Genomic DNA, 57,671 nt, shown 5'->3' with positions numbered 1-57,671 from the left:
GGCCATAGATAGCGTTAAATACTACCGCACAATCTTCTACGGTTCGACACATAGGGCCGATCTTATCCATCGACCAACTAAGAGCCATAGCTCCATAGCGGCTCACTCTACCAAAAGTAGGGCGCAAGCCTGTAATACCACATACTGTTGACGGAGAGACGATAGAACCCAATGTCTCTGTACCAATCGCGAATGGTATCAGACCAGCCGATACACTGGCGCCTGATCCTGCTGAAGATCCGCTGGATCCTTGTGCTACGTTCCAGGGATTGCGTGTTTTACCACCAAACCAGATGTCTCCCCAGGCCAGTTCACCCAACGTAAGTTTGGCTACCAGTACTGCACCTGCTTCCTCCAGTTTACGAATGACTGTAGCATCCATCTCAAGGACCTGGTACTGATAAGGCGCCGAACCCCAGGTTGTTCTATACCCTTTCTTTGCCAGCAGATCTTTTGCTCCATAAGGAATGCCATGTAGCAACCCTCTGTACTTACCTGCTTTAATTTCTGCATCTGCCTGTTTTGCCTGTTTGAGTGCCAGATCCTCTGTTAGCGTAATAACAGATTCCAGTTTAGGGCCATACCTCTTAAGTCGTTCCAGAAAAAACTGCGTAAGCTCCAGAGAGGTAATTTTACGGGTACGAATCAGTTCGGCCAGTTGTGTGACAGTATAGAAAGCCAGATCTTCGTGATTGGCTGGCAAAGAAACCGCACCTACCTGGCTTATTTTAAAAGGTTTTTTCAAAGTATTTACCTTAAATCCTTTTGGTAGAGGATTAAAGGTCAGAGCAGGTGCAATATCATTGGAAAGAGCTACTTTCCGAAAGTTCTCAAAACCTGATCGTTGGTCAGCAAGGTCATCCAGCATCGAATCCCGTTCGGCAGGAGTAAATTCCAGTCCAATAATCTCAGAAGCCTGCTGGACCATTGAAGAGGTAACAGGCTGGGAAGTTTGTCTGGTAAGGAAGGCTCCAGACACAAAGCTGACTGAGGCAATACCTGCCAATAGCAGCCATCGTGAGTAGATAGGTTTGGATTGCATGGTTAGGTTGGAACGTAATTTTAGAAACTAAATATAACGAGAGGCTGGATTTATTGAAAATGTGTATTCTTTTTTATTTAGAAGGATATATGTAAAGTTCAGGAGGGTCTCTCATGGAATAGAGAAAGAATCATCTGTTTCTGAGGAAGGAAAACTGATGATGCAGTGTCCACTGTATCTAAATTGAACGTGGTGTTAGTGTGGTGTTAATAAAGCCTTGTTTGTTTTCCGATTTCAATAGGTCAACTCGTTTAAGAGGTTGTCTAAATTGTTTTTAAAGTAACGAAAAGAGCAGATTTTAGAGCGAACCAGGTTAGTTACCTATAAACCAATCGAAATATAGCCAGCGGTTAGTCACTGAAACATAAGCGAAAGTACAGCCTAAAAGATCCTTTGCAATCATTAAAGATAAGTTAGACAACCTCTAAGAGACAACAAAAACATAAAGCAGAGTTTTTGACTCTGCTTTCAATACCTGATAAACAAATTGTATTAGTATCCCTTTGTATCACCGGCAAAAGATGTACTAACAGATTCATCGGTTTGTATACCCCAACGTTTCTTTGCTTCCTCTAGCATAGCAACTGTAGCCGTAGCTCCTATACGGGTTACGCCCAGTTCTTTGGCTTTTAGTAATTCATCCAATGTACGTATGCCACCAGCAGCTTTTACCTGTACCTGAGAAGATGCATGTTCACGCATCAGTTTCAGATCATGTTCGGTTGCTCCCTTATAATTATAACTACCATCTGCCTGTTTTACATAGCCATATCCGGTTGATGTTTTGATGAACTCAACTCCGATTTCACTACATATTTCACATAATTTAATCTTATAAGAATCATCAGGAAGAAAGTCATTCTCAAATATCACTTTCAGGATTGCATTATGGGTATGACAGGTATCATGAATCTGTTTGATTTCAGTTGATATATATGCCCAGTCATGGCTTAGTACCTTACCAATATTAACAACCATATCAATTTCAGTTGCTCCATCCAGACAGGCTTTTTCTGTCTCTGCCACCTTTATTTCTGTTGTACTGTTGCCATGAGGAAAGCCAATAACCGTGCAAACCAGCACATCTGATCCTGCAAGCCAGGCCGCTGCCTGCTTTACAGCATAAGGTTTAATGCAAACAGAAGCCGTATGATAGGCTTTGGCTAGTTCACATCCTTTTTTCAGATCCTCGTCTGTCATAGTCGGATGCAACAGTGAATGATCTATCATTTTAGCGAGTTCAGTGATTTTATCCATAACAAGTAAATTGGTTAATAATAATTATCTATGAATCAAAACTATTACTCAATGCATAGTGAGTAGTGTTACAGTATAAGGAACTATATATATAGAAATCGGTACGATTTGTACCATAACGTCGATAAATATGTAAAACAGGCGCTCCAGTCATAAGACCTAATTGATCAGTAGTATTTTTATCTGCCACAATTGCCCTTATATCCTGTTCAACGTTTATAATATCCAGATTGTAATGCACATGCAGTGTTTCAAACAAAGAATCTTTACCTAAATTATATTCCAGAAAACCAGAGAGGTCAATAGTAGGGATATAGGTATATTCGAGCATCACCGGATGGTTATCAGCAAATCGGAGCCTTTCCAAATAGATACAGCCTACTTCAATCTCCCGCTCTGATAAAGGATAAAAGAAATCTTCTGGCCAGGGTTGTATAGTAGGCTTATGCAATATCTCTGTATTTACAGGAGTATGTGAGGCTCCTACTACCTCTGAAAATCCTTTAAATGATAGCAGACCTAAACTCTTTCGTCGTGGGCTTACTACACTTCCCTTGCCTCTGTGTTTATAGATTAGTTTCTCTTTCACCAGTTCGTCCAAAGCCTGCCTGACCGTTGCACGTGTGATATGATGTGTAGCGCACAACTCGTTTTCTGAAGGTAAAAGGGCTCCTTCCTGAAAAGTACCAGTCAGAATCTGCTGTTTTAACAACTGGTGCAGTTGCTTGTAGTGAGGAATAGACATAGAACAACTTGTATAGACAAGCAAGGTAATACTTCTTACTTGTCTATACAAGTTGTTGTGTGTTTTTTATTTTTGTGCCAACCAAGTTAGTCCAATAAAATATTGTGCAATTTGATATGATGCAGATCTGAACCGTTTTCAGTTCAAATCTTTTTAATTGCCTGATCAAAAAAAATTATTGAGAAATAAAAAACCGACCGTAATACCGATCACTTTCGAGAAATATTCGAATAATGGTCAATTTTAGGTTTGACCTAAACTCTGTTCATTTTCACAGATGACCGGAGTTTAGGTAAAATCTGTCAACGACCAGAGTTCCGGGCATTATTGTCAATAACTGGTACTCTGGTCAAAATGAAGAAATATCGGAATACTGATTACGATTCAGGTGTCTTCCACAATTCAACAATCCGGTTTTGGACCATACTTTTATCTGTCTGTAACAGAAAAGCTTCAAAATTGCTGAACTGACTTTTAAAACGAACAATAAAAGCTCCCAGTTCTTTACCTGACAAGCCTGTTAGCTCCATTACCACATTTCCATTAAATTTCTCATTCATAATCTTTGTCTCTTCTTCCCGAATCTGTTCTCTTTTGATTTGCTCATCTAATTGACTTTCTGGAAAGTAGGCATTGATCATAGGTAGATACTGATCCCGATCTTCCAGGTATTCATAAGTTTTTGTTATCTGATGTTCTTCCAGCCACTGTACAAAACGTTGTATAGTAGTTCGGGTTTCGATACGTTGCTCTGTTACCTTCGAAGGTTCAACAAATGGCTTTACAGAAAAATAAGGGGATTGTATGGCCCAACTAAACATGTCATCTAACGTATCAAATCCTTTGACCCATTGCTCATAAGACAATCCAAGAAAACCTATTATCTTTTCCATATTTTGAGATACAGGTAAGTCCTTCTTGTAGTGCCCATCATCACGACGATACACATAGAGTAAACCTTCCTCTCCATATTTCAGGTTAAAGCGGCGGAACATTTTACCAAGTATATTACCCAGATCATTAAAACACATAAAGTTATATGTGCTTTCAAAGTATTGATGACCCACAGTAAAATAATCTACCTGGAAGTTCATAAAGTTAGTTGAAAACACATGCCCTACTGATTTAAACTCTTTCAACTGTAGCTCTACAATGATATTTGCTTTCACTTTTTCCCAGTTACCCTCAAAGGCATTGGATGAAACTATAATATCAAGGTCTCCAAAATCGGGTTTGGAAGCATAATATCGGGGAATCCGATACAACGATCCGAAAGTTTTATCCAGAAAAGGTTTTAGTGTAGTTTCTACTTTCTGATAGTCAGACTTAGGGAGCCGGCCAAGTTTAAAAAGATTACCACCCATATAATTGAGAAAAGCGATTATACAAAAACAGGACTGGAAATTATATCTTTCTCCAATCCTGTTCTATTCATTAAAAATACTTTGATTTACTTCCTTTCTTTTTACCTCCTCTGCTTTTTGAGTTGTCCCTTCCTTTATCTTTAGAAGTTTCTTTAAGAGGTTTTCCATCCGGAAAGTTTACCAGTGTCAGATCAATGCTTCGGCGTTCGAGATTGGTAGCCTTTACTCTTACAGTTACCTTATCTCCGAAAGTAATAATGCGTTTGGTTTTACGGCCTATGATACGATAATTTTCCGGATCATGCTCGTAATAATCATCTGTCAGATCACTGATACGCACCATTCCTTCACAACGGGTTTCAATCATCTCTACAAAAACGCCAAATTCAGTTACACCTGTCACTAACCCTTCATAGTCTTTCTGTTCAGCATTTTTCATAAACTCAACCTGTTTGTATTTGATTGAGGCCCGCTCTGCATCAGAAGCAACTTTCTCCCGTTCAGAAGAGTGCTTACACTGATCTTCATATACATTACGGTCAGGTGCCTTTCCAGCGTTTAGATACAGTTGCAATAACCGATGCGCCATCATATCCGGATATCGCCTGATTGGTGATGTAAAGTGTGTATAATGTGCAAAGGCCAGTCCGAAATGGCCCAGCGGTTCTGTACTATAGCGGGCCTTTGCCATAGTTCGTATCGCCAGGTTTTGCAGTGTAAATTGTTCTGGCTTACCTTCCAGATCTTCAATCAACTGATTCATAGAATCTGCAATCTTGCCTGACTCTGTCTGTATCTTATATCCAAACCGGCGTATGAAAGAAGCAAAAAGTTTTACTTTTTCATTATCCGGAGATTCGTGAATACGATACACCATTGTATTCTTTTCCTTACCTTTTTTGTACTTATATACCCATTCGGCAACTTTTTTATTGGCAAGTAGCATAAATTCTTCAATCAGCTTATGGGCATCTTTCCGAATTTTTGGATACACGGCTAAAGGAACTCCTTTTTCATCCAGTTTAAATTTCACCTCTATCGTTTCAAAACTCATAGCTCCGTTTTTGAAACGGTCTTCTTTCATCTGTTTGGCAATGTCATTCAGTAGTCTCAGATCCTCTGCAAAATCGCCACTTTCACCTTCCAGAATCCGTTGTACTTCTTCATACGTAAACCGACGATTGGAATGAATGATGGTTCGGCCAAACCATTCATTATAGATTTTTCCAGTCTCATCCATCTCAAACACAGATGAGAAAGTGAGCTTATCTTCGTTGGGACGTAGCGAGCATAAGTCGTTGGACAATCGTTCGGGAAGCATTGGAATCGTACGATCAACCAGATATACAGAGGTAGCTCTGGCAAAGGCTTCCCGTTCCAGAGAAGTCCCTGGAGTGACATAATGGGTTACGTCCGCAATATGAACGCCAATTTCCCAGTGTCCGTTTTCCAGCTTTCGGATAGACAAAGCATCATCAAAGTCCTTTGCGTCTTCAGGGTCTATGGTAAAGGTAACAATATCCCGGAAGTCGCGACGTTTCGCTACTTCGGATTCGATATCATTACGAATTGCTTTTGCTTCGGCTTCAACTTCTTCTGGAAAGCGGAATGGCAAGCCAAACTCCGCCATGATGGAATGCATCTCAGTTTCGTGTTCCCCAGCTTTACCCAACACCTCAGTTACCTTTCCTTGTGGACCTTGTTCTGCATCTCCCCAGTGGGTAATTTTGACCAGCACTTTTTCTCTGTCTTTTGCATTTCCAATCGAGTCCAGTGGTATGTATATATCGGCATACATCTTCCGATTATCAGGAATTACAAAAGCGTGTCGCTTGGTAATCTCAATGATTCCTACATATTCATCCTTTTTCCTTTGCAGAATCTCCGATACTTCCCCTTCAGGCTTGCTACCTGCACGATGCATGTATACTACTACATTTACTGTATCCCCATCCAGTGCTCCGTTCAGATTACTGCTGTGTACCCATATATCTTTCTCATCATTTCCTACTACAATAAAGGCGTAATGTGGACTTACCCAATCTACTACTCCTGTCTTGGTTTGCGTTTTCGTATTATAGCGGTAAGTGCCATTAGACAGCATGGATATTTCATCTGTCTCAATCAGAAAATCCAGCATGTCCCGCAGAGACTTTTCATACCGCTCTCCTTTAAGTTGCAGTTTTTTAGCCAGCTGTTTAGCTGTGAATGCCTGGCTTCTGTTTTGTCTTAGTACAGACAGAATCTGCTCTTTAAGATTAATTGCTCTATCTTTTCCTGCAGATTTTTTAGTTTCTTTTTTCGTTCTCAAATCTTTTCAAGTTTAAAAAATGCAAAGAGAATGTATCTTCTCTATCATTTTGAATTAAGTTTATACCATTCTATAGGTTGCAATGGTTCTCTACGAACCTCTTTCTTCTCCGGACCATAATTTTTGGCTAAGTAGTCCAGTATTATGGGTTCATTTTCCCCCAGATCCCATAGATTTTGTTTTTGTTGCATCCAGCGGATACGTTCTTTCCATCCTTCACGTGTAGCACGATACTGAAGGATTAGTCTTGAAGAGTGACAGGCAGTACATTGTGCCCGGACCATATCAAATCCCGGAGCTATTTTTAATCCGGTTGTAGAATCAAGCTTAGGAATAGAATCCTGTACAGTGGTTAAACCATTCCTTTCTGCTTTCCCCCGAAATTCCATCGTTGTCATCATCAGAAGTGCTCCTGCAATTCCAATTAAAAATAGTGTCTGAGCCTTTATAGATTGCATAGTGTAATTGACTCAAGGATTATTCTACTTTTACAGCAATACGATGACAGGCATTGTTCAGGTACCCACCAGGATTCCATGCCGGAATAACCATAGGCTGTGCTACACCTTTTGAATCCGTTGCTTTTGCCCATACTTCATAGTATCCTTTCTTTGGAAAGGGAATAGTGACAGACCACTGCTGCCAGGCCAGTCGGTTATGAGGTTTTCTCAGATTACAGGTTATCCATGTAGCACCATAATCTATAGAGACCTGCATTGCAGCCACCTCCAGATCTCCTGCCCAGGCATGCCCACGCAACTCAAGTGGTTTGCCCTCCGGAACAATAGCTCCTGACTTAGGATAAGTAATGACTGACTTTACTGGCATAGATTCAATAATCTTCAGCTCGCTGTCAGGTACTTTACTTCCTGGCTCTATCGGATGAGCAGGCACACGATAGGAATGGCCTTCCATTTTTGGGCCATCATGCTCTTTATTGCGTATAGAGATCCGGGAAAGCCATTTTCCAGAAACAGATGCAGGCCAGCCACCAATTACCAATCGCAAAGGATAGCCATGAATCAGTGGGATATCTTGTCCGTTTAGAGCCCATGCAAGTAGCGTCTCTTCCTCCAATGCTTTCCTGATAGGAACTCCACGAGAGATAACAGGTTTGGAACTATCTCCACTTAGATGGACATCTTTTCCATAATAGCCAATATATATGGCATCATCTTTAATTCCTACACTTTCCAGCACATCCCGCAGACGCACACCCGTCCATTCGGCGCAACTAACGCCTCCTTCGTGCCATTGATTACCTGAAGTTATTGGATAGTATCCCGAACGTCCATTACCGCCACATTCCAATACTAACCGATACGTATAAGGTTTGAATTTCTTTTTTAGTTCGCTAAGCTTAAAAATTGTTTGCTTTTTGACAGACTCACCATCAATTGTCAAAGTCCAGTTTTTCAGATCTATACTTTCAGGTGTATTCCCATTATTACGTATAAACATCTTATCTACAGGAGTTATCTCATCATCCAGCAAGTGTGGCGGAGTTTCAACATTCCAGGGACGATCGTTCAGAATGATTAAATCCTTGTGTTTGCCAGCAGGTAAGCTTAACGGATTATCCGCCTGTAAGGCTAATGGTGTATGCCAGCGGGGCATATTTTCAGCAAAAACGATTTGGGTACCTAATGTAGCACTGAATGCTCCTACCAGGCTTTTTCGTAAGAATCCTCTGCGATCCCATAGCGGTTTATTATCAAATGGACCTGCCATAGTATTGTGTATTTATCTAAAAAGTCAGGTTAAAAACATGTTTTATTGCTTATAAATGTAGATAAAAAGAAAAAACAAGCCAAATCTTTCCAAGTCTTACCCATTTGATGCATCTATCTATTTCTTTTATTACCCAACTGTGGAGAAGTTGCTTCACTGTATCCAGCTTTTCTTCGTTTATACACTTTTTTGCGTATTGGTATGTTATTTTATCTTCTTTGGTTGTCGGAATGAAGACGAAAGTTCTGAAAATAACAAAGTTACAATTATCAAAACTTAATTTAACATACAAGTTATATGAAAAAGCTAATGTTAAGTGCCGCTATCCTGCTAGTATCGTATGGTGTATTTGCTCAGCAATCGCCTGCGTCAGGAAACAAAAGAGATACAGTATATCAAAATCCAAATGTACCTAGTACACCTACTCCAGGTACACCATTACCTACGCCAGTTCCAAGTACACCAGGCAGAACAACACCAAGTACCACAGTACCGGGTCAATCACAAGGCGTGCCTAATACGGGAGTACCTAGCCAAAGTCAGGGTATACCAGAACAGACTATGCCAAGCCAGACAGTACCTCAGAGCGTACCTAGTCAAACACCTGGTCAGCAACCGCAACAAACCGTCCCTTCTGGAAATGGCAACAAAATCCAGGGAGCAGATTCAAGTGGTAGAGTTCCTTCTCAGAATCAAACCAAACGAAGTACTACTACCACTCAAAAAAGTACAACAGTAAAGAAAAAATCAATGAACAATTCTTCCCGGAAGGATTCTCTTAGATAAGCAATAACATATCAAAAGAGCAGAGATTTATATCTCTGCTCTTTTGATCTATTCAGGTCAGATAAGCAAGATAGGCTCTTGATTATCCGCATTATTTTACTATAAATGTACCACTATGAAAACGATATTAATGATATTTGGTATGGGACTACTTTCGTTTGCTGGAATGGCTCAGCAAAATAGTAAGACCAATGAACAACAGAATAAACCCAAATCTACCAGTCAGTCTTCAAATAAGAATCAGAGCACAAACAACCAGGATGTCAATCGGAATGAGGATAGAGCAATTGGGAATAAGAATGATAAAGATCAGACTATAGATACCAGCAGAGGAACAGGTTCAACTACACCTCATGAAAAAACGCCAGGAGATAGAAAAGAGGAGGCAAAGCCAGATCCTACCAGTATAAACCCTAATACACCTAATTCGACCACTGCAGAGCCAAGCCGTCCTGATCCAAGTACAGAGTATAACCGCAGTTCGAATGGAGGAATTGGGCTAGATACTATGAGACGTGATCCTTCAAAAGCCAATATGCAGAATGCTTCAGCTCCTTCACAGAAGGGTGAGGCAGTAACAAAAGGTCGTAATACAGTACCTACCCAACAAACTGACAAGGAATCTGATCAAAAAGACCCTTACCGAAAAGGGAAACCTCAATATAAAAAACCAATAAAAGAAAAACCGCTGTAGAGCGGTTTTTCTTTTTTAAAGTTCTATAGTCTGTGTTGTCTGATCTGACTTAAACAAATAGGTTTTTTTTTGACTCTTATAAATTACATTCACAATATTTACCTGATCATCAAACGATTCAAATAACAGTGTATTATTTATTTTTAACCCATTTAGTTCTTCTGTAACAGGAATCTCGAAGTAAAGCCAGGTAACATCTACTGTAATTTCTTTGCCTACCCAGTTAATAGATTTCTTTGCATTTTTTGTATCTGCCAGCACAAAATGTCTTGACAAATACTGCTTGATAAATGGATCTATTGTCGCATTGTCCTCTACTTTCAGTGTACGTTTATTTTCCTTGGAAAGTGCGGTTTCCAGATCATCAGAGAATACACGCAAACTTACTTCCAGCGATTTTGTAGCAGGATTATAATGGATTTCTGCCAAACTGGAGTGAAATTCATGTTTTCTAAATGAAGAAAGAATGAAAATTGAAAAGACAAGAACAAAAGTTAGAAGAAAACGGCGCTTTCCCAAAGAGTTATTCATATAATAAAAAAGAATACACAATAGCCTATTATTTATTTACTACATTAAATATTTACGCAGTACATCATCCTGCATCACATTTTTGTAGGTGATGTTCAGATCCTGCATTCTTTGTAGCAATGCCGTCAGATCATCTTTATTGGTAAGTTCAATTCCTACCAATGCAGGACCATATTCACGATTCGTACTTTTCAGGTATTCAAACCGAACAATATCATCTGTTGGTCCTAACACCTGTTGCAGGAATCGAAGTAGTTGACCTGGCTTCTGAGGAAATTCCACAATAAAGTAATGTTTTAATCCCTCATAAATCATACTACGATCTATTACTTCCGCATAGCGGGCAATATCATTGTTGCCACCACTGATGATACATACAACTTTCTTGCCAGCAATATCTTCCTGAAGCTGTTCAAGGGCTGCTACCGAAACTGCTCCGGCAGGTTCTGTAATAAGTCCTTCATTCTGATATAATTCTATCATCACCGTACAGGTTTTTCCTTCTGGTGAAGCAATCACTTTATCTACATATCTACGAACAAATTCAAACGTCAGGTTGCCTGCTTTTTTTACAGCTACCCCATCCATAAAGTTATCTATCTTATCCAGTATTTTAGGATAGCCTGCTTTTAATGCTTCTACCATTTTAGGTGCTCCTTGTGGATCTACACCTACAATCTGAATAGAAGGTTGTTTTGACTTCATGTAATACGAAACACCAGCAGCCAGTCCACCACCTCCTACAGGACATATTACCATATCTACATCTGGCATATCCTCCAGAATTTCGTAAGCTACAGTGCCTTGTCCGGCAATAGTATTGAGGTTATCAAAGGCATGTACGTATGTCATCTCCCTCTCTGTACAATATAGACTGGCAGCATGTGCAGCCTCATCATAAGTATTTCCAACTAGTTCAATACGAACCCAGTCTTCTCCAAATTGACGTACACGTTCAATTTTCTGACGAGGCGTAACCTGGGGCATGAAAACAATGCCTTTGATTTTCATCTGGCTACAGGCAGATGCAAATCCCTGAGCGTGGTTACCAGCACTGGCACAAACTACGCCCTTTGCGCGCTGTTCTTCTGTAAGATTATAAATATTATAGTATGCCCCACGAATCTTATAGGATCTAACTGCCTGCAAGTCTTCTCGTTTGAAATAAATCTCAGCGCCATATTTCTTTGACAGGCGAGCATCATATTGTAGTGGTGTCCGTACCACTACATCTTTAAGTACACTGTAGGCTTTCTCAACGTCTATCGTCAGTGCATCTGTAGGAGGGGCAATCATAGGAATTTCAGAATTCGTAATGCAAAATGAAGGGTTTTATTCAACTGTTTTTTAAGAAGCTAACCTTTGAGTATCAAAGTTATACTAGCAAAAAGAAAAACCTCTGCAAAGGTACAACTCTTGCAGAGGTTTATATAGCAAATGTCAGAAAATCATTTATCTGGTCATGTCAGCTATGTAACGCCTGCTCGATATCTCCAATAATGTCTGAAATATGTTCCAGACCTACGGAAATTCGAATCAGACCGTCATCAATACCAACAGCGGCACGTTCTTCGGGCTTTAATTTGGAATGAGTAGTGATAGCTGGACTGGTAGCAATACTACGTGTATCACCCAGATTGGAGCTGAATGAAACCAACTTCAGTGAGTTTAGTACTGATTTCGCCTTTGCCAGTCCACCTTTTACAATAAAACTTACCATAGGTCCACCTAGCCGCATTTGTTTCTTTGCTAGCTCATATTGTGGATAGGATGGTAAAAACGGGTATATTACTTTCTCAATGTCAGGTTGTTTTTCCAGCCATTCTGCCAGCTGAAGCGCATTCCGGCAATGTTGTTCCATTCGAACTGCCAGCGTTTCCAGACTTTTGGAAAGAGTCCAGGCATTCAAAGGTGATAGAGAGGGGCCAGTATGACGAGCAAAGAAACGGATTTCTTTGATCAGCTCTTTTTTACCTACAATTGCACCTGCCAGCACACGTCCCTGACCTTCCATAAATTTGGTAGCGGAATGTGTTACAAGATGGGCGCCATACTTGATTGGATTCTGTAAATAAGGTGTTGCAAAGCAGTTATCTACATTCAGAATAATGCCATGTTTATTTGCCAGCGCACCTAACCATTCCAAATCAATCATATCCAGCGAAGGATTGGAAGGAGTTTCAACAAAGATCATCTTTGTGTTAGGCTGGATTAATCCTTCCCAGGTTTCAGGCTTGTCTATATCTGCATAGGTATGTGTAATACCCCAGCGAGGAAAGATCTGAGTCAGAATCTGATGTGTAGATCCGAATAATGAACGGGAAGCCAGTATGTGATCACCGCTACTTACCAGGGCCGCCATACTTGTAAACATAGCCGCCATCCCTGTCGCCGTAGCAATACCATCCTCTGCACCCTCTAACGCACATAGTTTGTCAATAAATTCACTCGTATTGGGATTTGAAAAACGAGTATAAATATTTCCGGGAATCTCATCTGCAAACAAAGCGCTGGCCTGATCTGCATCTTCAAATGTAAAACTAGACGTTAAAAATAAGGGAGTAGAATGTTCCCGGAATGGAGTCTGTTCCGCACGTACGCGAACGGCATTGGTTTCAAACTGGCTGCTCTTTTTTTTCATGTATTTCGGAGTGCGTTTTATAGAAACGCAAATGTAGTATGAACTCTAGTATATTTACTTAGTAAAACAGGGAATTTATTGCTTTACAATCTTAAAATCATAAGTAATACGAGCTGTTTTCTCCAAGGTTTTGGCAACAGAACAATATTTTTCCATAGACAAGTCAACTGCCTTACGTACTTTGTCTTCGTCCAGATTACCTGTAAGCGTAAAATGTACATGGATATCCTGAAACAAAGAAGGCTCTACATTAGGCTCACGTTCCCCATCTACAGTTACACGGATATCTTCCAGTTCCTGACGTTGTTTCTTCAAAATTCCTACAATATCAATGGTGCTGCATCCTCCAAGGCCAGCTAAAAGCAATTGCATAGGACGAAAACCTTTATTTTCACCACCTACAGCAGGAGAGCCATCTATCTGGATAGTAGCCCCATCTTCATTAACAGCCTCCAGATGAACAGCCTTATTTTTACGTTGCAGTTCTATTTTCATGAGTATAGATAAAATAAGATCACTTTTGTTTTTAGAATCAGGTTTTACCAAATCTGTATTCTAAATTACAAAACAACACTAACTATGTAAAAAACAATAACAAACCCTGGTAAAAAGTTCCTGAATATATAACTGTATGGCTAAATTGGTTTTTATCCGGAAACTTTTTTCCACAACATTTCCTTTCTACATTTGTACTAATCCTCTAAGGATTTGTGAATAAAAAATAGTGTTATTTTCAATAAGATAATTGTTTTATGAAAGAGATTACCGTAACCGAATTCAAAGACCTACAGGATAAGGGCGAAGACTACCAACTGATAGATGTTCGTGAACCTTATGAGTTTGACATTGCCAATATATGTGGAGAATTGATTCCTCAAGGACAAATCCCAGATAATGTAGATAAAATCAGCCGGGATAAAAAAGTGATTATACACTGTCGTAGCGGTGCCCGTAGTGGACGGATTGTGCAATACCTGGAACAACAACACGGATTTGATAATCTATACAATCTGAAAGGTGGTATTCTGGCATGGTCTGCAGAAATTGACCCAAGTGTACCACAATATTAAATCACGAACAGAGTTATCAGTTATAAATGCATTTTTATCCAATGCTTGTAACTGATAACTTCTGCATTACATCTCCTTTGTCTACTAGATTGACATATGAAAAAAAGCCTCGTATTAACATTTGCATGTATTCTTACATCTGTATTGTGCTATGCACAGAAAGGACCTGATGCTGTAGTCGGCACATGGTTTACAGGAAAAGGAAGAGTACAGATTTACAAACAAGGTGACAAATATTTTGGAAAAATTGTCTGGCTAGCAGAACCTAATGACACAGAAGGCAAGCCTAAGGCAGACAAAAAAAATCCGGATGAAAAAAAACGTACTCAACCTATACTGGGATTGATAAACTTACGGGATTTTACGTATGATGAGGATAATGTGTGGGAAGATGGTAGAATCTACAATCCGGAAGAAGGAAAAGATTATAGCTGTAAAATGACTTTAAAAGATCCCGATACATTAGAAGTTCGGGGATTTGTAGGCATTTCGCTAATTGGCAAAACAGTTGTCTGGAAGCGGGTAAAATAAGTATTCGGATTATCCAGGTAAGAGAATACTTCATGTAGTACATCAGTCCCATCATTTTCATCAGAATAAATGTTCAGTATGGAATGGGTATTAAGCGTTTTACTTGGTTTTGGATTAAGTGCTGCAACGGGATTTCGAATCTTCGTTCCTTTCTTTGTTGCAGGCATTGCAGGATATAATCATTGGCTTACCCTCCCGGAAGGCATTGCATGGATAGGTACCTTGTCTGCTATCATACTCTTTGGTACGGCAACCCTTATCGAAATACTGGGCTATTATATTCCATGGTTTGATCATCTGCTGGATGTAATTGCTACACCTGCTTCTACCATTGCAGGTACTCTGGTCATGAGTAGCTTTGTGACAGACATTGATCCTCTGCTCAAATGGACACTGGCTATTATAGCAGGTGGTGGTACAGCTACACTAATAAGTGGAGGCACAGCGGCACTACGTATTGCCTCTACTACAGTTACTGGCGGTGCAGGCAACTCACTTGTAGCAACAGGAGAGATAGGAGGGGCGGCAGTGATATCGCTACTAGCGATTTTCATCCCTGTTATCACAGCCATCGTTGTTAGTATCCTCCTTATCATTTCCATTCGCTTTATTGTTCGCAAAATCAAAAGCAGACGACTAGCCAAAACATCAATTAAGAATGTTTGAAGATATATACAATTTATATAATCTGTCTGAGAAGAAAGGCTATGATGATCTTACTCTGAGTCAAACGGAAAAGCGTTTAGCCCATTCCCTTCCACTTGTATTGAAACAGTATTATTCTCAATTGGGATTGTATAGTGAACTCAATACTGTATTCAACCAGTTGGCGTCTCCTGAACAACTGGACTTGTCTGATTCTGATTATATGATCTTCTATGAAGAGAATCAGGGAGTAGTACTTTGGGCAATTGCCAGTTCGGATCTGACCCTGGATGACCCTCCAGTATATGGAAGTTATGACAATGGCAATACATGGGTACTGGACGCGTCCAGCCTGAGTAACTTCTTTGTCTCAATGGCATACCTTCAGGCTGTCATGGGCGGATTGCCTTATACGTCCAATACTATGCAGCCAGATAAGAATGAAATCCGGTTAGTAAAAGAATATATTACTAACTGGTATGAAATTAAAGGTAAAAATCACTGGTATAACCAAATTTTTACACGGGATGGCAAGCAGGTATTTTTTATTATGACGGATGCGGAAAGCCAGTGGCAGGGAATCTTTCTGGCCTGTCAACAAGAAGAAGAATTTGAGCAGATACTGGATACTCTATCTATAGATTGGTCATACATAAGTGATGAAGATAAGGATGATTGGGATGAAGAATAACTTTACCCATTTATAGTCTGTTGGTAACTGTTTTCGCTGCCAGCCAGCCACTTGTCCATGCATGTTGGAAATTAAATCCACCCGTAATACCATCAATATCCAGAATCTCTCCGGCAAAAAATAAATTGGGTATGATCCGGCTTTCCATAGTTGTCGGATCAACCTCTGCCAACTTTACTCCTCCACAGGTTACAAACTCTTCTTTAAACGTAGTTTTCCCATTTACGGGATATTCATCATTTGTTAGTACCTTGATTAAGCGGTTTTGTTCCTTGGATGGTAAATCGGTCCAGCGAAGATCTTCTGTAATGCCTGCTCTGTCAATTAAGAACTGCCAGAGACGTTGGGGTAATCGGAAAAGGGTCGCATTCTGAATTTTCTGAGTAGGTGAAGAAAAACGAATCTTCTGAATCTCTGCCCGAATCATTTCTTCATTCATTTCAGGTACCCAGTGAACAAGACCTGTAAACTGATACCCTTTCTCTGATAAAACCCGTGCACCCCAGGACGATAAGCGTAATACTGCAGGACCACTCATACCCCAGTGTGTAATCAGTAACGGCGCAGATTCTACAAGTTTGGAGCCTGCAACTTTTACTGTTGCCAATGGTAAAGAAATACCCATTAATTCAGTAATAGGATTTTTAGGTATATTAAATGTAAAAAGTGACGGTACAGGAGATTCAATACTATGTCCTAATTGAGTAATCCAATCAAATTGTTCTTTCTTTGGAAACCCACCACAGGCAATACAAGTAAAGTCAGCATCTATTTTCTGACCTTTATCAGATGTAATTTCAAATCCTGTGTCCAGTTTTGTAATGGAGTGAACATTCCATTGAGAATGTATCTTCACTTCATACTTTCTGGCTTCCTCTAAAAAGCAGTCAATAATAGTCTGAGATGAATCTGTGGCAGGAAACATGCGTCCATCTGCCTCTGCTTTCAATGATACTTCTCTTTCATCAAACCAGTTAACAGTATCTATTGTAGAAAAGTGAGAGAATGCTTTTTTTAGAAAATTCTGGCCACGCGGATAATTTTTCAACAGATCACTAACTGACTGACAGTTATGGGTGACATTACATCTTCCTCCTCCCGAAACTTTTACTTTGGAAAGCAGTTTGGGAGTTTTTTCGAGAATAACAACAGTAAGTTCAGGGCTAAGGCGCGCAGCATTGATCGCACAAAAAAAACCAGCGGCACCGCCTCCTATCACTACAAAAGTTTTTGACACGTACAGGCAATTTTTTGAGCCTGCCAAGATACTATTTTTTATTCAGCATTCTGTGCGTAATAATCAGTGTTTTTCCATTGTCTGCGTTCCATTTCTTCTTGGGTCGCCATTAGTTCTTCCATATTCTGACGCATCTCTTCTTCCTGACTACGCATAATCTCTGCCTGTTGTTTTGTTTCTTCCAATAGCTTTTGTGTTTTTGCATTTAGCTTGGCCGCAGATAAAGTAGACGCAATATTTTCTCCCAGCTTTTCAATAAAAGCTCTTTCATGCAACGTAATTTCCTGAAAAGAGGCTAGTTCAATGACTCCTTCTATAGCATCATTTACTTTCAATGGTACAATAAGCAGACAGGTAGGACGTGCTGTACCAAGGCCAGAAGAAATATGTATGTAGTCATTTGGAAGATCTGTCAGATAGATAGAATCACCTTCCTGGTAACATTGTCCAACCAAACCCTCTCCAATCAAAATCTGTTTGGTAAGATATTTTTTCCGGTTATACGCATAGCAGGCAGCTAGTTCCAGTACAGGCTCCTGGGTATCCTCTTTCTGCACAATAAATAAGCCTCCCTGATTGGCATTTATATACTTAACAAGATTAGAAATAATCAATGTAGATAATTCTTTGAAATCATTTGTACTACGTAGTATATCGGCAAACTTGGCCAATCCTTCTGTAGTCCAGTTTCTTTTCCTATCTTCCTCTGCTGCAAGCTGCAGTTTATCCCGCATAAATAATAAAGCATTGCCAAGAGCATCTTTTTCACTAACAGGAGTGAAAGATGTATTAAATTTCCCTTCACCAACTGCCAACGCAAAAGAAACTGCATTTCTAAGATTGTCTTTCAGCTGATTACCTGCCTGCACAATCACATTCATATCTCCTTTCACCTCTGCTATACTTTCTGCAATCTCGCCCTTTGCAAGACTCTGAATTTGGTAGGTAGTCTGCTCAATAGCACTGCTCGCTTTTTGAGAAGCATAATAGCCTATGATAATTGCCAGAACTACAATGATTGCACACAGGCTGGCAATGGTAGAGTTAGTAGCATTGATACTCTGGAGAATGTCAGCTACTTCTTTGCCTAGCTGTTCCTGCTGGTGTTGGCTCAGAATAGTCAGTTCACGTTCTATTTTTGAATAATAATTACTAATCTGAGGGACCAGGACGGCTAAACGAGCTGTACCAATCTGTTGTAGAGCTATACTTGTTGAATCCGTCATGTCCAGCTTTTGAAGCTGCAATGTAATAGAATTTTCCTCTTCCTGAGTAGTATGATATCCCTTTATCCAGGCAGAAATACTATCTACTTTAAGTTGTTCATCAGTAGGAAGTACAGGTTTTAATTGTACCAGTTTCGCCAATTCAGGATTTATCCGATCTTTCCATATCTGCTGGCGCTGATCCACATACTTTTGATCTTTTGTCAGGATAAATGTAAGCTGAGCCGTTGCCGCTGCTTCTATATTACTGAGTACATTGGCTGCACTTAAAGCAACAGGCAAACGCACTTCAATAGTCATCTGACTAACGTCTTCTGTCTTCTTGTTTTGCCTATAGACAAAACCTGCAAAAACAACAAAAACGGTCAGAAAGCTGGCACTCAAAGTGACAACTCTACCTTGTGTAGTGTGTATACTGAATTTTCTTAGTATATGAGTGAAATTCATGTACCTGATAAATAGCAGATTGGAAAAATAGGAATGGGAGTATTAGTGAATACAAAAGAAACAAAACCCAAACTCAAATATTTTTCTAATCTGCTGAAAATCAGTTATAAGTATCTTTTTCGCTCTTTTCATACAACTAGTATACTTTTCCAATAAAAAATACTAAGCAACTTGTATAATTCGCTGTTAGATAAAAAGCTTTATCTTCTTGTAGAATTGCTAATTAATTAATAAAACACTCTATATGAGTCAGTTACTCTCATGTGCTGAAAGAATATCTTAGAATATTTCTTAGTTGGTTTTACCTGTTAGTGACATGTAATTTCTTATTCATTTTGACAGGTTTTCCTTCTTGTCGCTGAATAGCTGGAATGGGAGGTACTATTTATATATATCACTTGGTATAGTCCATAAAAACGAAAGGTAGATCTCTGTAGTGAAATCTACCCTTCCGTAAAATTACTAATATAAACCCATTTAATCTCTCTTTCTGTTACCCATCTGATCCGTTTTGGGTTTCATTTTATTTATCTCAAACTCAACCCTTCTATTAATACTTCGATCGTCTTCAGTCTTTTCTTCTATCAATGGCTGACTACTTCCATAGCCAATGGCTTCTATTCGTCCAGGATCTATTTTCCCTTTGTCTACAATATATTTCTTAATCGAATCTGCTCGACGCTGTGATAGTTTCAGGTTATCGGACTGTTTTCCTTGTGAGTCTGTATGTCCGGAGATACGCAAGCTGAAATTTGGATGATCGGCCATAAACTTAACCAGCTTATTCAGGTCGTTATACATTTCAGGAATGATCTTGGCGCTTCCTGCTTCAAATTCCAGAGATGCAAAAGCCCATTTCTTCAAACTAATGGCAGGAGTTTCGATATAGATAGAGGTGTCTCCTACCAGTTTAAACTGTCGTTCTACCCGGAAAAAATCATCTCCTGTTACAATTACCAGGTATTCGTGATCCTGAATCAGATCAAAATCATAGCTACCATCGGGACGCAGATATTTGGGGGCAATTTCTATACTCTTGGTTAAATCGATAACCGATACAATACCTGTAAATGGATTCTTGGAAATAGAGTCTATTACAGCTCCCTGAAGATGCACAGTCGCTTTAGGCTGTGCTTCCATAGGTAATGGAAACGAATTAAGATCCAGATTCTGAATATCTGTTTCCTCAGAACGTGCATAATACAAATTCTTAGACTCCATATCTATTGTAAAATAGTATTCACTCCCTTTGCCATTTACCAAGGGCCCTACATTAACCGGTTCCTGCCACATACCTCTGGAATTATAGGTTTTATAGATATCAAAGCTGCCAAAGTTAGGGATATGTCCACCTTCAGAACTAAAGTACAGAACATTGTGATTGGGGTGATAAAACGGACTTACTTCATTTCTGCGGGTGTTGATAGTAGGTCCCATATTTTGGGCAGGTGCCCATGCTCCTCCCTTTAATCTATAGGTGAAGTACAAATCAGATCCGCCAAATCCACCTAATCTGTCAGAGGCGAAATAAAGAGTGTCCTCAGAACGGGATAAAGAAGGTTGAGAATCCCAGGAACGACTGTTTACTCTAGGCCCCAGATTTTGTATTTTACCCCAGGTGCTGTCAGGTTGTAGTTCTGCCATATAGATATCGCAATCTCCTAGACCCCCCGGAGCCTCACAACGGCAGAAGTACAGTTTTCTACCATTTCTGGTTAGTACAGCTGAGCCTTCATTGTAAGCAGTGTTTATATTATCAAGTGGTTGAGCTGGTTCCCAATAACCATCAACATTACGCGCATAATAAATATCCTCATTTTGCACTGTTACGTTTCTGATTCCCATCTTCTTAGTATTTCGTTTTGACGTAAAAAAGATGAATTTATTATCCGGACTTAATGTAGGCCCATAGTCGGCTTTAGGAGAATTAATCTCTATACCCATGTCTATCAGGACACCTACAGGAGGCAGCAAAGTATCTACAGATTTGCGGAACTCAACCAGTTCGTAATAATATTCCAGTGGGACATAATAATCTTTCTCAGTACTGGTAAGTGAGTCATAGTGCTGTTCAAGCACTTTAATATCTCCTCGGTGATGCTTTAATACAAGTCTGTATAAAAACTTAGCCTGACCTATATCTTTTGCTTGTTCAGACATACGTCCCAAACGCCAGACAAGGTACATATCCCGCAAGAAATTATCCATTCCAAAGTTCTGGACATATTCTTTCAATAAGGGATATGCTTTTTCCCATTCTTTATCTCTCTCCAGTTTTTCGATTTCGTCCAACTTTTTAGCATCATAATAGCGGAAGTTCGGACGCAAATCCTTAAATTGAAATGCTTCCATGGCAGCCGCCTGTTGCTCAGCTGTGGATGAATGACGTGGTCGCCTGATACCTCCTTCAACCTTTTTGTATTGACACATTGCAGGTATCACCATATAAAGCGATAGGATGCAAACGATATAATTAAGTAAATAAATCTTCCCTCGCATAGCTGGTTAAAATATTTATTAGGGCAGAAAACACGAAAGATAATTGTTTGTTACATAATAGTGGTGTTCTCAACATCGTAATCAACTGGCACATAGTTTTCCGAATGTAATATTAGATAAAAAAATGAAGAAACTGGTAAGTGAATCAGTCAATATGTCAGTTGTTTCTTTTTGATGCCATATTCGTAAGAATGGCGAGGTTTTTGGGCATATATAAAATCGCAGACAAAAATGCGACCGGACGATTAAAGTAATTAAAGATAATGTTATAGAAGTTAGAGTATTTTTTATTTTTTTCATCCCGGATTTTTTCATTCAAAACAGTAAATGTATTCAATGAGGTATAATAATAATCCTTATGAAAATTTGATAGTAGCCGACATTGCAGATGATGATGCAGTGGAGATGATTCCGCTATTATCTCCTGATGAAGACGAAGATTTTGAGAAATTTAAGGTTCCGGAACAACTTCCTATTCTTCCTGTTAAAAATACGGTTTTATTTCCAGGAGTAGTGATCCCGATTACAGTGGGAAGGCAGAAATCTATCAGGCTGGTGAAACGTGCTTATAAAGGCACCCGGGTAATAGGTGTTGTGGCTCAATCTAATTCCAATAAGGAAGAACCCACCTATGAAGATTTATACAAGACAGGTACTGTTGCACATATAATCAAAATGCTTGTATTACCTGATGGTAATACAACTATTATTATACAAGGTAAGCGGCGCTTTGAGATGGTGGAACCCATACAACAGGATCCTTATCTGACTGCAAAGATCAATCTGTTGCCTGATAATTTCCCTGCTACTACCAATAAGGAAGTGAAGGCTATGGTTAAGTCATTGAAAGAGGCTGCAGGAAAGATTCTTAACCTTCGACCTGAAATTCCAAGAGAAGCACAGATTGCCATTGAAAATATTGAAAGCCCTAGCTTTCTGACTAACTTTCTATCCTCTAATCTTGATGCCGAAGTATCTGATAAGCAAAAGATTCTGGAGGTAAGTGAAGGTATGCAACGGGCTGAGTTGCTTCTTCAGTTTATGCAGAAAGATATTCAGTTGCTGGAATTAAAACATGAAATACAAAGCAAAGTACATTCAGATCTTGACCAACAACAACGGGACTATTTTCTCCGTCAACAGATAAAGGTATTACAGGATGAACTTGGATACGACAGTACGGAAAAAGAAATTGAAGAACTAAGAGCCAAGGGATTAAAAAAGAAATGGCCTGCAGCTGTTGGTAAACACTTTGCTAAGGAACTGGATAAAATAACCCGCATTAATCCACAGGCAGCTGAGTATCCGGTTGCGATGAACTATGTAGAACTGCTGGTAGATCTTCCCTGGTCTGAATATACCAAGGATAGCTTCGATTTGGCCAAAGCCCGTAAAATACTGGATGCAGATCACTATGGACTGGATAAGATCAAAGATCGTATTATTGAATATCTGGCAGTATTGAAGCTAACTCAGAGTCTGCGCGGACCAATTCTGTGTCTGTATGGCCCTCCAGGGGTTGGAAAGACATCTTTAGGCCGTTCTATTGCCAAGGCACTTGGACGTCACTATGTCAGAATGTCATTAGGAGGAGTACATGATGAGGCTGAAATTCGTGGACATCGTAAGACCTATGTTGGAGCAATGCCTGGCAAAGTGATTCAAAATATCCGCAAAGGTAAATCAGATAATCCTGTATTTATTCTTGATGAGATAGATAAAGTAGGCTCTGACTTCAGAGGAGACCCTTCCTCTGCATTGCTGGAAGTATTGGATCCTGAGCAGAATTCTACATTTATGGATAACTATCTGGAGGTAGAATACGATTTATCCAAAGTATTATTCATTGCAACCGCCAATTCATTGGAAACTATTCAGCCTGCGTTGCGTGATAGAATGGAAATTATCGAACTGACAGGATATACACTGGAAGAAAAACTACAGATTGCCAAAAAACACCTGATTCCTAAGCAACGCAAAGAACATGGATTGTCTCCCAAGGATGTAACCTTTGATGACAAGGCTATTATCAAGATCATTGATGACTATACGCGTGAATCAGGGGTTCGTTCACTGGAAAGACAGATCGGAACCGTAATGCGTAAGGTTGCAAAATCTGTAGCAATGGAAGAAGCGTATGAGAAAAAGATCTCGTCTGCTTTTATTACAAAGGCTTTAGGAGCAGAAATATTTGATAAAGAAATTTATCAGGATAACAGTGTGGCAGGTGTAGTAACAGGTCTGGCCTGGACACAGGTAGGCGGAGAAATCTTGTTTGTAGAATCCAGCCTGAGCCGTGGACGCGGACGTTTGACTCTGTCAGGGCAATTGGGAGATGTGATGAAAGAATCTGCTTCTGCTGCATTATCCTATTTACGGGCTCATGCAGATACACTGCAACTTGATTATCGTATATTTGATCAGTTTGATCTGCATATTCACATTCCTGCAGGTGCAGTCCCTAAAGATGGCCCTTCTGCCGGAATCACGATGTTCACCTCACTAGCCTCTGTATACACTCAACGCAAAGTGAAAGACAAGTTGGCCATGACAGGTGAAATCACACTGCGAGGACGGGTATTGCCTGTAGGAGGTATTAAGGAAAAGATTCTTGCAGCGAAACGGGCAGGTATTGTAGAAATTATCATGAGTGAGAAAAATCGTAGAGATATTGAAGATATCAACCCAAAATATATCGAAGGATTAAAGATACATTATGTAAACACGGTAGATGAAGTGCTACAATATGCTTTATTGCCTGAGAAAGTAGCCAATGCAATTGATCTCTCAGTACATGATATAAAAGAAAAAGAAACTGTAAATCAGAATCAGAACGTTCTTACAGTCTAGGTCTGATTTGCTATGAATATCAGGTTCAGATATATTATCTGAACCTTTTTTATTTCTGAGTCGCCAGACATCAAAATACTGTTATTTTTGCTCAATAGACTATTCGTGTTATTCATGGTGAAATTTTATGGATGTATTCTGCTGGTTTTATACGCCTGTATTGGAAAAGCTCAATCTCTGGGAGGGCATAACGGATTTGCATTTCTGAGTCAACCTTCCAATGCAACAATAGCCTCTTCAGGTGGTATTAATATCAGCAATGCAGACTTCGATGTCAATCGCCAGTTTTCCAATCCTGCCTTATTAAATAAAGAGATGGATAAGCATTTATCTGTAAGCTATATCCCTTTTTTTGGGCAAATACATGCTTTCTCATCAGCCTATGCAGATCAATTTCGGGGAAAACGTTTTGGTGTGGGAATACACTACATGAACTATGGCACCATGGAAGAAACTGACGCTTCCGGTAATGTGACAGGTACTTTTCAAGCCAGCGACTATGCAGTTTCCTTATCTCATGCGCATACAGAAGGAGCCTATACGTTAGGGGTTACTGTAAAATTTTCAGGCTCTGCAATTGCCAATTACAGTAGCTATGGAGTTGCAATGGATTTGGGAGGAGTATGGAAACATCCCAAGAAAGACTGGACTATTGGTCTGGTTATAAAGAATGCCGGACTTACGCTAAAAAAATATACTCCAGAAGCCAGTCAGCAGGTGATGCCGTTTGATGTACAAATAGGCACTACCTTTAAACCAGAATTTATGCCTTTTCGATTTTTTATCACTGCCCACCATCTGCATCAACCGGATATTGCCTATAACGACCCAATACTAAATACTTCCCTGGATGCGAATGGAAATGTTGTTACCAAGAAGATAAGCTTTGCTGACAAAGTGGCACGGCATATCACTCTAGGCACAGAATTGGTGCTTGCTAAAGCTTTTTACATACGCTTGGGATATAACCATCTGGTGCATCAGGAAATGCGGTTGTTTGATGGTGCATTCAATGCCGGATTTTCGTTTGGCTTTCAACTGAAGCTAAAACCATTACATATAGGATATGCACGGTTTTATCAACAGGCCGCAGGAGGAGTTAGCTACATTACTTTAACAGCCAACCTCGGTGGATTAATTAAGAGAAAGGAAGTTAAGTAGGTAATTAAAATGCTCCATACAATGAAAAACATTCTTATTCGTCTTTTAGTTAACAGACGATATTCCTGATCAGGAACAGTTATATATAGTAAACTCATTTTTAATTCTTAATTGAATGAATTATCTCACTCCCAGACAAATAGTTGCTGAACTAGACAAATATATTGTAGGGCAACATGATGCAAAACGGAATGTAGCGATTGCTTTACGTAACCGTTGGCGGCGAATGAATGCTCCGGAATCAATTCAACAAGATATCATCCCTAATAATATTCTGATGATAGGTGCCACCGGTGTAGGAAAGACAGAAATTGCCCGACGCCTGGCTAAGGTAGCAGATGCTCCATTTACAAAAGTAGAAGCCTCTAAATTTACGGAAGTAGGCTATGTAGGCCGGGACGTGGAAAGTATGGTGCGTGATCTGGTTGAACAATCAGTACAGATGGTGAAGGCACGAAAAAAAGAAGATGTAAAGGGCCGGGCTTCTCAAATGGTTGAGGACATTATTCTGGATGCACTGATTCCTCCGATGAAACAGCCTTCTTTTGGATTCTCAGGCAATACCAATGATGAACCCAAATCTGATCATGAGCTAAACGAAAGAACCCGTCAGAATTTTCGGGATAAGTTACAACGTGGAGAACTGGATGACCGTAAGATCGAGATTGATGTACAGCAAGCCGGAGCTCAAATTGGTATGGTGGGACCTGGCATGGATGACATGACAATGATGAATCTGCAAGAGATGTTGTCAGGCATGATGCCTAAAAAAGCAAAAAAACGAAAAGTCACTATTGCAGAAGCGAGAAAGATTTTACTGGAAGAAGAATCTGCCAAGTTGATTGATATGGATGAAGTAAAGGAAGAAGCTATCCGGAAAGCAGAGAATGTAGGTATTATATTTATTGATGAAATAGATAAGATTGCATCTTCCAGTCGGGGTAGCGGTGGACCGGATGTAAGCCGTGAGGGTGTGCAGCGAGATCTGCTCCCTATTGTAGAGGGGAGTGCGGTCAACACCAAGTACGGATTAATCAATACTGACCATATTTTATTTATTGCTGCAGGAGCCTTTCATGTCTCCAAGCCTTCAGATCTGATTCCTGAGTTACAAGGTCGGTTCCCAATTCGGGTAGAATTACAAAGCTTAACCAAAGATGATTTCTACCATATTCTAAAAGAGCCTAAAAATGCATTGACCAAACAGTACGAGGCAATGTTGGCAGCAGAAAGTGTTGAACTCACGTTTCAGGATGATGCATTGATGCAAATCGCAGAAATTGCATTTCGTATCAACTCAGAAGTTGAGAATATTGGCGCGAGACGTCTGCATACAGTAATGAGTCACTTACTAAACGAATTCCTTTTTGACATACCAGATGTAATTGGAGCTAATGCAAAGATTGTGGTAAATGCACAATTAGTGGATGAAAGGCTTTCCGGTCTGGTGAAAAACAGAGACTTAAGTCAGTATATTTTATAATGTAGCTTTGCATAAGAACTGGACAGATGTACTATTCAGTTAGCATATTGATAAATTTTGCCGATATAACTAACTGACATCTGAAAAAACGCATAAGCTCTTTTGCTAAAAGTACTTATTGATTTAATACACAAATTTTATCATACAAAAGCCTCTCTTATTCAGGAGAGGCTTTTGTATTTTCGGGATTTTGTACACTTTCACCAAATAGTGTAAAGGCTTAAAACAATGCCAGGTTACATATAAGAAAAATGTATTTTACCCTGTGTTTATCTACTATAGAATACCCTTACTATCATTTCTTTACGAATGTCTCACTTGTAGGATTTCCCCCTAAATGTTATCAAACTCCAGTGCCGTATCCTGTAATTTTGCCCATGCTATTTTATAGGCTTATTGTTATTATGAATACATTGACATGGAACAGGTAAAGGATAATTCTACTAAGAAGTCGGATAAAGGGCTTTCGCATTATATCCGTTATTACTTCAATTTGAACTATAACACTATTCAGGGAAAGCTGACAATCGGTTTTCTTTCGTTGGGCAGTGTTGCAATTATATTGGTGATACTTACTAACCTGCAATGGCGTTCCGCTATTCAGCAAAGCAAGTATGCACTCACTGTAGCGACAGATGCTCATAGGTACTCTTCCAAATTACAATCTTCCAGTAAAGGACTTGTCATTGCCTGGCAGCAAAAGAATATTTTTCAGGAAACGATTGATGAGGCAGAAGTGCAACAACTGCAACAATCTGCTGTTGCATCCAGAGATAGTCTAATCAATCTTTCCAATAAGTGCTTAAAAGCTGAAGAGAAAAGTTTGCTTGTTCAGATTTCAAATGAATACAATCAATTACAGGTTGCACTGAAACAACCTGTAGATAGTGCTGCAGCCCAAAAGATGTATAGCGAAACTGTTCAGCCATCTGTAAATGCATTGGTTGCCTCAGTTAGAAGAAACGAAGAAATACAGTCCAGAGAGATTGAACGTGCACAAACAGAAATAGGTTGGGTAGAGAGTCGTCTACGCTGGTTGGTTCCAGTATATGTAATCCTGTCGTTTGTGCTTGCCTACTTTATTGGTTTCTTCATGATTGTGGGTGTACTCACCCGTATTCGTTCATTAAAAGAATATCTTCGTGAACTAAGTAAAGGAAATTTGCCTGAAGAAATTCCCGCATCTCAGGATGAACTGAATACTATTATTAAAGAACTCAATATATTGTCTGGTAATCTTCGTGAGATCAAAGAATTTGCCCTCTATGTCGGAAAAGGAGACTTTGACAATAATATCAGCGTCTTTGATGACGAAGGAGACTTGGGGACTTCTCTCTCCCAAATGCGTGAAGGATTGAAAAAAGTATCTGCAGAAGAGAAAAAACGTTTTTGGGCCAACGAAGGCTTTGCTCATTTCGGAGATATTCTACGTAGTAGTAATGATCTGAATATCTTATCAGATAAGATCATCCAACAGATGGTTAAATATATGAACGCTAACCAAGGCGGTCTATTCATTATTGAAAATGAAGATACTCCTAATCCTTATCTACAACTCAAATCCTGTTATGCTTATAACCGTAAGAAATTTCAGGAGAAAGAAATACTGCCAGGTCAGGGTTTGATTGGCCAGGTATGGTTGGAAGGAATGACCACATATCTAAGAGATATTCCGGATCATTATCTCCGCATTACCTCAGGACTTGGAGATTCTAACCCAAAATACTTGTTATTAATTCCACTGAAAGTAGAAAGCAAAATAGAAGGAGTCATTGAAATTGCGTCTTTTCACGATTTTCAGCCACATGAGATTCAGTTTGCGGAAAAGGTAGCGGAGAGTATTGCTTCCACGTTCTCAAATGCCAGAGTAGTAGATCGTACGAATCGCCTGTTGGTACAGAGTCAGCAAATGACGGAAGCAATGAAATCACAGGAGGAAGAAATGCGTCAGAATCTCGAAGAACTGGCTGCTACCCAGGAGGAAGTGCAAAGAATCTTGAAAGAAGTGCAGGAAAAAGAAGCATTTATGAGCGATCTGATCTCTTCTACAAATGATTCTATCCTCACAATTGATCATGACTATAAAGTAATTGTTTGCAACAAACAGATTCAGGATACATACAAGCCATATGGCATACATGTTGAAAAAGGGTTCCCAATTCTGGATGTATTTACAGATGAGCAAAAACCCGTCTACAGAGGATATTATCAACGAGCATTAGGAGGGGAATTCTTTGAAGTAATAGAGAAATATGAACTGAACAAAGTTATCCAGCATTTTTCACTTACATATAGCCCTATCCGCAATGACGAAGGACAAATTGTAGCTGCAGCTATTTTTGGAAAAGACATTACTGAAATGGTTGTAGCCAAACAACAAGCTGAAAGATTATTGGAAGAGGCTCAGAGTCAGACGGAAGAACTCAAAGCACAAGAGGAAGAGTTGCGCCAGAATATGGAAGAACTAGAGGCAACCCAGGAGGAGATGCGTCTGGTAATGACTCAAGTGCAGGAGAAAGAACGGTATATGTCTACTATTCTGGATGTATCCAAAGATATGATTGTTACTATCGATAAAAATCTGAAGGTGATTAGTAGCAATGCTGCATTGAAAGCAAATTACAAACACATGGGATTTGAGGTTGACAAAGGATTTGATATCACAACTCTGCTTGCACCCGAAGAACAACCGAAACACAAAGCTATTTATGCCCGTGCCTTTGCAGGTGAAACAGTAGAACTTCATGAGCACTATCAGTTTCAGGATATGGATAGGTATATTAACTTTACCTTCACTCCTATTCAAAATGAACACAGTGAAGTTATTTCTATTGCCATATTTGCTCAGGATGTAACAGAAATTACAAAAGCCAAAAATGCAGCTAGCGAACAAGCAGAAATGCTTCAGGCTCAAGAAGAAGTATTACGTCAGAGTATGGAAGAGCTTTCTGGTAATCAGGAAGAGATGGCTAAGCAACTTCAAAAAATCAATGATCAGAAGACGTATTACAACGATATTATTGAAGGGCTTCCAGACAGCTTGCTAACCATTGATCAGGATTTCAAAATTGTGCTGGCTAATAGTGCCTTTAAGGAAAAATTTGGAAAATACGGTTTCCCTGTAGAAGCAGGTTCAGACCTTCTGGAGATGGCAAGACAAAAAGGAGAAGAAGAGGAGAGAAGGTTTAAAGCGCCATATCTCAAAGCATTTGGCGGTGAAAAAGTGGATGTTCCACACCGCCATCATTTTGATCTGGACTTCCAGGTATCATTTAATCCGTTAAAAGATGCTACAGGCAATATCATTGGTGTAAGTTTGATTGCTCATGATATTACCAACCGATTGAAACTGCAACAACAAACAGAACAATTGTTGAAAGAAAGCCAGGAACAAACAGAAGAGCTTAATTCACAAAGAGAAGAATTACACCGGATCTTAAAAGACGTACAAGAGAAGGAAGCCTTCATGAATGATCTGGTTGATGCAACAAACGACTCTATCCTTACTGTAGATCGGGAGTATAAGGTTGTTCTGGCTAATGAACTTATAAAGAAAACATACAGAGCAGCAGGTATAGAAGTTGGAAAAGGATTTGACATCCTCAGCATCTTTAATGAGAAACAAAAATCTGTTTACAAGAAATACTATGACCGTGCATTGAATGGCGAGTTCTTTGAGATCGTGGAGAAATTCGAACAAGAGAACGGCAAAGAACAATATTTTGTGCAAACGTATAGCCCATTACGAGATGATGGAGGCAATGTTGTTGCTGCGGCTGTTTTTGCTAAAGAAGTAACTGAAACCATCATAGCCAAACAACAGGCCGAAAGGTTATTGGAAGAAGCACAAAGCCAAGCAGAAGAACTCAAAGCTCAGGAAGAGGAATTACGTCAGAATATGGAAGAGCTTTCGGCAACACAGGAGGAAATGCATAGGATGCTTATGGAAGTACAGGAAAAAGAAAGATGTCTAACCAATATCATTGATGTGAGTACTGATTCCATTGCAATTATTGATGGGTATTACAAAATACTTTTTTTCAATAAAGTATTTGCAACTAAGTTTGAGGAGATGGGCATAAAGATGGAAAAAGGTTTTGACATCCTAGGATTCTTGAACAATGCAGAAGAAAAAGCCAGATATGAAAGAGCTTTCTCAGGTGAACAGTTTGAAGAATATATTGAAATGGTAATTCAAGGTAATCCAATCCATTTGATTATCAATTATGTACCGGTCTGTAATGCCCAAGGTACTATAACCGCTATTGCCGTATATTCCAAAGATGTCACTGAAAAGTTGCAGAATGATAAAAAATTTGGAGAGCTTATACAGGATAAAGAAATACAATTGCAACAGATTGAAGAATTAAAAGCCAAACTGGCACTATACGAAAAGACAGAAACCAAAGCCTGAGTAAGGTTCGGTAATTGTTAAAAATCCAGGTCCTCGCTGTTATTTACACGAGGACTTTTTACTTTTGCCCCTTCAACCTAAAAATCAGAAACAGTTATATGCTAGAGGTTAATCAGATATATACACATGACTTTTCTTTTTCACAGAAAGATGTAGAAGCCTTTGCTACAGTTACAGGTGATACCAATCCTTTACACCTGGATGCAGAATTTGCTGCAAAAACCATATTTCGTAAACCTATCATTCATGGCTTTTTGGGAGGAAGTGTATTCTCTAAAGTATTGGGGACTCAATTTCCAGGAGAGGGAAGCATCTATCTAAAACAATCTATGGAGTTTGTACAACCGATGCTAGTAGGAGTTGTCTATCAGGCTGTGTTTACTGTATTGGAAATCCTTCCTAAATCATCCGCCAGAATTGAGACAAAGATCATCGAAGTGGAAACACAGAAAGTAGTAACTACTGGTGAAGCCATTGTAATGAATCGCCAGTTGATTCCAAAGATTTGATTACATGCGATTGATGCTTTAACCTCCAATCGCAAGCATAGAGAGAGTACTTCCGGAAAATTTCTTCTTCTTCTTGCTCAGAGCCTGCCGTAATTTTTCTTCCATTATGTCAGGCTCATTCAGATGCTCATGAACAGGAATAGAAGTATTATCACTTAGACATCCGTAAATATTTCCATAGCTATCTACCCGAAGCCGATTGCAATCATTACAGAAAGGATCTGATTCATTGGATATAATGCCAAACTGGTACCCATTTGCTAATTCCCAGTATTTAGCAGTAGCAGAGGGATCTCTTGGTAAAGTTACAAAAGATGTATGTGCAGCAATTACATCCAGAATATCCTGTTCTGAGAAAAAGTATTCTTCAAAGTTACCATACAGATGTCCCATTTGCATAAGCTCCAGAAAGCGAATACGGATATTGTATCTTTGTGCAAAATTAAGTAGAGGTATGATCTGATTTTCGTTTAGCCCCTTCATCACTACACAGTTAATCTTTACCTCCAATCCCAGTTCTACAGCTCGTATTATACCTTCCAGAATTTTTTGGATATTACGTCTCCGGCTCATCTGAAAAAAAGGTTCCGGTTCTATCGCATCCAGAGAAATATTCAGAGAGGTAAGACCAGCTTCAGCATACTGCTCAATTTTGTGACTAAGCAGATATCCATTAGTGGTCATTTTTATAGCAGAGATACCAATTCCCCGGATCCCTTTCAGTAGTGGAACCAAGTCACGGTATAAGGTAGGTTCTCCTCCTGTTAGCCGGAGAGTCTCCAGGCCAAGTATTTCATGTAACGAACGGATTACTTCAATAAACTCATCAACAGAAAGGGCTTTTTGTGTAATAAGCTCATTTGAAGAAAGAATATCCTGCTTCTGAAAGCGGTTCTGGTCAGATTCATCCACACAATAGACACATCCCAGATTACAGGTATTGGTCAGACTTACCCGCAGGGTCTTGAATGCTCTCCCATAAATATCTGTAATTTCAATCATAGGCGTTCTTTCTGGTATGAAATAACGAAGTTACATTTTTTTTGCATTTCTTTATATTCTACTTTGATAAGTACAGTGACTTTTATGTTAAAACTACTTTATTACTATAACTGGTTCCTGCTGGTTGCCTGTTTTATTATACTCTTTAACTTTTGTCGGATGGATGTTCAACAAAAAGGCAATACTGTATTTATGAGTATAATGATAGGGGCAACAATATACTATGCGCTATTGCAGTTTTTTGTGATAAATCTCCGCAGAAAAGAAATTCAGCATAAATCTGTTATTTTCGCAGGCCTGATTCTGTTTGAATTACTCCCGATCGGATATGTAGTATATAAACTCATAACAGTTTAAACGACTCTTCGAAAGGATTCTTTTTCACTTTGTAGTAAATAGTATCTGTTGATAGTATATTTATTCTATTAAAATATTTGATTTTGATCTTATGCGTGACATATCTTCCAAACAAATCTCTCTTCGTACAGCCAAAGCTACAGGGATAGTACTGTGTAGCAAAGAAACCCTTGATCTGGTGAAGGCAGACAGATTACCCAAAGGAAATTTATTTGATATAGCTAAAGCAGCAGGATTCCTTGCCGCTAAAAATACTCATAACCTTATTCCACATTGCCATCCCGTTTCTATAGATGGGATGACTATCACTTATGATTATCTGGACAACGCCAATCAACCTGAAGAAGTCGGGGATTTACAAGGACGTTATGGTGTGATTGTTTGTTGTGAAGGCAAATCGATAGGACGGACCGGAATAGAAATGGAAGTACTCACAGCTGTTTCTGTAGCTGCCCTCACTATATATGATTTGCTAAAACCGTTGGATGATACAGAGATTGAAATTACGTCTGTCAAATTGCTTAAAAAAACAGGTGGGAAGTCTGATCGCAAAAAGTTCATTCATAAAAATACAGCTGCTGTATTAGTTTGTTCAGATACAACAGCTTCTGGTAAACGTGAAGATCTTTCTGGTTTAAAAATCAAAGAAATACTGGCAGGATTTGATATTGAAACAATCGATTACCAGATTGTCCCTGACGATGTTCAGCAAATTCAAGCAAAGCTTCAGCATTGGGTAGATCAGCAGGTTCCCTTTATCTTTACAACTGGAGGCACAGGATTTGGCCCTAAAGATTACACTGTAGAAGCTGCGAAAGCTATAATAGAACGCGAAGCAATAGGTATTTCAGAAGCTATCCGTGTACATGGTCAGATGCGTACTCCTACAGCCATGCTGTCACGAGGAGTAGCTGGGGTAGCCGGTAAATCATTGATTATTACGTTACCAGGTAGTACCAAAGGTGTACAGGAATCATTGGATGCTATAGTACCTCAGGTATTTCATAGCCGGAATATGATTGAAGGCGAAGGCCACTAATTTACAGAATGACTTAAGAGTCCAGGTAACGCTTTGTAAAAAGTGCATGCAGTTCCAGCACCTGAGGAATGATTAATTTCGTTTCATCATTTTTGATAAGATGGTCAGCTCGGCGGGCTTTCTCATCTTCAGGCATTTGTTTGGCAATGATGGATCGGGTATCGGCCTCCGTGCGATGTGGATCACGTTGCAGGATACGCTGAATACGTAATTCCAAGGGTGCTGTTACAACAATCACAGCATCCAGATCTTTATAGACATTTGCTTCAAAAAGTAAAGCTGCTTCCCGTAATGTATAAGGGCTGGCTGCATATTCTTGTTGCCAGTTCTTATAATCAATTCCTACCTGTGGGTGTACCAGGCTATTCATCTGTTTTACCTTTTCTTCATCCCGAAACACATAGGTTGTAATATAATTTCTATTGAAAGAACCATCTTCTGAATAGGATTCTTCACCAAATGCCTCTCTGATTTTATCTTTCAGCACTGGGTCATGGTTCATTAACCATTTTGCCCGTGAGTCAGCATCATAAACCGGTATTCCCAATGTATGGAATATACGGCTCACAATGCTTTTCCCACAACCCATTCCTCCTGTAATTCCAATCCGTAAGGCAGATTTCTGTGTCATAGATTCTTTGATGATTATAATAAGTACAGGCTTGTTATTTAACCAGCTTTAACGTAGCAGGATGGAGAGTTACATTTCGTACCCAGTCAGGCTTTTTGATAAGAGTTAACGCTATAGAAGAATCGGCTTTATTCCATTTGGATAGATCAGCGACTACCCCAAAGTTCTGAGCAGTAGTTTTAGGTTCATCTTCAGGTAAGAGCCAATAATCAACTTCCACTTTCTGATTAGGTAAGTGCAGTAGTTTGTTGGAAGCCAGGCGAAGTGCCTCAACAGGTACCTCTTTTGTCTGTTGCATAAACTCTCGTACGCGAAAACGCACGGTCACTTTATCACTACTCAGCGAAATCAACGGATTCTGTGTATAGTTGATTGTCACTTCCTCTTCATAGTCCTCGTCAATATTTTTACCAGGCACATTGATAATCAGCAGATCTGGCAGTTCTTTGATAAATTGAGCAGGCCCCTCAAACGTGATAGTATCAGGTGAAATCTGTACAGTATCTGTAATAAAATAATTTTCTTTTAACTCCAGTTGAAGATTATCTACCTGCAAGGCTACCTTTCGCTGTATTTTTTTATCAAATGCTACCGGAATAGTGTCATTTTCGATATAATTGATTTTAGCCTCTTTAAGCTGTTCAGTTACAGCCGGAAGTAATACATGTCTGGTAATGAAAGCTGTTTTCAGAGGATTTTCGAAATGATATACAATAGGTTGTGTATCGATACCCAACGTTTTACGCAGAAGGGTCCATCCGTAACCAGTTACATTGAGTGTAATCTGTGAAGGGAGGGGAACTGTAGAAACGAATTGTTCTTTATCGTATTCAAATTCAATAGGATAGGTAATCTTGGTCGTATACTCTTTATTTAGAGCATTTAAAAACCAGAATGTGGTGGCGGCAAGAAAACACAGTGCGACTACCGGAAATTCAGCACTGCGGGTCACTACCAGGGATCGGAGAAGTTTACGCCAAATATTTTTCTGATCAATCATTCCTGCCAGATTTGTAATCAGATGGGCATATCAGGCACACCCATCTGACACGTAACATAAGGGATTATTTAGTCTCTGCTACTTCGGTAGTAGCAGCTTGAGCATATTTTTTACTTGATTCCTGAGAAATAGCAGATTTTTCAAATTTTACCCTTACACCACGATCAATATCCAGTGTAATAGTATCATTATCAACTTCTACTACTTTACCGTGTGCGCCCCCGATGGTCACTACCATATCGCCTTTTTTCAGCGAGTCGCGAAATTTAACTGCATCTTTCTGGCGTTTCTGTTGTGGACGAATCATAAAGAAATACATTACCACAAACATGGCTCCCATCAATATAAGCATTGTACTACCACCGCCACCGCCAGCTGCCTGCAATAAAACAGATGTAAAGTTCATTGATTTTAGAAGGTTTATTTATTTGAAAAGAATTAGAAGTATATCACAAAGATACCATTTTGTAAATGCCTAAGGTATCCTTATGCGAATTAGTTATTTTGAACTGCATTAACTACACCAACCAATACCACTTTGGACTCTTTGGGTTGTGTATTGGCATAAACAGTAATCGTTTTTTGTTGTGGGCCTGCTTTACCTTGGCTATTGAATTCCACTTTGATTTCACTTTTTGCTCCTGGAGGCACAGGCTTACGGGGCCAGTCCGGTACAGTACATCCACAGGAAGCAACAGCTCGTTCAATAATCAAAGGTGTCTTGCCAGTATTGGTAAAGGCAAAGGTGTGAGTTACTACTGCCCCTTGTTCAATAGCTCCAAAATCAAATGAAGCTTCATCAAATTTCATGTATGGCGCTTCTGAAGCAGCTACAACCGTTTCTCCTGCGCCTTGGTCTGTTTGTTTGCTGCAACTGCCAGTTACGATCAAAACTGCAAGTAATGTACTACAAATCAGTATTTTTCTCATAAAATGATTCCAATAGAATAGCAAATAAATTTATTAATGGTGCAGATATAAAAAACGAATGCATATAAGATATTCATCCGATATAACATCCGATAAATTCTTATATGCATTGGTATTTCTTAGCGGGTCTGATTCTTCAATTGTCCCATTAATGTCTCTACATCAAGCAATAATTTCTCTGCTTTTTCTCTGGCATCATTGATAACTCTTTCTCCTTCATATTTTGCTTCAGTAGGAAATTCATTTCCTTCCTGAATCAATTCACTTATATATTGCCGCAACTGATCCCGATACTTTCCTAATTGATAGCTTAATATATCACGTGTATTTTTCCCTTTATCAGGAGCATACAAGATTCCTAACGTTGCGCCAACGGCAGCACCTGCCAGAAATACCAACAAAGTTCCTGTGTTACGACTCATCTATGTAAATGGTTTTATGGTTATTAACTAGTTTAACGACTTATTTTATAGACTTGATTATTTATTATCAATCAATCCACGACCTGATTTCTTTAATACTCCCTGTGAAGAAAGGTCACCCGCCAGGGCATCTAAAATTCCGTTTACAAACTGCTTGCTTTTAGGTGTACTATATACCTTAGATAATTCTATATATTCATTGATAGAAACTTTTACCGGAATACTCGGATAATTCAGCAACTCGGCAAGGGCCATCACCAGAATTACTTTGTCAACCTGCGCTACCCGTTCAACGTCCCAATTAGCTGTTTTATTGGCGATCAGAGTCTCATATTCTTCAAATTTTTCTATACAAAGTTTATATAGCTTCTGAAAAAAGTTCCGGTCAGCATCCCAGTCAGCCGAAAGTTTCTGTAAAGAAAAGCCTTCCGGATCTTCCTTGACGAACTGCATCGTCTTATTAAACATGCCTCTTACGATATCTTCATTTCCACTCCAGTTGCTATCCAGTTGTTCCCAGAAACGTACAGCAGGCTCACTTTTGAATATAATTACTTTTAAAACTTCTGTTATAAACTGCCAGTCCTGCTCCCATGTAGATGTATCCAATTGCTGGTAGGCTGTATATGCTGCATCTTTTTTCAATTCCTGCAACAAATGTCGTGCTAGATCCGGATCCAGTAGTTTGTCTATGCCACTACGAATTCGTTTATCCTGAAATGTAGTACTTTTGCGTAATGAGTCAACTACCTGATTTTTTGTAAGTTTCAGCGCTCGGGAAGACAAAGGTGCTTCTTTTAAAATCCGGTTTCTTTTCTCATCTTCTTCTACGGAAATCTGATCTGCCACTTCTGTTACCAACCATAGAGAGAGCAGATAATAATCATAAATACTTTCTGCATCGGCTATCATGCTTTGTTCAAGATACTTGGCATCCTTCTGGCACTGTGCATGAAAAAAATTAATTGCATAATTAGCTGCTTTCCGTACCTCCACAGGTGCATCCTCATCTGGCGAAACAGCTTTGGCTTTGTAATGTTCTTCAAACAAAAGTGTAGCCCATTGACGGCTACCTTCCAACTTCTTAGGGTCTTGTGGTAGCATAGAATTAAGATCGGGTACAAATGTATCTGCAATAGTATCTAGTGCCAGTTGGTAGTCTGATTCTACAGCTTGTGTATATGCATATATAGCCTGCATCGCTTTTGCCCTAAGAATTCGTCGGTTCAGCATCTATCAAAGAACGTTTTAAAATGTTTTTAGGTTTTAATTCAATACAAGACCTTTCATTAAATCTATTGGATTACTAAATACGTCATCACTATGATCAGGTCTTATTTTATTTTTAGGATATCGATCTCCGAAAATGCTTTTTATAAAGATAATCCGGAAATTGCAGGCGCAAAGGTACGAAAAAATGTCTGAACCAAGGATTGAAGTTTATTAATTTGATAAAAGGAACAGAAAATGAGAAATTTTGCTTCTTACTTTATCAGAGGTCTTATCAGGTAGATTAACAACTGGCTTTTTAGCTTCTTAACTACCAATATATTACAAACGCAAAACATCAAAAAACAACGTGAAACACCTAGCCTATCTGAACAAGTACCTCATTAAATACAAATGGCATCTCTTATTGGGTACACTGTTTACAATTATTTCCAATTTATTTGCGGTAGTTCCTGCTCAGGTAGTACGCTATGCTTTTGATCTGGTAAAAGAAACGATAGACCAGTATTTTTTGCTTCAGGGCACTCAGGCGCAGGAGCATATTCTTGAAGTGTTCGCCAAAAGCATTCTGATGTATGGAGTGGTTATTCTGGTAATGGCTGTCATAAAGGGGATTTTTCTGTTCTTTATGCGCCAAACGATTATTGTTATGTCAAGACTGATAGAATATGATCTCAAAAATGAGATCTATATGCATTATCAGACACTTCCGCTTAGTTTTTATCGTCGCAACAACACAGGGGATCTGATGGCACGTATTTCTGAAGATGTGAGCCGGGTACGTATGTACCTGGGGCCCGCCATCATGTATCTGCTTAATATGGTTACCTTAGTGATTCTGGTTGTGGGCTATATGCTTTCTGTCAATGCGAAACTAACCTTATATGTGTTGCTCCCTTTTCCTTTCTTGGTAGTCAGTATTTATTTTGTTAATGAAGCTGTAGAAAGACGCTCTGAACGTATTCAAGCTCAGCTATCTAAATTGTCTACATTCGTTCAGGAAGCTTTTTCAGGTATTCGTGTATTAAAATCTTTTGTACGGGAAAGTCATTCTGCCGAACAGTTCACGGATGCTGCCAATGATTACAAAGCAAAATCTCTGAGACTAACTACTATAGATGCCTTTTTCTATCCCCTGATTATGGCTCTAGTGGGACTAAGCACAATTCTTACCATCTACATTGGCGGGCGGGAAGTGATTTCAGGTTCCTTGACAGCAGGTAATATAGCAGAATTTATTATGTATGTGTACCAGTTGACCTGGCCTATTGCATCACTTGGCTTTACTACCAGTATGATTGTGCGTGCAGCGGCTTCTCAACAACGTATCAACGAGTTTCTACAAACCAAAACCGATATTGTATCAGAAAAGAATATTGTGAAGCCTATTCAGGGAACAGTAACCTTTGACAATGTTCGCTTTGTGTATCCGGATTCAGGTATTGTGGCGCTGGATAATGTATCTTTTGAGGTAGGAGAAGGCCAGTCGATAGCCTTGTTGGGAACTACTGGTTCAGGAAAGAGTACAATAGCAATGTTGCTCTGCCGTATGTATGACGTTACTCAGGGACAGATACGAGTAGATGGCGTCGATATCCGGGAATATAGCCTTCCTTCACTACGTGGGCAAATTGGTTTTGTCCCTCAGGATGTGTTTCTGTTCTCGGATTCCATTCGCAACAATATCCGCTTTGGTCTGGAAGAAGATGCCGTAACGGAAGAGCAGATTATACAGGCAGCCAAAGATGCCGACTTATACGAAAATATCGTTCGTTTTCCGGAAGGTTTTGATACACGGGTAGGCGAAAGAGGAATTACTCTTTCTGGTGGACAAAAACAACGTGTTTCTATTGCTCGAGCCATCGTACGTGAACCACGCCTGCTAATTCTGGATGATGCGTTATCTGCAGTAGATACAAAAACCGAAAATGCAATTTTACATAGTCTGAGTCGTATCATGAAAGGACGTACTTCTGTGATTATTTCACATCGGGTCTCATCTGCTAAACTAGCAGACAAAATTATTGTACTGGACGAAGGGCAAATTGTTGAACAGGGGACTCACGAATCTTTGATTCAACAGAATGGTGTATATAAAGAACTCTATGAGAAACAATTGCAGACGGAAGAAGTATAATTTACTTTATATACATAAAAGTTATCCCAAATCTTCACTAAAAGAAGTAACTTCTTTTAGTGAAGATTTTTAGTTTGCGTATAGTTCACGGCAAACTATTTTTTAACAGTGGTAAAGTAATCTGTTCAATCAATAAGCAAATTGAGTTGTATTCACTGGAGATTTTATTTTAATCGGAACTCCGATCATTTTTTCTCATGGGTGTAACTCACCGCAAAATATTTTTTGCATATAATTCACCGCAACAAAACTTTTGCGATCAATTAAACATCTTGCCTTGAATCCAGTACATGTTGACTAAGGAGGCAAGTCTCTAGCTATAATTTGAGATGATTTATGTGATTGTTAAACTATTTCAGAATGGACCAAACTATGTGGACTCAATAGTGACTTTGACACGTTTGATTCGTTTTGTGTCTGCCGAAAGAACCGAAAATGTCCAGTCCTTATACCGTATTTTTTCTCCTGTTTGAGGTAGTCGAGTAAATAGCTCCAGCAATAATCCTCCCAATGACTCACTGTCTCCCCGGACTTCATCAAAAATTTCTGAATCTATCTCCAGGATTTTAAAAAAGTCATTCAGAAGAGTTTTGCTTTCAAAAACATAGGTGTTTGTGTCAATTTGAGTGAAAGATTTTTCTTCTTCATCAAATTCATCCTGAATATCTCCCAGAATCTCTTCAATGATGTCTTCCATAGTAATAAGTCCTGATGTACCACCATATTCATCTACAACTATAGCTATATGAACACGACGGATCTGAAAGTCATATAGTAAGTCATCTATTCGTTTGTTTTCTGTAATAAAGTACGGTGTACGAAGAAAATGTTTCCAATTAAAGTATTCATCCTTATCTAGATAAGGCAACAGATCTTTAATGTATAAAATGCCTGCAATCTCATCAATAGTGTCATTATATATAGGGATCCTAGAGTAACCTGACTTGTTTATCTTGTCCATAAGTTCATGAAAATCCAGTTCCATCGGAAATGCTGTAATGTCAAGACGAGGACGCATGATTTGTTTTGAGGCAATTGTACTGAAGTTTACAATTCCCTGTAGAAACTGCTTTTCATTTTCTGTAGTTGAAGAAGTATCGGTTTCCAGTACATGAGTAAGTTCATCTGCAGATATCTTATATCCCTTTTTATGAAGCGAAGCCTCTATATAATGTGTTATTTTCAGTAATAGCCATACAAATGGAAATAGCAGACAACAGGCTAAAAGAATAATATAAGAGGTTGCCTTGTCTACTGGAGAGGCATTCCATTTGTAAATTTTGGGTAATACTTCTTCAAAAAATATGACAACAAAACTTATAATAAAAATCAGTACTATTTTGGCCAACAAACCAATCTCGTATGAACTCTGTGTATACCAGACCGCATAAATAATTAAAATAGTAATAGCTATTGTTAGCAAATAGTTTGCAAGGAGTAAAACAGCCAGAAGGTGTTTAGACTTACTAAAGAGATGATTAATAAAAGGAGGAAGGCTAAGTGAAGGTCTAAGATCGTTTTTTTGATTTGAGTTTGTCTGCGACGAAAATAATGTCTCGACAGTTGAGAAGAGGGAGGAAAGAAACAGGAAAAGTATTAGTAAAACAAATATAGATATATAAAAAGCAGATAAGGTGCCTGCTATATTGAAAGCAAACACCCCATACGATAAAGGATCGTCTGTATCTGTATTATTTTCCAAAGATGTAAAAAATACGTTTGTAGAAATGAATGAAATAGTCAAATGTATTCTGAACACAGTATATCCAGCATACTTGTTGATGAGTATTTGTAATAAATATGAGGCTACAATCGGTCTTTTACAAACTATTTAATACTTAGAAGGGCAAATCATCATCGCCATCACCTGCTGGAGGTAGGGGAGGATCTATTTCTTTTGTTGTTGCCTGTGGCGTATACGTATTTCCAGAACCAGATGAATTACCACCGGAAGAATATCCAGAACCTCCCTGGTCACCTCCTTCACGGGAGCCTAGCAGCGTAAAATCAGTACCTAATACATCTAAAGAATAACGATCTTTGCCATCTTTATCTTGATAGGTGCGTACACTAAGTTTTCCTTCTACAAATATCTGAGTGCCTTTGCGTACATACTTTTCAACGACATCTGCTTTTTGATTCCAGAACTCGATTCTAAACCACTCTGTTTTCTCATGTCTTACACCATTCCGATCTGTGTATGCATCATTAACAGCAATAGAAAAGTTAACTACTTTACGATCGGGACTTAGCTGACGGATTTCAGGGTCACGACCTACATTGCCGATTAATGTGATTTTGTTGTAACTCGCCATGTCAATACGATTAATTTGGTTTAATGAAAATGCAATGACAAAACAATAAAGAAAACCAGAAAAGAAAAAGAAGTTATTTAGGATAATTATTAAAGAAGCTTTTGGAGCCTTTATTACTTATCCTAAACAACTTCAAAATATAAAAATTGACTTTATTGTTTTTTGTAGCCTTATTCTATTAAAACTAGCTAAAAAAAATGTTCACTCAAATACTTATTTATTAAAATAGGTTTAGGAAGTTGTTCTACTTCTTCAAGTGTATAGAATGTCAGACCTTCTTGTGATTGTGGTACTTCCTCTAATTGTATATGCCAGAATCGGGCTTCAATACGTTGATGGCTTAATAAATGTGTGTATGCTTTTTCAGGTGCTTTGATGGTATAGATGGTATCAGATAAATCCAGATCAAGTTGTTTTACCAATTCATCTGTGTCTAGAATACTGTCGTTTTCACTCAACCAAAAATCGTACAATCCCTGCCAAATGTCTTTACTCCCTCTCAGGCGCATTGCAATGCGGTTCTGAACATGAAAAACTATGTAATGAAAGAAACGATTTTTTATAACGGTTTTTTTACTTTTTATAGGAAGGATGTTTTGACGTCCTGTGAGAAATGCTTCACATTCCTGTTGAAAAGGACATAGTAAACAATCCGGAGAAGAATGTGTACACTGAATAGCTCCAAACTCCATGATAGCCTGATTATACAAATCCGGGCTATCTGAAGAAATAAGTTGGTTGGCCAGTGTTGAAAATAGGGTTTTAGCTTTGCTGGTAGCGATATCTGTTTCCAGACCATATAATCGAGCCAGCACCCTGAACACATTACCATCTAATACCGCTACGGATTCTTTGAAAGCAAAAGAAGCGATGGCTGCTGCTGTGTAGGGACCAATCCCTTTTAGTTTTACTAAAGCGATATATGAATTAGGGAATGACCCATTCTGTTGATTTACAATGGCTTTAGCAGTTTCCTGCATATTTCTTGCCCGAGAGTAATAACCCAGACCCTGCCATAGTCGTAATACTTCCTGTTCTGGTGCCGCTGCTAAATCGAATATAGTTGGAAAAGCTTTTACAAAATTCTGATAATAAGGCAGCCCCTGTTTCACTCGGGTTTGCTGCAGAATGATTTCTGACAACCATATGTGATATGGGTCGTTTGTGTGACGCCAAGGAAGGTCTCGTTTGTGGTATTCATACCATTCAATAAGGCGCGAAGCAAATGTGTCTTGGTTAATCAATGATAAAAATAATTAAAGTCCTTTTTCGTTATAATGAATAAAAGCCTAAAATTGTTCAAAATCGTTAAAGATCGTAGTCTGTGATTTACTTTTCCTGTAAAATAAGTATATATTTAGGTGAGAGGTAATTGTAATAGAAGTGATGTAGTATTTGCCTCAAAATTAAATGATTATAAACAGGATATAATTTTTATTATACCATACAATATGTTAATTTTGCAACGTTTGATACAACCTAAATCGTGAATGAATCTATAAATAGTGCAAACTCTTAACCAGTTTATCACAGTGACAAAAGCAGAAGTAATTACAGAAATCGCCGAAAAAACCGGTATTGACAAGGCTGACATCGCCCAAGCAGTAGAATCTTTCATCTCCGTTGTGAAAAACTCAATGGCTGAAGGTGAAAATATCTATATCCGTGGTTTTGGTAGCTTTGTAAATAAGAAAAGAGCCAAGAAAGTAGCTCGCAACATCTCTAAAAACACAGCTATGATCATTGATGAACATTTCGTTCCATCATTCAAGCCTGCTAAAGATTTTGTTGAGCAGATTAAGACTAGTAAAAAGATAAAAGTATCGGCTAACTAATCTGAAGAGATTTTTCGGCTTACTTTTATATTTTAAGTTTATAAATACTACGGCAAACTAGACTCATTACCGTATAGCCACATACTCATTGTAACACTGATTTGCGTTACAATGAGTATGTGGCATTTTTTTATTAGACACGAACAAGATGCATTGGTATTGTCAGGAATGATTACCAACTTTGTCGTCGGTTATATATTATATGTTATGAAGAAATCTCAGATTATTTCGATTGTTGTTGCTCTTCTTGCTATAGGAGTGTTGTATAGTTTACCCAAAGTAATTGTAAGTGACAAAGACAAGAAAATAGATAATAAGCCAACAGGACAGCAAGCCGAGGCTGTGACTACTGAGTCTTCACATAGTCAGTCATTATCAGCAGAACAGGCGAGTGCTATAAAAAATCTGACAAATCAATATAAAAATAGCACGGATAAAGAAAAAAAGATTATTTTTGCGGATTCTTTAGCTGGCATATATCGAAAAGCAATGATTTTTGATAGTGTTGCAGTATATCGTGAGTTGATCGTTGGATTGGAGCCTTCTGAGGAAAATCTGCTAAGTGCTGCTGATGCATGTTACGATGCATTCTTTTTTGTGACAGATGCCGAAAAGGTAGAGATCTATGGAGAGAAGGCTCGGGGATATTATCAGAAAGTTCTGGATAAAAATCCAAAACAACTGAATGCAAAAGCTAAAATGGCTGTTACATATGCTAACTCTGCTTCTCCTATGCAGGCGATTGCGATGTTGAGAGAAGTGATTGCCGAAGACCCAAAAAACGAACAGGCATTGTTCAATTTAGGATTGCTTTCTATTCGTTCAGGCCAATATGATAAGGCTGTTGAGCGATTCAAAGAAGTTTTAAAGAATAATCCTGTAAATCTGCAGGCTAAATTATACTTAGGAATAAGTTATGCAGAATTGGGAGACAAAGCTAGTGCCAGACAATTTTTAGAAGAAGCTAAGGCTGGTACAGATGATGTAATGATATTAAATGCTGCTGATGAGTATTTAAAAGAACTGGAAGCAACTAATTAATATCTGTTGATTTTTAGGATATCGGATTCTATACAATATTGAAGATCTTTTATCATATTTATTCACTTTAAAATATTTTACAATTATGCCCTGCGGAAAAAAAAGAAAGAGACACAAGATTGCTACACACAAAAGAAAAAAACGCCTTAGAAAAAACAGACATAAGAAGAAGTAATTCTTCACAGGACTTCCCGTTAGCTACATAGTTATCGGGAAGTCTTGTTTCGGACTTTTCTAAATATACCAGTAAGATTATATAATTGTACGTCAGGAAAATAATACTGCTTTATTGATCTGGATAAATAAAAATATAGATCATAGCAGACAAAACGCATTCATCAGGTTATCAGATAAACTCCAAAATAGTTTAATTATAAGGGTTTTAGCCTTTGATTGCCTAAATTGATCTGTCAATCAGTATACTAACTTAATAAAGTTAATAACTCGATATTTTGTAAAGGTAAATTGGCGCGTATACAAACTGCCGCGTCTGCTCCTGAGAAGAAATTTTACAGAATGTTAATTTGTTAAAGTTTGGTTTGAACAGTTTATCAGGACAGATCTAGTATTCGAAAAAATTAAAAACACAGTACATATTTCTAAATCTATCCTTATAAGAGGAAATAGTCATATACTACTGGTGTTTTACATGTATGTTTTCATATTCTGACAAAATTAGTTACAGTAAACTCTTTCAGTGGCCGTCTAAATCCCCATATCGCCATCAGAGTTAATTGTTTTCCGCGTACATTAGTTTACTCTACGGTATTATTCTGTACCGATTTTCTGTTCGTTTATTACTGACAGTGAGTCGCATTGGTCATTCAAAAAAATTACAACGTTGAGTAACGAATTAGTTATCAATTCCACTGCAAAAGGTGGGAGGATAGCTCTTTTAAGAGACAAACGAATTGTAGAGTACCATATTGAAGAGAGCGAAAACCAGTTTACAGTAGGTGATATCTATTTGGGCACTGTGCGTAAAATATCGCCAGGTTCAAATGCTGCCTTTGTAGACATTGGACATGAAAAGGATGCTTTCCTGCATTATCAGGATTTAGGTCCAAACTTTTCTTCATTGCACAAACTAACACAAGATGTCATTGCAAAGCGTATCAATGGTACACGTTTAAATGGTGTACAACTAGAGGCTGAAATTGACAAGTTTGGTAAAATTTCGCAGGTACTTACTAAGAACGCACCTATTCTGGTGCAGGTCGTAAAAGAGCCAATTTCAACCAAAGGCCCGCGACTCTCCTGTGAGTTGTCTTTGGCGGGTAGATACATTGTATTGGTACCATTTTCCAATTCTGTTAATATTTCTAAGAAGATCACGAATAAGCAGGAGCGTCAACGATTAGCTCGTTTGCTGAATTCCATAAAACCACAAAACTTTGGCATCATTGTGCGTACAGTGGCCGAAAGTAAGGAAGTGGCAGAACTGGATCGTGACTTACAGAATTTGATGGAGAAATGGGAGAATGGGATGAAGTTATTACGGGAAGCTAAACCCCGTGAAAAAATAATCGGAGAGATGAATCGAGCTTCTTCTATGCTGCGGGATATGCTCAACGAAAGTTTTGATAGTATCACAGTGGATGATAAGGATGCTTATGAAGATATACGTTCCTACATTCATACTATTGCACCTGACAAAGAAAAGATTGTAAAACTTTACAGTGGCAAAAATAAGATATTTGAGCAGTTTGGGATTGAAAAACAATTAAAGTCAATCTTTGGTCGGTCGGTAAGTCTACCAGGTGGAGGCTATCTCATTATTGAGCATACAGAAGCGATGCATGTGATAGATGTGAACAGTGGTAGTCGCTCCAACACTGAAGCTGACCAGGAAGCTACAGCTGTCAATACTAACATTGAAGCTGTAAAAGAAATCGCCCGGCAACTAAGGGTACGCGATATGGGAGGGATCATTTCTATTGATTTCATTGATATGAAAAAGGCGGAAAACAAACGCCTGATTTATGAGAAAATGAAAGAAGAAATGCAAAGCGACCGATCTAAGTTTACGATTCTGCCTTTGACAAAGTTTGGTGTAATGCAGATAACACGTCAACGAGTAAGGCCGGAGCTTCACATTTCTACAGGTGAGACCTGCCCTACTTGTGGTGGTACTGGTAAAGTGGGGCCAACCATTCTATTGACAGACCAGATTGAAAGCAATTTGGAATACATTATCACACGACAGAATGAAAAGCACATTATTCTTACAGTTCACCCTTATCTACATGCTTATTTTACAAACGGACTTCCTTCCAGACGAATGAAATGGTTTTTCCGTTACAAAACATGGATTAAGATCGTTAAAGATTCTTCTTTAGGAATTACCGAATATAAGTTTGTAAATAAATTTGGTGACGAAATAGAAATCATACCATAAGCTGACTAGTATTATAAAAAAAGCATTGTGTTTAAACACAATGCTTTTTTTATAATACTAGATGCCAGATAGGCCAGAATTTTAAAACTTAACTCCTAGATCAAGAGAAAACATACTATTACGAACCTTTACAAAATCATTTACGCGATCACTGCCATTTTTTACATTATTACCTAATGCATTTACAAGACCACGATTATAACTCAAACCAAAGAATACAGCTGTATTTGTTCCCATTATAAGTTCACTACCTGCTCCCAATAACAATCCGGCATCAGCAGGGCGAAAGGCATTTTTTCCATTCACAGAGTTATAGATATAGTTTGTAGGTTTATCTAAAGGTTTCTCTGCCAATTTAGCGTCAAGAGTTCCTCCTATCAGGAAGTAAATTTTCATATCCGTAGCAATTTCATTGGTAAAAAACTTTAGAGCTAAAGGCACTTGTAAATATTGCATATTATATACACTGGAAAGGTTTGTTCCTTTTACAGTTCCTTCTATACCAGAACGTTTTACAGTATACCATAATCCCGTATGGAATGCATAGTTATCAGCAAAGAAAAAATCCATAACAGGACCTGCACTAAAACGCAAACCAGAACCATTTTTACCTACTACATCATAATCGCGTTCCGTAACAGCAGAATTAAATGCAACAGCTGGTGAGAATTTAAAGCCCAATTTTACCTGAGAGAATGCCTGCACAGACAAAAAAGCGGCGAAAAAAAGTAATGCAATTTTTTTCATAATTTTGTACGTTTTCTAGCTTATTATAAAGCGGGTTTTGTTTAGAAAAAGATACTACTTTAATTTGAAAGAATTTTATAGTTTACTTAGACTCCAGACCTATACAACTGAATAGCTTGTTGCACAATTGTTTATCTCTTTATGTCAATCAGTTAGCTGCAAGTTTACATATTCCCACCACAAAATCATAAAATTTTATTACTCATAAATCGTCTTATCACTGAAATGAACGACAGAAAATTGCTAAAAAGTATAATTGCTGTATTGTTCTTGCTTGCTGCATGTACATCGAAGGAAGTTTCTCCCATTGTAATTGAACGACTTGACGCAGAAATGATAAATCTTAAGACAAGGGCAGAAATTCAGCATTTTTTGGATAAAAACAGGAACCTGAAGGAGATATTTTTCTTGTCAGAGACAGATATGCCAGATTCTGTTCTTGTTGATCGGATTTATCAGACAGTAACTAATCCTGCTTTTCAGAAATTTTATAACGAACTAAATAAGAATGCCGGCGATTTGGGAGAAGTAAAGACACAATTTGCGGAAGCATTTAGTCAAGTACAGAAACTTTATCCGGATTTTAAGCCGCCTAAAGTCAAAACTGTAATTTCTGGGTTAGGACATTTTTCAAGAGATGCAGCAGCTTTATCTGTTTCAGATAGTTTGATAGTAATCAGCCTGGATTTCTATGCAGGAGAAAAGGCTACATTCGTGCCTAGTGTACCTAACTTTTTACTGAAGAAATATACATTGGAGGCATTAGTACCCTCCATAATGAGTGTATTGGCAGAAAAATTTATTGTTACAAATACAGAAGATAAGTCTCTTTTAAATGAAATGATTATTGCGGCTAAGAAGTTGGAGTTCACGCATGAAGTAATGCCAGAAACACCAGACAGTCTGATTATTTTTTACACTGAAAAACAATTGAAGGATGCTGAAGAGCACAAAAATGTGATCTGGGCGCATTTTGTAAAAGAGAAGCTTTTATATGAAACAAATCATTTCAAGAAGGTGAAATACATAGGTGATCGTCCTTATACAGCAGAAATTGGGACAGATTGTCCAGGTGCAATAGGAAGATGGCTAGGATGGCAGATCGTGAAGAAATATTTGGATGAAAATTCTGAAGTAACATTATCTTCTTTACTAAGTAATCCTGATTCACAAAATATTTTTATGAAGTCAAAATTTAAAGGAGAATAGATAACTGTCAGCTTGAAATAAGAGAAACATTGGGGATAAGAAATTAATGTTGTAGTTGTTTTATAAAAAATTATTTGAAAAATGGCACGTGGTAATAGAGATGATATCTTAGAGGAAGACAAAAAAAGGAAAGTTAATAAAGCTGGTATACAAAGTTTTTTGGAGATTTTCAAGTTTGTAAGACCTTACAGAGGATATCTTATTGTAGGATTAATAAGTTTAGCATTATCCGCATTAGCTACATTAGGCTTCCCATTACTCGCAGGAAAATTAGTTGATGCAGCTGACAACAAAGCAGGTGGATATTCCATTAACCAGGTGACTATTGCTTTAATGGGTATATTGCTACTAAATGCAATTTTTGCATTTCTAAGAATAAGAACTTTTGCTAATGTTAGTGAAAAATCGTTACGGGATATACGAGTTGCGCTGTATGATAAGCTGGTTCATTTATCTATACCTTTTTTTGAAGAACGAAGAGTAGGCGAATTGACCAGCAGAATAACTTCTGATGTACAGCAACTGCAGGATGTGCTTTCTTTTACATTGGCTGAATTTCTAAGACAAGCAATCACATTAGTTGTCGGTATTTTATTATTACTCGTCTTTTATCCCAAGCTGACGCTTTTTATGTTGGCTACTTTCCCAATAATTGTTATTGGTGCAATAATCTTCGGGAGATATATACGAAAACTTTCTAAAAGAACGCAGGATAGTCTGGCATATGCTAATACAATTGTTATGGAAACCCTTCAGGGAGTACATACTGTGAAGGCCTATACCAATGAAGTGTATGAAACAAATCGTTATTCAAATGCTTTGGCGAAAGTAATTCAGAATGCTTTAAATGGTGCAAAGTACAGAGGTTTACTTGTTTCTTTTATTATTTTCGTGGTATTAGGCGGGATTGTTGGAGTGATATGGTATGCTGCTACTTTGTATTCTCAAAGAATTATTACGGCTGGTGATCTTATCAGTTTTACTTTATTTACCGGATTTGTCGGAGCTTCTGTTGCAGGCTTAGGTGAAATCTATTCACAACTACAAAAGACTATAGGCGCATCAGAACGTATCAGAGAATTACTCGGACAAGAAAATGAAGAGACAAGTTTTCCTGAAAAAGAAACTTTAAAACAAGTCGGAGATATTGCATTTTCAAATGTGCATTTTAGCTATCCTACTCGTCCGGATATCGAGGTTCTCAAAGGGATTAATATACAAATTCGTAATGGTCAGAAAATTGCTCTGGTTGGACATAGTGGTTCAGGGAAATCAACAATTACTTCTCTTTTGCTGAGATATTATCAGCCTTCTGTTGGAAATATATTGGTTAGTGGGATTAATATTGAAGCTCTAGAATTAAAAGAACTACGCAAGCATATTGGTATTGTTCCTCAAGATGTTTTGTTGTTTGGTGGTAGCATAGCTGAGAATATATCCTATGGAAAGCCGCTGGCTACTTTAGATGAGATTAAAGCCGCTGCACGCAAGGCAAATGCTCTGGAGTTTGTCGAAAAGTTTCCTGAAGGCTTTAGTACAATTGTAGGAGAGAGAGGAGTAAAGTTATCTGGAGGACAACGACAACGTATTGCCATTGCCAGAGCTATCCTTAAGGATCCAGAAATCTTAATTCTGGATGAGGCTACAAGCTCATTAGATGCCGAAAGTGAACGACTAGTACAAGATGCCTTAGATGAATTGATGAAAGATCGTACTACGATCATCATCGCACACCGTTTAGCTACTATCCGGAAAGTAGATTATATTTATGTTCTTAGTGATGGTCTTATTCAAGAGCAAGGAACTCATGATGATCTTTCAGACAAGGAAAATGGAATTTATAGCAATTTATTGCGCCTTCAATTTGAAATCTCATAAGTTATTGATTTTTAGATTTTTGATTTCTTTTGAGACCTGATGTGGGTAACTTTTTGAAAATTTTTCACTTTTTTTTTGAGAAAAATTTGCCTGTAAAGAAAAAGTCGCTACTTTTGCATTCCCTTTCGCAAGGGACGCAAACAAGGGGGTGTACCAGAGTGGCCAAATGGGGCAGACTGTAAATCTGCTGACTTATGTCTTCGGTGGTTCGAATCCATCCGCCCCCACTCAATCAATGCTGAATGAGTTGATATGGTGAGTGAAGTAATGTAAGGTTTTCATTCGAGATTTATTCAGGGATTGTTTAAGCGGGAGTAGCTCATTTGGTAGAGCGATAGCCTTCCAAGCTATAGGTGGCGGGTTCGAGCCCCGTCTCCCGCTCTAGGAAAAGTAGAAGGTAGTTTACTTTCTGCTTTTTCTTTTATGGTCAGGGTGCTAACTTTTTAGCATTTAATTTAAATTGACTTAGGCCGTCGTAGCTCAGGGGTAGAGCACTTCCTTGGTAAGGAAGAGGTCGTGGGTTCAAATCCCATCGTCGGCTCTGTTAAGTACAATTTTTTATTTAATTATACTTTTATCACATAACTTAAAACGAGGATTTTCAAACATGGCAAAAGAAACGTTTGACCGTTCCAAACCCCACGTAAACGTTGGTACCATCGGTCACGTAGACCACGGTAAAACTACTTTGACTGCTGCTATAACTACAGTGTTGGCTAATAAAGGGTTGGCAGAAAAAAGAGATTTCTCTTCTATTGATAATGCTCCTGAAGAAAAAGAACGTGGTATCACTATTAATACAGCTCACGTAGAATATCAAACAGATAAGCGCCATTATGCACACGTTGACTGTCCAGGTCACGCTGACTATGTGAAGAACATGGTTACAGGTGCTGCTCAGATGGATGGTGCTATTCTTGTGGTTGCTGCTACAGATGGTCCAATGCCTCAAACAAAAGAGCACATTCTTTTGGCTCGTCAGGTAGGTGTACCTCAGTTGGTAGTGTTTATGAATAAAGTTGACTTGGTAGACGATCCTGAGTTGTTGGAGTTGGTTGAGATGGAAGTTCGTGAATTGTTGAGCTTCTATAAATTTGATGGAGATAATACGCCTGTTATTCGTGGTTCTGCTCTTGGTGGATTGAATGGCGATCCTCAGTGGGTTAAAACTATCGAAGAACTGATGGATTCTGTAGATTCTTGGATTCCTCTTCCTGTTCGTTTGGTTGATCAACCATTGTTGATGTCTGTAGAAGACGTATTTACTATCACAGGTCGTGGTACAGTTGCTACTGGTCGTATTGAGCGTGGCGTAGTTAACGTAGGTGATGCTGTTGACATCTTAGGTATGGGTGCTGAAAACCTGAAGTCTACCGTTACAGGTGTTGAGATGTTCCGCAAATTGTTGGATCGTGGTGAGGCTGGTGATAACGTAGGTTTGTTGTTGCGTGGTGTCGATAAAGATCAAATCCGTCGTGGTATGGTTATTTGTAAGCCAGGTAGCGTGAAGCCGCATGCTAAATTTAAAGCTGAAGTTTATATCCTGAGCAAAGAAGAAGGTGGACGTCACACTCCATTCTTTAATAAATACCGTCCTCAGTTCTACTTCCGTACAACTGACGTAACTGGTGAGATTAAGCTTCCAGAAAACGTAGAAATGGTTATGCCTGGTGATAATATTACTATTGAAGTACAGTTGATCAATACCATCGCTATGGAGAAAGGTCTTCGTTTCGCAATTCGTGAAGGTGGACGTACCGTAGGTGCTGGTCAGGTAACTGAAATCTTAGACTAATTAATTGATTTGATTGGAATGCCTTCTCATATCTTTTGAGAAGGCATTTTTATTTCTCTTCTTTTAGAAAAGCATAAAAAAAAGAATTTCATAATAATTGAATTTTGTTTTGTTTTTCTAAATTAAATGCATATTTTTGCAGTCCGTTTTTCTGGATACCATACACACGGGTGTAGTTCAAGGGTAGAATAGCGGTCTCCAAAACCGTTGATGGGAGTTCGAATCTCTCCACCCGTGCCCTTAATATAATTCAGCAATCAATACAGGAAATGAAAAAGTTTTTCGCGTTTATCAAAGATTCTTTTGTAGAAGTAAAGGAAAATGTGTCCTGGCCAAAATACTCTGAAGTACAAGCGAATGCTACTTTGGTATTGGTTGCTTCATTATTATTTGCATTAGTGATTGGCTTGGTTGATTTTGGATTTAGAGAGGCTATGCAAAAGATTTATCAATCGGTTTTTAGTAATTAATCACGAAAAACGTATTTTTTCCGATGAGTGAGTTAAAGTGGTATGTACTCCGAGCTGTGGCCGGACAAGAAAAGAAAATTAAATCTTATCTTGAAACTGAAATTGCACGGCATAATTTGTCAGACCACATTTCTCAAGTAATAATACCTTCTGAAAAAGTGTACGAAATTAGAAATGGGAAGAAGAAGGTACGGGAAAAAAATACATTGCCTGGCTATGTGATTATTTCTGCTAATGTTGAACATCCAGAAGTGATGCATACCATTACAGGAATTCCAGGAGTGTTAGGTTTCTTAGGGAACGAGAATAAGCCAGGAACTTCGAGTAAAATACCTGTTCCACTTCGTCAATCTGAGATAAATAGAATCTTAGGTAAGATGGATGAAGAAGCAGAGCAAGGTGAAAAGCTGGAAACTCCGTTTATAGTTGGAGAGACAGTTTTAGTAATGGATGGTCCATTCAAATCTTTTAAAGGTACAGTAGAAGAGGTTTTTGAAGAGAGAAAAAAGCTCAAAGTAATGGTTAAGATTTTTGGTCGGAATACGCCGGTTGAGCTTAGTTATGTTGAAGTGGAGAAAGAAGAGTAATGTAAAAGATTATTTGGATTTATTGTTTGACTGTTACGCCTCAATATATAAGAAGATAAAAGATATATCTAATCTTTCAACCTTCTTTTGCAGTGCACTAAACATGTGAGCTTCCAACACATAAGATAGTGCGAAGTTAGAGAGTTTGATAAAGGAGTGTGACCTTCTTATTTAAAAATACTCTCTTAGCATTTATGATGCGAATCAGTATGTTCCTATTCGCTTAAACTTATTTCAAAAAAATGGCAAAGGATATTGCTGGATACTTGAAACTGCAGGTAAAAGGGGGACAGGCAAACCCTGCACCGCCAATTGGTCCTGCATTGGGTAGTAAAGGTATCAATATCATGGAGTTTTGCAAACAATTCAATGCAAGAACTCAAGATAAAATGGGACAAGTAGTTCCTGTTTTGATTACTTACTACACTGATAAATCTTTCGAATTTGTTCTTAAAACTCCTCCTGCAGCTGTATTGCTAATGGATGCTATTAAGATACAAAAAGGTTCTGCTGAACCTAACCGTAAAAAAGTAGGCTCTGTTACCTGGGAACAGGTAAAGAAGATTGCTGAAACAAAAATGCCTGATTTGAATGCTTTGACAATTGAATCTGCAATGAAAATGATTGCAGGTACTGCCAGAAGTATGGGTATTACGGTTTCAGGGACAGCTCCTTGGGAAAGTTAATTTAAATTTTATACAAACGGAAGAATTACCGCAATCTTCTGGAAAACCTGAAAATAATGGGAAAGTTAACTAAAAAGCAAAAAGAAGCACGGTCTAAATACGATTTGAGCAAAGCGTACTTGTTAGCGGAAGCTGGAAAAATTGTAAAAGACATTACTTATACTAAGTTTGACGCTTCTGTTGATATTGATATTCGTTTGGGTGTAGATCCTCGGAAAGCCGACCAAATGGTTCGTGGGACAGTTGCTCTGCCACATGGAACAGGAAAAGAAGTTAGAGTATTAGTACTCTGCCCTCCTGATAAAGAAGCAGAAGCAAAAGAAGCTGGTGCAGACTACGTTGGTTTGGATGAGTACATTTCTAAGATTGAAGGAGGTTGGACTGATGTCGATGTAATTATTACTATGCCAACAGTAATGGCAAAAGTAGGTAAATTAGGTCGTGTATTAGGTCCTAGAGGTTTAATGCCAAATCCTAAGTCTGGAACTGTAACGATGGAAGTTGGAAAGGCAGTGAAAGAAGTGAAAGCCGGTAAAATTGACTTTAAAGTAGATAAAACCGGAATCGTACATACCAGTATTGGTAAAGTTTCTTTCTCTCCTGAGAAAATTGCTGAAAACCTTCAAGAACTGATGAATACAATCATGAGATTGAAGCCATCTTCAGCAAAAGGAACATATGTACAGTCAGTTTATATCTCGAGTACAATGAGTCCGGGCGTCCAAATTGACAAAACCAGTATTCAAGGTTTGTAATTGCAAGCCTTCTGATGTTAAACTATTTGATGACGATTAACCGTCGAGCTATAACATGACACGCGAAGAAAAAGCGGTTATTATTCAAGAATTAACCGAAAAATTTCAAGAGAAGCCTTTCTTTTATATCATGGATGCCTCTGGCATGACCGTGGCGCAAGTAAATGCTTTTCGTCGTATGTGCTTTGATAAAGGTATTGAATACCGTGTGGTAAAAAATACTCTTATCAGAAAAGCACTGGAACGTATTGAAGGGGATTTCACTCCTTTTAATGATACTGTACTGACAGGATTTTCTGGAGTTCTATTTTCAAATGAGTCAGGTAAAGCACCTGCTGTTTTGATTAAAGAGTTTCGTAAAAAATCTGGTAAAGATAAGCCCGTATTCAAAGGTGCTTCTGTTGATGCAAGTCTTTTCATTGGCGAAAGCAGCCTGGAGACTCTGTATACACTGAAATCCAAAAACGAACTTATCGGGGAAATCGTTGGCTTACTACAATCTCCTGCCAAAAATGTTGTATCTGCTCTGCAAAGTGGTGGAAACAAACTGGCTGGTATTGTCAAAACTCTTCAGGAGAGAGAAGGATAAGCTACAGTATCTTAGCCTGAAACTTCAGGCATTTAAAAAAATCTATCAATTAAATCATTCACTATTAATTTTATAAAACAATGGCAGATTTAAAAGCATTTGCTGAACAGTTGGTTAACTTAACTGTTAAAGAAGTAAACGAATTAGCTCAGATTCTGAAAGATGAGTATGGTATCGAACCTGCTGCTGCTGCTGTAGCTGTAGCAGCTGCTCCTACTGGAGAAACAGGTCCTGCTCCTGAAGTAAAAACAGCTTTCGATGTTATCCTGAAAAATGCAGGTGCTAACAAACTGCAAGTTGTTAAATTAGTAAAAGACCTTACTGGTCTGGGATTGAAAGAAGCGAAAGAATTAGTTGACGCTGCTCCAAAACCAGTAAAAGAAGGTATTGCTAAAGACGAAGCAGATGCTTTAGTGAAACAATTACAAGAAGCCGGTGCTGAAGTAGAATTAAAATAATCTATCTATATATCGGTCTGAGGGAAGAGGCCTGCCTTTAAAAGTCAGGTCTTTTTCCTATTTGTATTATTTAAAAAATGTCACTCTTGTTATATTGAAAGAGCAGATCAGACAGGCTTTGGGTTCATTAGATACTATTTTTTAAAAAATCGGGTGAGTTTTTTGAGAAAAAGATGAAATTGGGAACAATTTTTGCTAAGTAGCCGTTTTATTAGTCGTACCCTCCTGTATTAATCTCCTAACTTAAACATATAAGGCCTTGACTACCAATCGTTTGAACAATCGTATAAGTTTT

Annotated in this window: 51 protein-coding genes and 4 tRNA genes (2 of these 55 cut by a window edge); 30 read left to right on the top strand and 25 right to left on the bottom strand. The window is 38.5% G+C overall.

Annotated elements, in window-relative coordinates; translation table 11 throughout:
- From QNI22_RS25230 to QNI22_RS25200, 7 genes are all read right to left on the bottom strand, one after another.
- A protein-coding gene (locus tag QNI22_RS25230) for an amidase (RefSeq protein WP_314514863.1) crosses the window boundary here: on the bottom strand, positions 1-1,042 show its 5' portion. 635 nt of this gene lie to the left of the window's left edge; 1,042 of the gene's 1,677 nt are visible here — the first part of the coding sequence; it begins with the start codon at positions 1,040-1,042; the stop codon falls past the left edge of the window.
- Between the two features lie 492 nt (positions 1,043-1,534).
- Positions 1,535-2,299, bottom strand: a complete 765-nt coding sequence (deoC, locus tag QNI22_RS25225; protein ID WP_314514862.1) for a deoxyribose-phosphate aldolase — start codon at positions 2,297-2,299, stop codon at positions 1,535-1,537.
- Positions 2,300-2,327: 28 nt separating this feature from the next.
- Positions 2,328-3,044 carry a GntR family transcriptional regulator gene (locus QNI22_RS25220; RefSeq protein ID WP_314514860.1) on the bottom strand — a complete coding sequence of 239 codons (717 nt, stop codon included), beginning with the start codon at positions 3,042-3,044 and terminating at the stop codon, positions 2,328-2,330.
- A 377-nt stretch (positions 3,045-3,421) separates the two neighbouring features.
- Positions 3,422-4,408 (bottom strand): hypothetical protein, encoded by a 987-nt coding sequence (locus tag QNI22_RS25215; RefSeq protein WP_314514859.1) that lies wholly within the window; start codon positions 4,406-4,408, stop codon positions 3,422-3,424.
- A gap of 70 nt (positions 4,409-4,478) precedes the next feature.
- Positions 4,479-6,719: a ribonuclease R gene (gene rnr / locus QNI22_RS25210; protein WP_314514857.1), complete on the bottom strand. Its 2,241-nt coding sequence runs from the start codon at positions 6,717-6,719 to the stop codon at positions 4,479-4,481.
- 44 nt (positions 6,720-6,763) lie between these two features.
- Positions 6,764-7,177, bottom strand: coding sequence for a hypothetical protein (locus tag QNI22_RS25205; RefSeq protein ID WP_314514855.1), 414 nt, complete (start codon positions 7,175-7,177; stop codon positions 6,764-6,766).
- A gap of 19 nt (positions 7,178-7,196) precedes the next feature.
- A complete protein-coding gene (locus tag QNI22_RS25200) occupies positions 7,197-8,450 on the bottom strand; it encodes a sulfite oxidase (protein WP_314514853.1) in 1,254 nt (417 codons plus the stop codon).
- A 297-nt stretch (positions 8,451-8,747) separates the two neighbouring features.
- On the opposite strand from QNI22_RS25200, the gene QNI22_RS25195 reads away from it, so the two are divergent.
- Entirely contained in the window at positions 8,748-9,236 is a 489-nt protein-coding gene (locus QNI22_RS25195; RefSeq protein ID WP_314514851.1) for a hypothetical protein, read from the top strand.
- A 115-nt stretch (positions 9,237-9,351) separates the two neighbouring features.
- A complete protein-coding gene (locus QNI22_RS25190) occupies positions 9,352-9,930 on the top strand; it encodes a hypothetical protein (RefSeq protein WP_314514849.1) in 579 nt (192 codons plus the stop codon).
- Positions 9,931-9,945: 15 nt separating this feature from the next.
- On the opposite strand, the gene QNI22_RS25185 is transcribed toward QNI22_RS25190, so the two are convergent.
- From QNI22_RS25185 to QNI22_RS25170, 4 genes are all read right to left on the bottom strand, one after another.
- Positions 9,946-10,461: a DUF6702 family protein gene (locus QNI22_RS25185; RefSeq protein WP_314514847.1), complete on the bottom strand. Its 516-nt coding sequence runs from the start codon at positions 10,459-10,461 to the stop codon at positions 9,946-9,948.
- Between the two features lie 39 nt (positions 10,462-10,500).
- Positions 10,501-11,757, bottom strand: coding sequence for a threonine ammonia-lyase IlvA (gene ilvA, locus QNI22_RS25180; RefSeq protein ID WP_314514845.1), 1,257 nt, complete (start codon positions 11,755-11,757; stop codon positions 10,501-10,503).
- Positions 11,758-11,926: 169 nt separating this feature from the next.
- Positions 11,927-13,102: a trans-sulfuration enzyme family protein gene (locus QNI22_RS25175; RefSeq protein ID WP_314514843.1), complete on the bottom strand. Its 1,176-nt coding sequence runs from the start codon at positions 13,100-13,102 to the stop codon at positions 11,927-11,929.
- A 75-nt stretch (positions 13,103-13,177) separates the two neighbouring features.
- A complete protein-coding gene (locus tag QNI22_RS25170) occupies positions 13,178-13,597 on the bottom strand; it encodes an OsmC family protein (RefSeq protein ID WP_314514842.1) in 420 nt (139 codons plus the stop codon).
- Positions 13,598-13,854: 257 nt separating this feature from the next.
- Here QNI22_RS25170 and QNI22_RS25165 point away from each other — a divergent pair, with 257 nt between their 5' ends.
- The 4 genes from QNI22_RS25165 to QNI22_RS25150 all read left to right on the top strand — a co-directional run bounded on the left by QNI22_RS25165 (position 13,855) and on the right by QNI22_RS25150 (position 16,039).
- On the top strand, positions 13,855-14,172 hold the full coding sequence (locus QNI22_RS25165; RefSeq protein WP_314514840.1) for a rhodanese-like domain-containing protein: 318 nt from the start codon (positions 13,855-13,857) through the stop codon (positions 14,170-14,172).
- 96 nt (positions 14,173-14,268) lie between these two features.
- Positions 14,269-14,703: a DUF2147 domain-containing protein gene (locus QNI22_RS25160; RefSeq protein ID WP_314514839.1), complete on the top strand. Its 435-nt coding sequence runs from the start codon at positions 14,269-14,271 to the stop codon at positions 14,701-14,703.
- Between the two features lie 78 nt (positions 14,704-14,781).
- Entirely contained in the window at positions 14,782-15,369 is a 588-nt protein-coding gene (locus QNI22_RS25155) for a DUF4126 domain-containing protein (RefSeq protein ID WP_314514836.1), read from the top strand.
- Complete coding sequence (locus tag QNI22_RS25150; RefSeq protein WP_314514833.1) at positions 15,362-16,039, top strand: hypothetical protein; 678 nt, start codon at positions 15,362-15,364, stop codon at positions 16,037-16,039. Before QNI22_RS25155 ends, QNI22_RS25150 begins: the two co-directional genes overlap by 8 nt.
- A 10-nt stretch (positions 16,040-16,049) precedes the next feature.
- On the opposite strand, the gene QNI22_RS25145 is transcribed toward QNI22_RS25150, so the two are convergent.
- From QNI22_RS25145 to QNI22_RS25135, 3 genes are all read right to left on the bottom strand, one after another.
- Positions 16,050-17,276 carry a BaiN/RdsA family NAD(P)/FAD-dependent oxidoreductase gene (locus QNI22_RS25145; RefSeq protein ID WP_314514832.1) on the bottom strand — a complete coding sequence of 409 codons (1,227 nt, stop codon included), beginning with the start codon at positions 17,274-17,276 and terminating at the stop codon, positions 16,050-16,052.
- A 38-nt stretch (positions 17,277-17,314) separates the two neighbouring features.
- Complete coding sequence (locus QNI22_RS25140) at positions 17,315-18,949, bottom strand: GAF domain-containing protein (RefSeq protein WP_314514830.1); 1,635 nt, start codon at positions 18,947-18,949, stop codon at positions 17,315-17,317.
- 477 nt (positions 18,950-19,426) lie between these two features.
- The gene (locus QNI22_RS25135; RefSeq protein ID WP_314514829.1) at positions 19,427-21,394 is read right to left on the bottom strand and encodes an OmpA family protein; all 1,968 of its coding nucleotides are present in this window, start codon (positions 21,392-21,394) and stop codon (positions 19,427-19,429) included.
- Between the two features lie 390 nt (positions 21,395-21,784).
- Here QNI22_RS25135 and lon point away from each other — a divergent pair, with 390 nt between their 5' ends.
- The 5 genes from lon (at position 21,785) to QNI22_RS25110 (ending at position 31,865) form a co-directional block, all read left to right on the top strand.
- Positions 21,785-24,298: an endopeptidase La gene (gene lon, locus QNI22_RS25130; protein ID WP_314514828.1), complete on the top strand. Its 2,514-nt coding sequence runs from the start codon at positions 21,785-21,787 to the stop codon at positions 24,296-24,298.
- A 114-nt stretch (positions 24,299-24,412) separates the two neighbouring features.
- A complete protein-coding gene (gene porQ / locus QNI22_RS25125; RefSeq protein WP_314514824.1) occupies positions 24,413-25,459 on the top strand; it encodes a type IX secretion system protein PorQ in 1,047 nt (348 codons plus the stop codon).
- Positions 25,460-25,574: 115 nt separating this feature from the next.
- Complete coding sequence (gene hslU, locus QNI22_RS25120) at positions 25,575-26,942, top strand: ATP-dependent protease ATPase subunit HslU (protein WP_313999758.1); 1,368 nt, start codon at positions 25,575-25,577, stop codon at positions 26,940-26,942.
- Positions 26,943-27,360: 418 nt separating this feature from the next.
- Positions 27,361-31,356 carry a PAS domain-containing protein gene (locus tag QNI22_RS25115; RefSeq protein ID WP_314514821.1) on the top strand — a complete coding sequence of 1,332 codons (3,996 nt, stop codon included), beginning with the start codon at positions 27,361-27,363 and terminating at the stop codon, positions 31,354-31,356.
- A 98-nt stretch (positions 31,357-31,454) separates the two neighbouring features.
- Positions 31,455-31,865 carry a MaoC family dehydratase gene (locus tag QNI22_RS25110; RefSeq protein WP_314514820.1) on the top strand — a complete coding sequence of 137 codons (411 nt, stop codon included), beginning with the start codon at positions 31,455-31,457 and terminating at the stop codon, positions 31,863-31,865.
- An 18-nt stretch (positions 31,866-31,883) separates the two neighbouring features.
- Here QNI22_RS25110 and QNI22_RS25105 read toward each other — a convergent pair whose 3' ends face one another.
- Positions 31,884-32,867: a GTP 3',8-cyclase MoaA gene (locus tag QNI22_RS25105; RefSeq protein WP_314514816.1), complete on the bottom strand. Its 984-nt coding sequence runs from the start codon at positions 32,865-32,867 to the stop codon at positions 31,884-31,886.
- Positions 32,868-33,315: 448 nt separating this feature from the next.
- Here QNI22_RS25105 and moaCB point away from each other — a divergent pair, with 448 nt between their 5' ends.
- A complete protein-coding gene (gene moaCB / locus QNI22_RS25100) occupies positions 33,316-34,263 on the top strand; it encodes a bifunctional molybdenum cofactor biosynthesis protein MoaC/MoaB (RefSeq protein ID WP_314514814.1) in 948 nt (315 codons plus the stop codon).
- 13 nt (positions 34,264-34,276) lie between these two features.
- On the opposite strand, the gene coaE is transcribed toward moaCB, so the two are convergent.
- The 6 genes from coaE to nusB all read right to left on the bottom strand — a co-directional run bounded on the left by coaE (position 34,277) and on the right by nusB (position 38,479).
- On the bottom strand, positions 34,277-34,894 hold the full coding sequence (gene coaE, locus QNI22_RS25095) for a dephospho-CoA kinase (protein WP_314514813.1): 618 nt from the start codon (positions 34,892-34,894) through the stop codon (positions 34,277-34,279).
- Between the two features lie 34 nt (positions 34,895-34,928).
- On the bottom strand, positions 34,929-35,894 hold the full coding sequence (locus tag QNI22_RS25090; protein ID WP_314514809.1) for a YbbR-like domain-containing protein: 966 nt from the start codon (positions 35,892-35,894) through the stop codon (positions 34,929-34,931).
- 64 nt (positions 35,895-35,958) lie between these two features.
- Positions 35,959-36,300, bottom strand: coding sequence for a preprotein translocase subunit YajC (gene yajC, locus QNI22_RS25085; RefSeq protein ID WP_314514807.1), 342 nt, complete (start codon positions 36,298-36,300; stop codon positions 35,959-35,961).
- Positions 36,301-36,389: 89 nt separating this feature from the next.
- Positions 36,390-36,824, bottom strand: coding sequence for a DUF1573 domain-containing protein (locus QNI22_RS25080; RefSeq protein ID WP_314514805.1), 435 nt, complete (start codon positions 36,822-36,824; stop codon positions 36,390-36,392).
- Positions 36,825-36,943: 119 nt separating this feature from the next.
- A complete protein-coding gene (locus QNI22_RS25075; RefSeq protein ID WP_313976752.1) occupies positions 36,944-37,246 on the bottom strand; it encodes a YtxH domain-containing protein in 303 nt (100 codons plus the stop codon).
- Positions 37,247-37,303: 57 nt separating this feature from the next.
- On the bottom strand, positions 37,304-38,479 hold the full coding sequence (gene nusB / locus QNI22_RS25070) for a transcription antitermination factor NusB (protein WP_314514803.1): 1,176 nt from the start codon (positions 38,477-38,479) through the stop codon (positions 37,304-37,306).
- A gap of 346 nt (positions 38,480-38,825) precedes the next feature.
- Between nusB and QNI22_RS25065 the strand changes: the two genes are divergently transcribed.
- Entirely contained in the window at positions 38,826-40,613 is a 1,788-nt protein-coding gene (locus QNI22_RS25065) for an ABC transporter ATP-binding protein (RefSeq protein ID WP_314514799.1), read from the top strand.
- 370 nt (positions 40,614-40,983) lie between these two features.
- Here the strand turns inward: QNI22_RS25065 and gldE are convergent, their stop codons facing one another.
- The 3 genes from gldE to mutY all read right to left on the bottom strand — a co-directional run bounded on the left by gldE (position 40,984) and on the right by mutY (position 44,172).
- Positions 40,984-42,315, bottom strand: a complete 1,332-nt coding sequence (gldE, locus tag QNI22_RS25060) for a gliding motility-associated protein GldE (protein ID WP_314514797.1) — start codon at positions 42,313-42,315, stop codon at positions 40,984-40,986.
- Positions 42,316-42,451: 136 nt separating this feature from the next.
- Entirely contained in the window at positions 42,452-42,928 is a 477-nt protein-coding gene (locus QNI22_RS25055; protein ID WP_313976714.1) for a single-stranded DNA-binding protein, read from the bottom strand.
- Between the two features lie 188 nt (positions 42,929-43,116).
- Positions 43,117-44,172, bottom strand: a complete 1,056-nt coding sequence (mutY, locus tag QNI22_RS25050) for an A/G-specific adenine glycosylase (protein ID WP_314514791.1) — start codon at positions 44,170-44,172, stop codon at positions 43,117-43,119.
- 288 nt (positions 44,173-44,460) lie between these two features.
- Here mutY and QNI22_RS25045 point away from each other — a divergent pair, with 288 nt between their 5' ends.
- The 3 genes from QNI22_RS25045 to QNI22_RS25035 all read left to right on the top strand — a co-directional run bounded on the left by QNI22_RS25045 (position 44,461) and on the right by QNI22_RS25035 (position 48,202).
- A complete protein-coding gene (locus QNI22_RS25045) occupies positions 44,461-44,763 on the top strand; it encodes an HU family DNA-binding protein (RefSeq protein ID WP_313976712.1) in 303 nt (100 codons plus the stop codon).
- A gap of 117 nt (positions 44,764-44,880) precedes the next feature.
- On the top strand, positions 44,881-45,804 hold the full coding sequence (locus tag QNI22_RS25040; protein ID WP_314514788.1) for a tetratricopeptide repeat protein: 924 nt from the start codon (positions 44,881-44,883) through the stop codon (positions 45,802-45,804).
- Positions 45,805-46,645: 841 nt separating this feature from the next.
- Entirely contained in the window at positions 46,646-48,202 is a 1,557-nt protein-coding gene (locus tag QNI22_RS25035; protein WP_314514785.1) for an Rne/Rng family ribonuclease, read from the top strand.
- An 81-nt stretch (positions 48,203-48,283) separates the two neighbouring features.
- On the opposite strand, the gene QNI22_RS25030 is transcribed toward QNI22_RS25035, so the two are convergent.
- A complete protein-coding gene (locus QNI22_RS25030; RefSeq protein WP_314514783.1) occupies positions 48,284-48,949 on the bottom strand; it encodes a porin family protein in 666 nt (221 codons plus the stop codon).
- A gap of 225 nt (positions 48,950-49,174) precedes the next feature.
- Between QNI22_RS25030 and gldB the strand changes: the two genes are divergently transcribed.
- From gldB to rpoB, 14 genes are all read left to right on the top strand, one after another.
- Positions 49,175-50,158, top strand: coding sequence for a gliding motility lipoprotein GldB (gldB, locus tag QNI22_RS25025; protein ID WP_314514781.1), 984 nt, complete (start codon positions 49,175-49,177; stop codon positions 50,156-50,158).
- Positions 50,159-50,239: 81 nt separating this feature from the next.
- Positions 50,240-52,036, top strand: a complete 1,797-nt coding sequence (locus tag QNI22_RS25020) for an ABC transporter ATP-binding protein (protein WP_314514779.1) — start codon at positions 50,240-50,242, stop codon at positions 52,034-52,036.
- 144 nt (positions 52,037-52,180) lie between these two features.
- Positions 52,181-52,263: transfer RNA gene (locus tag QNI22_RS25015), tRNA-Tyr, on the top strand.
- 81 nt (positions 52,264-52,344) lie between these two features.
- Positions 52,345-52,417, top strand: a tRNA-Gly gene (locus QNI22_RS25010).
- Between the two features lie 88 nt (positions 52,418-52,505).
- Positions 52,506-52,577, top strand: a tRNA-Thr gene (locus QNI22_RS25005).
- A gap of 66 nt (positions 52,578-52,643) precedes the next feature.
- Positions 52,644-53,831 carry an elongation factor Tu gene (gene tuf, locus QNI22_RS25000; RefSeq protein ID WP_314514777.1) on the top strand — a complete coding sequence of 396 codons (1,188 nt, stop codon included), beginning with the start codon at positions 52,644-52,646 and terminating at the stop codon, positions 53,829-53,831.
- Positions 53,832-53,997: 166 nt separating this feature from the next.
- A tRNA-Trp gene (locus QNI22_RS24995) sits at positions 53,998-54,068 on the top strand.
- A gap of 32 nt (positions 54,069-54,100) precedes the next feature.
- Positions 54,101-54,301 carry a preprotein translocase subunit SecE gene (secE, locus tag QNI22_RS24990; protein WP_313976705.1) on the top strand — a complete coding sequence of 67 codons (201 nt, stop codon included), beginning with the start codon at positions 54,101-54,103 and terminating at the stop codon, positions 54,299-54,301.
- Between the two features lie 23 nt (positions 54,302-54,324).
- A complete protein-coding gene (gene nusG / locus QNI22_RS24985) occupies positions 54,325-54,888 on the top strand; it encodes a transcription termination/antitermination protein NusG (RefSeq protein WP_313976704.1) in 564 nt (187 codons plus the stop codon).
- A 242-nt stretch (positions 54,889-55,130) separates the two neighbouring features.
- The gene (gene rplK, locus QNI22_RS24980) at positions 55,131-55,574 is read left to right on the top strand and encodes a 50S ribosomal protein L11 (RefSeq protein ID WP_313976703.1); all 444 of its coding nucleotides are present in this window, start codon (positions 55,131-55,133) and stop codon (positions 55,572-55,574) included.
- A gap of 56 nt (positions 55,575-55,630) precedes the next feature.
- Positions 55,631-56,329 (top strand): 50S ribosomal protein L1, encoded by a 699-nt coding sequence (gene rplA / locus QNI22_RS24975; RefSeq protein WP_313999822.1) that lies wholly within the window; start codon positions 55,631-55,633, stop codon positions 56,327-56,329.
- A gap of 55 nt (positions 56,330-56,384) precedes the next feature.
- Entirely contained in the window at positions 56,385-56,918 is a 534-nt protein-coding gene (rplJ, locus tag QNI22_RS24970) for a 50S ribosomal protein L10 (protein WP_314514773.1), read from the top strand.
- 80 nt (positions 56,919-56,998) lie between these two features.
- Entirely contained in the window at positions 56,999-57,376 is a 378-nt protein-coding gene (rplL, locus tag QNI22_RS24965) for a 50S ribosomal protein L7/L12 (RefSeq protein WP_314514771.1), read from the top strand.
- 259 nt (positions 57,377-57,635) lie between these two features.
- Positions 57,636-57,671, top strand: partial view of a DNA-directed RNA polymerase subunit beta gene (gene rpoB / locus QNI22_RS24960; RefSeq protein WP_314514768.1) — the 5' end (the start) only. Its footprint extends 3,837 nt past the window's final position; the window shows 36 of its 3,873 coding nt (coding positions 1-36); the start codon lies at positions 57,636-57,638; its stop codon lies beyond the right edge, outside the window.

It is taken from the genome of Xanthocytophaga agilis (assembly GCF_030068605.1).
GTDB classification, from domain to species: Bacteria; Bacteroidota; Bacteroidia; order Cytophagales; family 172606-1; genus Xanthocytophaga; species Xanthocytophaga agilis.
The sequence above is the reverse complement of the archived record's forward strand: the minus strand, read 5'-3'. Positions and strand labels throughout refer to the sequence as shown.

Excerpts from the sequence above, each read along its gene's own strand:
- nusG (WP_313976704.1), top strand. The coding sequence starts at position 54,325 with ATGAGTGAGTTAAAGTGGTATGTACTCCGAGCTGTGGCCGGACAAGAA.
- QNI22_RS25205 (WP_314514855.1), bottom strand. The coding sequence starts at position 7,177 with ATGCAATCTATAAAGGCTCAGACACTATTTTTAATTGGAATTGCAGGA.
- QNI22_RS25155 (WP_314514836.1), top strand. The coding sequence starts at position 14,782 with ATGGAATGGGTATTAAGCGTTTTACTTGGTTTTGGATTAAGTGCTGCA.
- QNI22_RS25030 (WP_314514783.1), bottom strand. The coding sequence starts at position 48,949 with ATGAAAAAAATTGCATTACTTTTTTTCGCCGCTTTTTTGTCTGTGCAG.
- hslU (WP_313999758.1), top strand. The coding sequence starts at position 25,575 with ATGAATTATCTCACTCCCAGACAAATAGTTGCTGAACTAGACAAATAT.
- rplL (WP_314514771.1), top strand. The coding sequence starts at position 56,999 with ATGGCAGATTTAAAAGCATTTGCTGAACAGTTGGTTAACTTAACTGTT.
- QNI22_RS25185 (WP_314514847.1), bottom strand. The coding sequence starts at position 10,461 with ATGAATAACTCTTTGGGAAAGCGCCGTTTTCTTCTAACTTTTGTTCTT.
- QNI22_RS25090 (WP_314514809.1), bottom strand. The coding sequence starts at position 35,894 with ATGATTGATCAGAAAAATATTTGGCGTAAACTTCTCCGATCCCTGGTA.
- lon (WP_314514828.1), top strand. The coding sequence starts at position 21,785 with ATGAGGTATAATAATAATCCTTATGAAAATTTGATAGTAGCCGACATT.
- QNI22_RS25110 (WP_314514820.1), top strand. The coding sequence starts at position 31,455 with ATGCTAGAGGTTAATCAGATATATACACATGACTTTTCTTTTTCACAG.
- QNI22_RS25190 (WP_314514849.1), top strand. The coding sequence starts at position 9,352 with ATGAAAACGATATTAATGATATTTGGTATGGGACTACTTTCGTTTGCT.
- QNI22_RS25175 (WP_314514843.1), bottom strand. The coding sequence starts at position 13,102 with ATGAAAAAAAAGAGCAGCCAGTTTGAAACCAATGCCGTTCGCGTACGT.
- QNI22_RS25140 (WP_314514830.1), bottom strand. The coding sequence starts at position 18,949 with ATGAATTTCACTCATATACTAAGAAAATTCAGTATACACACTACACAA.
- deoC (WP_314514862.1), bottom strand. The coding sequence starts at position 2,299 with ATGGATAAAATCACTGAACTCGCTAAAATGATAGATCATTCACTGTTG.
- rplJ (WP_314514773.1), top strand. The coding sequence starts at position 56,385 with ATGACACGCGAAGAAAAAGCGGTTATTATTCAAGAATTAACCGAAAAA.
- QNI22_RS25135 (WP_314514829.1), bottom strand. The coding sequence starts at position 21,394 with ATGGTGATACCTGCAATGTGTCAATACAAAAAGGTTGAAGGAGGTATC.
- rplK (WP_313976703.1), top strand. The coding sequence starts at position 55,131 with ATGGCAAAGGATATTGCTGGATACTTGAAACTGCAGGTAAAAGGGGGA.
- QNI22_RS25170 (WP_314514842.1), bottom strand. The coding sequence starts at position 13,597 with ATGAAAATAGAACTGCAACGTAAAAATAAGGCTGTTCATCTGGAGGCT.
- QNI22_RS25220 (WP_314514860.1), bottom strand. The coding sequence starts at position 3,044 with ATGTCTATTCCTCACTACAAGCAACTGCACCAGTTGTTAAAACAGCAG.
- QNI22_RS25215 (WP_314514859.1), bottom strand. The coding sequence starts at position 4,408 with ATGGGTGGTAATCTTTTTAAACTTGGCCGGCTCCCTAAGTCTGACTAT.
- QNI22_RS25055 (WP_313976714.1), bottom strand. The coding sequence starts at position 42,928 with ATGGCGAGTTACAACAAAATCACATTAATCGGCAATGTAGGTCGTGAC.
- porQ (WP_314514824.1), top strand. The coding sequence starts at position 24,413 with ATGGTGAAATTTTATGGATGTATTCTGCTGGTTTTATACGCCTGTATT.
- QNI22_RS25160 (WP_314514839.1), top strand. The coding sequence starts at position 14,269 with ATGAAAAAAAGCCTCGTATTAACATTTGCATGTATTCTTACATCTGTA.
- gldB (WP_314514781.1), top strand. The coding sequence starts at position 49,175 with ATGAACGACAGAAAATTGCTAAAAAGTATAATTGCTGTATTGTTCTTG.
- nusB (WP_314514803.1), bottom strand. The coding sequence starts at position 38,479 with ATGCTGAACCGACGAATTCTTAGGGCAAAAGCGATGCAGGCTATATAT.
- rplA (WP_313999822.1), top strand. The coding sequence starts at position 55,631 with ATGGGAAAGTTAACTAAAAAGCAAAAAGAAGCACGGTCTAAATACGAT.
- ilvA (WP_314514845.1), bottom strand. The coding sequence starts at position 11,757 with ATGATTGCCCCTCCTACAGATGCACTGACGATAGACGTTGAGAAAGCC.
- QNI22_RS25040 (WP_314514788.1), top strand. The coding sequence starts at position 44,881 with ATGTGGCATTTTTTTATTAGACACGAACAAGATGCATTGGTATTGTCA.
- tuf (WP_314514777.1), top strand. The coding sequence starts at position 52,644 with ATGGCAAAAGAAACGTTTGACCGTTCCAAACCCCACGTAAACGTTGGT.
- QNI22_RS25195 (WP_314514851.1), top strand. The coding sequence starts at position 8,748 with ATGAAAAAGCTAATGTTAAGTGCCGCTATCCTGCTAGTATCGTATGGT.
- secE (WP_313976705.1), top strand. The coding sequence starts at position 54,101 with ATGAAAAAGTTTTTCGCGTTTATCAAAGATTCTTTTGTAGAAGTAAAG.
- coaE (WP_314514813.1), bottom strand. The coding sequence starts at position 34,894 with ATGACACAGAAATCTGCCTTACGGATTGGAATTACAGGAGGAATGGGT.
- QNI22_RS25020 (WP_314514779.1), top strand. The coding sequence starts at position 50,240 with ATGGCACGTGGTAATAGAGATGATATCTTAGAGGAAGACAAAAAAAGG.
- moaCB (WP_314514814.1), top strand. The coding sequence starts at position 33,316 with ATGCGTGACATATCTTCCAAACAAATCTCTCTTCGTACAGCCAAAGCT.
- QNI22_RS25165 (WP_314514840.1), top strand. The coding sequence starts at position 13,855 with ATGAAAGAGATTACCGTAACCGAATTCAAAGACCTACAGGATAAGGGC.
- QNI22_RS25075 (WP_313976752.1), bottom strand. The coding sequence starts at position 37,246 with ATGAGTCGTAACACAGGAACTTTGTTGGTATTTCTGGCAGGTGCTGCC.
- QNI22_RS25115 (WP_314514821.1), top strand. The coding sequence starts at position 27,361 with ATGGAACAGGTAAAGGATAATTCTACTAAGAAGTCGGATAAAGGGCTT.
- QNI22_RS25150 (WP_314514833.1), top strand. The coding sequence starts at position 15,362 with ATGTTTGAAGATATATACAATTTATATAATCTGTCTGAGAAGAAAGGC.
- QNI22_RS25105 (WP_314514816.1), bottom strand. The coding sequence starts at position 32,867 with ATGATTGAAATTACAGATATTTATGGGAGAGCATTCAAGACCCTGCGG.
- QNI22_RS25200 (WP_314514853.1), bottom strand. The coding sequence starts at position 8,450 with ATGGCAGGTCCATTTGATAATAAACCGCTATGGGATCGCAGAGGATTC.
- yajC (WP_314514807.1), bottom strand. The coding sequence starts at position 36,300 with ATGAACTTTACATCTGTTTTATTGCAGGCAGCTGGCGGTGGCGGTGGT.
- QNI22_RS25080 (WP_314514805.1), bottom strand. The coding sequence starts at position 36,824 with ATGAGAAAAATACTGATTTGTAGTACATTACTTGCAGTTTTGATCGTA.